Here is a 56,884-nt window from a genome sequence, read left to right as displayed (position 1 = left end):
TCTCCAACCCCCGCATCCTGGTGATGGAGAACGCCTTCCACGGCCGGACCCTGGCAACTCTGTCCGCCACCGGAAGCCGCTCCGCCCAGTTCGGTTTCCAGCCTCTCCTGCCCGGGTTTGTTCGCGTTCCCTACAACGACATGGAGGCCGTGCGCCGGGCGGCCGAGCGCGATCCGGAGATCGTCGCGGTTCTGGTCGAGCCGGTTCAGGGCGAGGGCGGTGTCCGGGTGGCCCGTCCCGGCTATCTGCAGGAGCTGCGCGATCTGTGCGACCGCCAGGGCTGGCTTCTGATGGTGGACGAGATCCAGACCGGGCTGGGGCGCACCGGCGCCTGGTTCGGCCACCAGCACGCGGGCATTGTTCCCGATGTGATGACGCTGGCCAAGGCCCTGGGCAACGGCATCCCCATCGGTGCGTGCCTTGCCCACGGCCCTGCCGCCGAGCTTTTTGAGCCGGGTCTTCACGGCTCGACCTTCGGAGGCAATCCGCTCGCCTGCCGGGTGGCCTGCACGGTTCTCGATATCATGGCCCGGGACCGGCTGCCGGAACGGGCTGCCGAACTGGGGCGCCGCCTGCTGGACGGACTCCGGGCAGCTCTGGACTCCCATCCCGGGGTCGTGACCATCCGGGGGCAGGGGCTTTTGGTGGGGATCGAGATGACCCGGCCTTGCGGCATTCTCGTGGGCCGCGCCCTGGAGGAGGAGCGCCTGCTTCTGACCGTCACCCGGGACAGCACGATCCGCCTGCTGCCGCCCCTGGTGTGTGACGGCGCGCAGATTGATGACATCGTGGCCCGGGTCACGCGGCTTCTGGAGCCCCTGCGGGAGGGCTCTGCCCTTCCGGCGGCGCCTGCCGAATCCGCTGCGGAGTCTCCGGAGGATCCGGCGGCTGTTGCTGTTCCGGCTCTCTCTGCGTCGGCGGTTCTGGGACGTCCGGACCCGGCGGAGGCGGAGCCCGCTTTCGCCCCCGGCTGGCCCGGCGGCGTGACCGGCTCTCCGGACGCGGACGGATCCGGCGCTCCGGCGGTTCCGGATGACCCCCGGCCCTAGGCTTTGAGCCTGCGGGTCCGGGTGTTTGCCCCGGGCTGCGCGCCGGTCCCTTATGCGGGGGTGCGCGTTCCGTGTCTCCCGGGGCGCTCCGTGTCCTGGGGGTCATCGGGCGGCCCCTCCCCGGCGGGGCAGCCGTGTGCCGGGAGAGTGTTGCAACGGGATCGGACCGGGTTGCACAGGCAATCCGTTCCGGCCGGTCCCGCTCCGGGAGAGTCCACGGATGGCGGACACCCCATGGTCTGTCGGGCTTTTCCGTGCGGGACCGGATCCGGGAAGGATCCGGTCAGGCTTCGGTCACGGGAACGGGGTCAGGATGCAGCCGGTCCGCACGGACCCGTAGCGTCGGTTGCGCCCCCGGCCCCTGCACCCTCTGCATTTTCCGTTCCGGTTTCCCCGGTCTGCCCGGCCTCGCGCAGGGACTCCCGCATGGACTCGCTGCGCAGCTGACCGCAGGCGGCCAGGATGTCGCGCCCCCGGGGCTGGCGGATCGGCGACGTGAAGCCCGCGTCGTTCAGAAGCGCGGCGAACCGTTCCATCCGGGCCTCGCTGGAGGGCTGGTAGGGCGCTCCGGGCCAGGCGTTGAACGGCAGCAGGTTGAACTTGCACGGAATGCCCCGCACAAGACGGATCAGCTCCCGGGCGTCCGCATCCGAATCATTGATCCCGTCCAGCAGAAGGTACTCGAACGTGATCCGCCGGGCGTTGCGCGCTCCGGGGTAGGCGCGGCAGGCGGCCATCAGCTCCGCCAGGGGGTACTTCTTGTTGATGGGCATGATGGCGTCGCGGATTTCGTCCGTGGCGGCGTGCAGCGAGATCGCAAGCCGGACGCCCAGCTCGGTTCCGCAGCGCCCGAACATGGGGACGACTCCGGCGGTGGACAGGGTGATGCGCCGGCGCGACAGGGCCGTGCCCTCGTCGTCCATCAGGATATTGAGAGCGTCACGGACGTTGTCGAAGTTGTGCAGGGGCTCGCCCATGCCCATCACCACGATGTTCGAGAGCTTGCGGGCCTCGTCGGTGGGCGTGGGCCACTCGCCGAACAGGTCGCGGGCCACCAGGAACTGCCCGACGATCTCGGCGACGGTGAGGTTGCGCAGGAACGGCTGGGTGCCGGTGTGACAGAAGCGGCAGTCCAGCGTGCAGCCCACCTGGGAGGAGATGCACAGGGCGCCCCGGTCCGTTTCGGGGATGTAGACCATTTCGGCCTCGCGCCCGTCCGAGAAGCGAAGCAGCCACTTGACGGTCCCGTCCTCCGAGGTCTGGGTGCGCACGATCTCCGGGCGGGCGAGGGTGCAGGTCTCCGCCAGCCGCTCCCGCAGGGCGGCCCCAAGCGATGTCATGCGCGAGAAGTCCGTCGCACCCTGGTGATAGATCCAGTGCCAGAGCTGTTTTGCGCGAAAAGGACTCTCTCCCTGCTCGGTGAGGAAGGTCTTTACTTCGTTCTTCGTTAAGTTGATAAGGTTCACTTTATCATCATTCTGCTATATAAGGGAGAAGTCCCACTTGCAACGCAAGGCGGAAAGGCTCCCCTTTTTCGTGGGCGGAGCCGGGACCGGAGAAACGGAGGCTATACCCGCCAGCCTGCCGGCCAGCAACGGTTTTCCCGGGGGCATCCGGGGCGCCGTATCCCTATGGGGCGGGGAACAGGGTTCGCGTGTCTTGACCCGGGCTTGGACAGCTTTTACCGGGGCGACCAGGCACCAAGACATAGCCGAAGATGAAGGAATGGAAAATATGGTCAAAAGGCTTGCTATCGGGGTTGCCGCTGCCGCTCTTCTCACCGGGTGTGCATCCAGCGACTACAACTGGATTACCGAAGACCCGTGGGATTACGAGGCTGTCTCCCAGATGCCCTGCACCGGAACCGCGTTCGACGCCGCTCTGATGAAAGAGTACGTGGCCCTGGCCGACTACGAGTACGGCGGGCAGTACAGCGGTGGAGACTGGGCATCGGTCGAGTACTACACCGGCAAGGCCAAGATGGCGGCCCAGGGCCGGACTCCGTCGCCGACGGATCCCGCGACGCTCGAGACCGGCAGCCTCGCTCCGGAACTCGCCGCCGCCCGCGCGGAGCTGGTTCGCGTCCTCGCCTCGGGCGTGACGTCCACCAACCCGGATGCCTCGGCCAAGGCGCAGGTCTCCTTTGACTGCTGGACCGAGGAAGCCGCCGAGAACCGTCAGCCCATCCGCATCCAGGAATGCCGGGCCGACTACGAGGAGGCCATGATCGTTCTGCGCGGCTCCCCGACCGGCATCCACTTCGCCACCGGCTCCACCGCCGTTGACCGCGAGGGCGTGCGCACCATCGAGACCGCTGTTGCCCTCTACAACACCAGCAAGGCCAACAGCCTGAAGCCCCGCCTGGTCGTGACCGGCTACACGGACACCGTCGGCTCCGAGAAGACCAACCTGGCCCTGTCGCAGCGCCGGGCCGAGGCGGTCGTCAAGGCTCTGGTGAAGCGCGGCGTGCCCCAGAGCGCCATCGTGGTGCGCGCCAAGGGTGAGGCCGACCTGGCCGTTGCCACCGGCGAGAACGTGGCCAACCGCCTGAACCGTCGCGTCGAGATCACCCTCGAGCAGTAAGCGCCGGTTTTCCGAAAGGCGATCCGCCTGCGCCTCCCGGCCCTCCCGGGGGGCGCTTTTTTCTGTCCTGGTGTCCGGAGCCCCTCCCATGTACCGGATGTTTGTCCTGATTTTCTGCCTGGGCCTCGTGTGTGCGGGGCTTGTCCGGTCCGGTCCGGCCGGGGCGGCCGCCGACGGGGCCGACGCCCTGTCCCGGGTCCGGGATCCTGCTGAGCTGCCGTCCATCGGGCGCCACAGGGTGACCGATGTGGTCGACGGCGACACAGTGGTTCTGGATACGGGCCGCGAGGTCCGGCTGGTGGGCATTCAGGCGCCCAAGCTGCCCCTGGGGCGCAAGGGGTTTGCCGAGTGGCCCCTGGCGCCTGAATCCCGGCAGGCTCTTGTGGACCTGGTGGACGGCCGGACCGTGACCCTTCACGCCGGGGGCGCGACCGAGGACCGGCACGGCCGGATCCTGGCCCACCTTGTCACGGACGACGGGGTCTGGATCCAGGGCGAGATGATCTCCCGCGGGCTTGCGCGGGTTTACACCTTTCCCGACAACCGGGCCCTGACCGAAGCCCTGTACGGGCGCGAGGCCGACGCCCGGGCCGCCCGCGCCGGGATCTGGGCGCTGGACTGGTACGCCGTGCGTCCGCCTGCCCGTCTGGACTCCGAGATCGGCACCTTCCAGGTGGTGGAGGGAACGGTGGTGTCCGCCGCCCGGGCGGGCCGGACCGTGTACCTGAACTTCGGGCGCGACTGGCGCCGGGATTTTACCGTGTCCATCCCCGAGCGGCTTCTCGAACGGTTTTCCGCTCTCGGGCGCGACCCTTTGGCCTGGACCGGGAAGACGGTGCGGGTGCGCGGCTGGCTGCGCGAAAAGAACGGGCCCTGGATCGAGGTGACCCATCCGGAGATGATCGAGGGCCCGATCACGGATCCGTGAGGGCCCGCGCCAGGCCCACGGTCATGCGCGGGTGGGGGCGTCCGCCCCTGCCGGGCCGACGGTCGTGTGTGTCTGCCCGGGCCATGCCCGACCGATGGGGCTGGCGGGAGCTACACTCCCGGTTTGACGGGCTCACCCCCGGGGATTCCCCACTTTGCCCAAGTCTGGTACACTCCACGCCCGGGCGGGGCGTTTCTTGTCCGCCTCAGGGCGGTTTGGTCCGTCGCGGTTCGGGGAGGCCGTGGGGCCCGGCATGATGGCGGGCCCGGGGGAACGGGCTTGCACCCCGGGGTGGCCGCATGGTCCGGGTGATACGGGCATCCGCAGCGGTCTGAACCTCCGGTTTCGGTCCGATGATGTCTCCCGCCGGGCGTTTCGGGGCCTGTTCCGGTGCCTCCCCGGCGTTTTCTTGCAGATCGCCTTTGACGACGGGCCGCGGGCTCTCTAAATGAAACCGGTACAGTTCAAGTATTTGGGGGTAGCTCAGCACCATGGCCGACCACATTACGAAAACGCTCATTCTCGGATCCGGCTCCGCGGGTTGCACGGCGGCGATCTATGCCGCCCGGGCGGCTCTGAAGCCGATCGTCGTCAGCGGGATGCAGCCCGGCGGGCAGCTGACGATCACCACCGAGGTTGAGAACTTTCCCGGGTTCGAGGATCCGATCCAGGGGCCCGAGCTGATGGAGCGCATGCGCGTTCAGGCCGAGCGGATGGGCACTGTCTTCTGCCAGGACCACATTGTGTCCCTGGATCTCTCCACCCGGCCGTTTGTGGCGGTGGGGGACAGCGGGGATCGCTACATTGCCGACACCCTGATCCTGGCCACCGGCGCCTCGGCGCGCTGGCTGGGCCTGGACAGCGAGGTCACCTGGATGGGCCGCGGCGTTTCGGCCTGCGCCACCTGTGACGGCTTCTTCTTCCGCGGCCGGGAGGTCGCCGTGGTGGGCGGAGGCAACTCGGCGGTGGAGGAGGCCCTCTTCCTGGCCGGTCCCGCATCACGGGTGACCCTGATCCACCGCCGGAACTCGCTGCGCGCGGAGCAGACCCTCCAGGACCGCCTGCTGTCCCATCCGAAGATCCGGGTTCTCTGGGACCGTCAGGTCGTGGAGATCGAGGGCGGCGGAGAGCCGGCCGGGGTGACCGGCGTGCGGCTGCGAAACGTCCACACGGGCGCCGAGGAGGTGCTGCCGGTGGAGGGCGTGTTCATCGCCATCGGCCACACGCCGAACACGGACCTGGTCCGCGACCAGCTGGACACCGACGACGCCGGATACATCCGGACCGTTCCGGGAAGCACGAAGACCAGTGTGCCCGGAGTTTTTGCCGCAGGGGACGTTCAGGATCCCGTGTTCCAGCAGGCCGTCACGGCGGCGGGGACCGGGTGCATGGCCGCCCTGGAGGCGCTTCGCTTTCTTGAGGAGACGGGGTCTGCAGGAGCCTAGCCCGGGTCGGGCCGGGGCGACCTGCAAGACGTCCGGACGAGGGATATGCCGCAAAGACTGGATGTGATGGACTGGGACAAGCTGCGGGTGTTTCACACCGTGGCGGAGGCGGGAAGTTTCACCCGGGCGGGGGATTTCCTGAACCTGTCCCAGTCGGCGGTCTCCCGCCAGATCGGGGCCCTGGAAGAGGCGCTGGGTGCGCCTCTTTTCCTGCGTCATCCCCGGGGCCTGGTGCTGACGGAGCAGGGGACGCTTCTGTTCGAGACCACCCGGTCCATCGTCTCCAACCTGACCGAGCTGGAGTCCCGCCTGGACGAGCAGGCGGACGATGTGTCCGGCCCCCTCACCATCTGCACCTCGCTGGCGTTCGGAACCCTCTGGCTGACGCCGCGCCTGAAAACCCTCACGGACCGCTACCCGAAGCTGGAGCTGTCGGTCACCCTGACGGATGTGTCCATCGACCTGGGAACCCGTCGGGCGGACCTGGCGGTGCGCTTTATCGCCTCCGAGCAGCAGGACCTGATCCAACGACACCTGGTGCGGATGCCCTACCGGGTTCTGGCCTCCCGCGAGTACCTCCAGCGCTACGGAGTCCCCCGCGGGGTCGAGGATCTGGACCGGCACAAGATCCTGGCGTATGGCAACGAGCTCGATCCGCCGGCGGACAACCTGAACTGGCTCCTGAGCGCCGGGCTCCCCCCCAAGAGCCCGCCCCGTCAGCCGGCGCTGCGGATCAACAACCTTCTGGCCATACATCGGGCAGTGGGCAACGGAATGGGCATTGCGGCCCTTCCGGGGTACTTCCTGTGCGACTCCCCGTGCGACGAGATCGTCTCGCTGCCGGGCTTCGACGTGCCCTCCCTGAGCCTCTATTTCCTGTACACCAAGGAAATGCGCTACCGGAAACGGGTCGAGGTGTTCCGGGACTTTCTGATCAGCGAGCTGAAGGCCTGCGGGCTGAACGCCCCCGAGGATCTGGGAACCTGACCTTCCCAGGGCCGGGGTCGGGATGTCTGGCCAAGACGGCCGGGCCGGGGCCGGAGAGGGGGGCGCAGGTTCGGCGGGTGTCCGGATGCCTCCGGGTGGGGTGGGGCAGGGCCAGGACGGGGCCACGGGGCGCCTTTTCCCCGGGGATGCGGCTCAGGGGGGGCTGCCGCCGGGCGTGGGCCGTCCGAGTCACACATGCGCGTGACGCATGGCTCCCATGAAATAAAATATATGGCTTTCGCGGGCTTTCAGGGGTAAAACTGTTCTTAGAGAGGCGGTGACGCTTCACAGGATTTCGGAAGCCTCGCGGTTTCCATCTTGTTCCGGGCTTCTGCCCGGCTCCAGGGTGCTGGTCTCCAGTATCCTACGTCTCCCAGACGTGAAACCTCCCTGTTCCGACTTACCCCGCTTGTATTTTTGCAAGCGGGGTTTTTTTTGCCCGGTGTCGGGCTGTGTCGGGGGCTTTGTGCCCGGAGTGCCTCTGGGCCGCCAGGGTGCCTGGCGGTGAGTGTGCCCGTCATGTGCCCCTGTACCGCGTCATGATGCCTGCCGGTGAGTGTGCCCGCATATGCCGCCGCGTGGGTTTATGGTGCCTGGGGGTGAGTGTGCTCGCATATGCCCCCCGCGTGGGGTCATGGTGCGTGGGGGTGTGTATGCCTGCCCGCGTGGCTCTTGCACGGGGTCGTATGGACCGGGGCCCGTCCGATGCCTTCGCGTGGGGTCGTAGGGCCCGGCGCCGCCCGGTGTCATCCCTCGTCGTGCCGCACTGCCTCGCCTTGCCCGGTCCCGCCCCGTGGCACCCGCCCTCACGGGGGTGCCCGCCCGTGATCCCTCGTTGTGCCGCTCCGCCCCCTTGCCGGGTATCGCCCCGTGGCACCCGCCCTCACGGGGGTGCCCGCCCGTGATCCCTCGTTGTGCCGTTCCGCCCCCTTGCCGGGTATCGCCCCGTGGCACCCGTCGGGGCGCCTTCGCATCGCCCGGGCGTGGGGCGCCCGCCCGTGATCCCTTGCATCGCCGTCGGGGCATGGGGTGCCGCCTGCGTGTCTGCCCATCCCGCCGAGGCATGGGGTGCTGGTCGGCGCGTCTTCGCATCTCGCTGGGGCGTGGGGTGTCTGTTCGCGATCCCTGGCGCTGCGGGGCTCCCGGCGCCCCTTTGTGGCGTCCAGAGCGTCACGCGGTGACATCCCGCGTCCTTTGGTATCATCCGGTGCCCGCTGGCGCGTCTCGGCGTCGGGTCGTGTGGACCGGTGTCCGTCAGAGGCCTCCGCGCGGGGTCGCAGGGTCCGGTCCTCGCCCGCGTGGGGCCGCATCGACCGGCGCTGGCCCGGTGACATCGCCCGCTCGTGTGCCTCCGCGTCGCGCCGCGTCACTCGGCTTCGGGGAGCCGCTGTTCCTCCAGGACGGCCGCCAGGCCTTCCCGGTAGCTGGGATACAGGAGCTCGGCCCCCAGGTCGGATTTCATCCGGTCATTGCGCACCCGCCGGCATTCGGACCAGAAGGACAGGGCCATGGGCGACATGGTCCGGGAGGCGTCCTCGAACTCCAGGGTCTCCGGGGCGGGCATCCCCAGAAGCTCATAAGAGTAGCGGACCACATCCGCGTGCGGAGCCGGTTCGTCATCCGCCAGGTTGTAGAGCCCGCCCGCGCCCGGCGCGTCCATGCTGGCGTGCACGGCCCGGGCGATGTCGTCCACATGAATGCGCGAGAACACGTGCCCTTCCTTTGCGATCGGAACGGGGGGCGTGCCCCGGGCCGCACTTTCGATCCGCAGGAGGTCCGACACCGTGCACCGGCCCGGCCCGTAGATCCCGGACAGCCGGAACACGGTCACAGGCATGCCGGTTCGGGCGCCGAACGCGCGCCAGGCGTCCTCGGCCTCGAGGCGGAGCTTCGCGCGCTCCGAGCCCGGGCGGCAGGGGGAGGTCTCGTCCACCCAGTCCCCCCGGGTGTCGCCGTAGACTCCCGTGGAGGACGTGTAGCCGATCCAGTCCACGGGCGCCTTCTCAAGGACCGACGCATAGTCCCGCAGGAACGGATCGCCGTTCTCATCCGGGGGGGCGGTGACCAGGAGATGGGTGCAGTCCTCGAGGACCGCCTGGAAGTCCCGCAGAAAGCTGTCGTCGTGCCCCCGCAGCCGGAGAATGCGGACGTCCGGGTGGTACCGGGACAGCCCCTCCGCCCAGAGCCCGGTTCGGGTCGTGCCCGCCACGTCCCACTCGTCCGCGTCCAGGTGGCGGGCGAGATGGCGGGCCGTATATCCGAACCCAAAACACAGCAGTCTCTTTTTCATAATTTAGCCTCGGCCTGAGGAGATGCGGGGGTGGGAGACATGAGTTAAACTCATTCGTTATGATAACAACGCCTGGATTTCAACCAAAGATTAATAACCCGATCTTAACCCCCGAGGCTCATAATAGGGCAAAGCCTCCCTTTTCTGGCGTCCCGGGGGCTGATCCGGGGCCCGGAACCGGACCTGTCAGCGGAGTTTGATGCCATGTGCCCCCCTGTTCACCCGCCTGTTACCGGTCCCCTGCGTGCCATCGTCCTGGTTTTCGTGATCGTGTTTTCGGTCGCGGCAGCGGGCTGGACGACCCTTGCGCAGGCGGCAAACGGTAGCCCTGTTGATTTGACCTCCCCGGCCTGGGGAGACGAGTTCTCCCAGCCGACCATGGTGGCGCCGCCGCCGCCGGTGCATTCGGCCGGCGGATCCGACAGCTACGGAGGCGGAGCGTCGTATGATGGCGCATCCGGTGCGTCTGGCGCGTCCGGCGCGCCCGGCGCGCCCAGAGGGGCGAAGCCGCCCCTGAGGACCGGAACCACCGGCGCGACGTCGTCCGGCTCGCAGTACATGACGGCACCGCCCACGGATGCTGAGGCCCGTCGCGATGCCCGCGCCCTGATCCTGGCCAGCGAGGCCACCCTTTATCGCATGATGACCGACGGCGGCAGTGCCAAATCCCTGAATGACCTTCTGCCGAAGGCGCGGGGCCTGCTGATCGTCCCCTCGTTCACCCGGGCGGGCTTCATTGTGGGCGGGGCCTGGGGCAACGGCATCCTGATGACCCGTCTTCGCGACGGGAGCTGGTCGTCACCGGCGTTCTATCGCCTCACCGCCGGGTCTCTGGGCCTTCAGGTGGGGATTCAGGACGCGGAGATCGTCTTCCTGCTGATGACCGAGGCCGGGATCCGGGCGGTCATGCAAGACCAGTTCAAGGGCGGGGCCACCGCCTCGGCCACCTTCCTGTTTGTCGGCGGCGGGGCCGAGGCCTCCACCACCACAAACGTGGGGGCCGACATCTATGGCTTCTCCCAGTCCACCGGCCTGTACGGCGGTCTGAACCTGGAGGGCACGGCGGTGGAGCCCCGCTATTCCTGGAACCAGGCGATTTACGGCCCCGGCCTGTCTCCGGCGGCGATTGCGGTGGACGGGCGGGCCCAGACCCCCCTGGCCGATGGCCTGAAGGAGTTCCTGGCGGGGCGCTAGCCCCGTCGGTATCGTCGGTGTCGCCGGGTGGTCCCGTGGGGCCGTCGGGTGGTTTGGGCTGTGGGCGGGAGCCCGGCCTGCACGGGGGCCACAGGCCCCGGTGGGCGACGGCCACGGTCCGCGTGCCCGTGGGCGACGGCCGGCCGGGCATCCGGACACGAAAAAGGGGGCGCGGACGGATCCGGCCCCCAATTTTTGTCTGTGATCCGCGGGAAACGGGATCAGAGGTCCGTGGACAGACCTTCCGGAGCGTGCTCGTCCTCGTCCTCGTGGATGAGGGCTTCGGCTTCCAGCTCGTGGGCGTCGGCGAGCTCGGCCGCCTCGGCGCTCTCCAGGAGATCGGCCGCACGGGCGCGGGCCTCTTCCTCGGTGCGCGCGATCGCGACGGAGACCGTCACCACCACTTCCGGGTGGAGGGAGATGCGGATCTCGTGGTTGCCCAGGTCCTTGATCGGGTGGTGCAGCTGGATCTGCTGGCGGGAGACCGTCAGGCCCTCGCTCTTCAGCGCATCGGTGATGTCGCGGGCCGTGACCGAGCCGTACAGCTGGCCGCCCTCGGAGGCCTGGCGGATCATGAGAATGCTCATGCCCTCGGCGCGCTTCGCGATCTCCTGGGCCTCTTCGCGGCGCTTAAGGTTCAGGGCCTCCAGCTCAACGCGGCGGGCCTCGAAAATGGCGCGGTTTTCCTTGGTGTTGCGAAGGGCCTTCTTCTGCGGAAGAAGGTAGTTGCGCGCGTAGCCGTCCTTGACCTTGACGATATCGCCCATGAAGCCAAGCTTCTCGATGCGCTCAAGCAGAATAATATCCATTGTTCATTCTCCGATGCGAGGCGGTGCAGGGCACCATCCCCGGGCTGGCCGACGGGTCTTTCCGCTGGAAAGAGGGTTCGCGTTGCGGGCCAGACAGTGAAGGCCGTGTCCCGGAACGCCGCTGCGGCCCCGGAGCGCACAGGCATCCGGGACCGCAGGTCCGTTTCGGGACGGTGTCGGCGGATCAGCCGTTCGTCACGTACGGCAGCAGCGACAGGAAGCGGGCGCGCTTGATGGCCAGGGCCAGTTCACGCTGCTTCTTGGCCGAGACGGCCGTGATGCGGGACGGGACGATCTTGCCGCGCTCGGAAATGAAGCGCGAGAGCAGCTTGATGTCCTTGTAGTCAATCTTCGGGGCGTTGGGGCCCGAAAACGGACACGTCTTGCGACGACGGAAAAACGGGCGACGGGGAGGGGCCATTATTCTTCTCCTTCTTCCTGCGGGGCACTGCGGCGCTCGCCACGCGGGGCGCGGTCGCCGCGCTCCGGACGGTCACCACGCTCCGGACGATCACCGCGGCCGCGGGTCGGGCGCTCCGGACGGTCGTTCTTCTGCATCATGGCGGAGGGAGCCTCCTCCAGCTCGTCGACGCGGACCACCATGTGGCGGATCACGTCTTCGTTGATGCGCAGGCGGCGTTCCAGCTCGTGGACCGCGGGGGCCGGGGAATCAACGTTGAAGAACAGGTAGTGTCCCTTGCGGTTCTTGCGAATGCGGAAAAGCAGAGCGCGAAGGCCCCAGTTCTCACGCTTCGTGACCGTGCCCTCTCCCTCGGCGAGGATGGAGACGACCTCCTCTCCGAGTGCGTCGATCTGGGCGGAGCTCAGATCCTGACGCGCAATAACAGTACATTCATAAAAGGCCATTTTTCATTCCCTTATGGCTTGTCTCTTCCCCCCCGGTGAACAGGCGGAGTGCCGGTTCGGCGGGGCATAGCCGTATCACCGTGGCGATTCGGCAAGGGTTTCGGAAGCCGGGCACTATACAGGTCTTGTGGAATAGCGCAAGGAAAACCGGACAGCCGGACCGGGAGCCTCGCGCTGTCCGGGTGGGCGGGCGCGCGTTTTGGGGGCGGGGGGCGGTTTGGGGCGTGCGGGAGAGCGCTTTGGGGGCGACCGGGGCCGGAGTCCCCTTTGGGGGGCAACTTCAGGCGCGTGCCCCTGGGGGAGGGGCGGGCGGCGGTTGCGGGTGCCGGGGAAAGGGCGGGGCGAAGGTTTTCTTGGCCCACGCTTTTCCTGTCCCTACCCCTTATCCCTGTCCCGGTCTGTGTTCCTCTCCGTGAGCCCGACCCGGCTCCGGGCCTAGTGGCCCTTCTTGTCCCCCGGCTCGGCGTTCGAGCGCAGGATATAGGTGTCCATGATCCAGCCGTTCCGCTGGCGGCCGTTGTCCAAGGCCTGGTCGATCTGGGCACTCACATCCCCGACCGGTCCCCGGGCCAGGATCTGGTTCGAGGTGCCCAGGTAGGCGCCCCAGTAGATGGTGTGCCCGGTTTCGGCGAAGCCCCGGTAGGTCCGCTTGGCGTCCAGCATGACCACCGCGTTGGTGACCTCTGCCGGGTCCATGTCCTCCAGGAGCCGACCGGTGGTGATGGTGATCGACTCGCCGATCCGGTTCAGGGGGATGCGGTGGGCGGCGGTCAGGGCCTGAATGCAGGTGATGCCGGGGATGACGGTGAAGTCCATGCCCAGGTTCGGGTCTTCGGCCTGGATCTGCAGCAGGGAGTCGATCATGCCGTCATACAGGTTCGGGTCGCCCCAGACGAGGAACGCGCCAATCTCGCCGTCCGCCATCTCGTTGGCGATCATGGCGTGGATGCCCTCCGAGCGCTTGTCCCGCCAGTCCTTGACGGCGGCCTCGTAGTTGGCGGCCTCCCGGTCCCGGGCGGGGGTGGAGCTGGTCACGACGCGCCAGGGCTTCGCGGTGGCGTGCTTCTCGAGGATGCTGCGCCGGACGTCGAGAAGCGCGTCCTTGCCCACGCCGTCCTTCTCCAGCAGAAAGAAGACGTCCACGGTGTTCAGGACGCGCACGGCCTCAAGCGTCAGGTGCTCGGGGTTGCCGGCACCGATTCCGATCAGGTGAATGGTTTTCATGGGGGATCGTTCCATCCTATCGAGCGAGCGCCAGCAGCGCATCAAGGTCGAGGTCGGCCTCCATATGGTCGGCCAGCCTGTCGAGAGCCTCTTCGATCCGGGCCTCGTAGTCCAGTGAAGAAACGGCGGCTCCTGTGTCCGCCAGCCAGTGGGTGCGGAACACGTCCGAGCAGAACAGACGGTGCAGGCCCGAGCCCTGAACCCGCCCGGTGGCGGACACCGCGCCCTCGGTGCGGTCGTCGAAGACAAACCAGGGGCGCTCCAGTCCCGGGCCTGTGACCTGGCCGCTGCGGGTCTCGAAGCCGGTGACCCGCACGCCGGTGGTCCGGTCGGGGCTGTCGCACTCTGTCAGGGTCCGGTCCGGGGTGATCAGGGTCTCGATGTCCAGAAGGCCAAGGCCCCGGGTCTCCCCGGCGGGGCCCTCCACGCCGTGCGGATCCCGGACAACGGTTCCCAGCATGTGGAAGCCGCCGGACAGCCCCACCACCCGGCCGCCCCGGCGCACGTGGGCCAGGATATCGATGTCCCAGCCTTCCTGGCGCAGGGCTTCCAGGTCGGCCCGGGTGGACTGGGATCCGGGCAGGATGATCACATCCGTGTCCGCGGGGATGGGCATGCCGGGCTGGATCCAGCGCAGCCGGACCGAGGGCTCGGCGGACAGGGGATCCAGGTCGTCGAAGTTGGCCACCCGGGGCAGGCGCGGCACCGAGATCACAAGCCCCGAGCCGCCGGACTCGGTCGGGCGCTCCAGGGCCAGGGTGTCCTCGGCGGGCAGGCGGGTGGCGTCGGGGAACCAGCGCAGCCAGCCCAGGAGGGGCCAGCCGGTGCGCTCGGTGATGGTGTCGCAGGCGGGCTGGAAGATGGACCAGTCCCCGCGGAACTTGTTGATCAGATAGCCCCGGACCCGGGCGCGGTCCGCGTCGTCCAGAAGCGCGTGGGAGCCGATCAGGGCCGCCGTGGTGCCGCCCCGGTCGATATCCGAGACCAGGATCACCGGCAGGTCGGCGGCCTCGGCCAGGCGCATGTTGGTGATGTCCGAGGCGCGCAGATAGGCCTCCGCCCCCGAGCCTGCGCCCTCCACCAGGACCAGGTCCGCCTCATCGGACAGGTGGTAGAGGCTCTCGAGGATGGGGGTCATCAGGGTGCGGCGCATCTTGTGGTACTCCCGCGCCGGGCAGGCGCCCAGCACGCGGCCCCGAAGAACCACCTGCGAGCCCACCTCGGTCTGGGGCTTCAGCAGCACCGGGTTCATGTGAATGGACGGGGCCACCTTGCAGGCCCGCGCCTGAAGCGCCTGGGCCCGCCCGATCTCGCCCTGAAGGGGCACACCGGCGGGATCGCCGGGAAGGGGCTCCACGTCCAGGGCCAGGGCGGCGTTGTTGCTCATGTTCTGGGCCTTGAAGGGGCGGACCCTCAGGCCCCGCCGGGTGTAGGCCCGGCACAGGCCCGCCACCAGCATGCTCTTGCCCACGTCCGAGGCCGTTCCCTGGAGCATCAGGCATTTCGCGTGCCCGGCTCCTGTGAGACGGCGGGGCCAGGGCGTGTCGGGGAAGGGGGCAAGGGGCGGGATCATGGGGCGTGCTTTCGAGGCAGGGGAATTACGGGGCGGAGGTCGCGCAGCGCAGGCGGGAGGAGCCTGCGGGGGCGGATCCGTCGCGGTGCCCGCGTCCGGGGGCACCGGGCGCGGCGGGGAAACGGATGGGATGGCCGCACGGGCGTGGCGCGGGCGGGACCACGGCGGCGGCCGTCCCGGGGGCCGTCATGCCAGGGGCTTCTGGACGGCGTAGAGGGTCAGGGGGCAGGGCGCCCGCCAGACGTCGAAGCCGCCCAGCCGGTCGTCCCTCGCCAGGGCGATGCGCACGAGCGAGCCGCCGTGGCTGTCCTTCAGGGCCAGAACCCGCGCCTCGGTCTGGAGGGTGACGGCGGTGGCCACCAGCCGCCCGCCGGGTTTCAGCGCGTCCCAGCACGTCTCAAAAACCCCCGGCCCCGTCAGGCCGCCGCCGATAAACACGGCGTCCGGGGGCGGAAGGTTTTTCAGGGCTGCAGGCGCGGATCCGGCTGCGATCTCCAGGGCGGGAACGCCCAGGGCTCGTCGGTTGGCGTCGATGTTGGCCCGGCGCTCGTCCCGGGCCTCGACGGCGATGGCGCGGCAGGCGGGATGGCAGCGCATCCACTCGATCCCCACCGAGCCGCTGCCCGCGCCCACGTCCCACAGAAGCTCGCCGGGACGGGGGGCAAGACGGCCCAGGACCATGGCCCGCACGTCCTGCTTGGTCAGCTGTCCGTCGTGCTGGAAGGCGTCGTCCGGCAGGCCGGGCATCCGGGAGAGCCCGGCGCCCACGACTCCGTCCGGAGCGCCGGAGGACACGGCAATGGCCAGCACGTTCAGGTCGGCCCCGGGGGCCGCGTTCCAGGTTCCGGCGCGGCCCTCGAGGCGGTTCTCCCGCTCGCCGCCCATGTGCTCGAGCACCGTCAGGCGGCTCTCGGCAAAGCCGCAGTGGCACAGGAGCCTGGCGATGGTGGCGGGGCTTCCCGCGTTTTCGGACAGCACCAGGAGCCGGGCGCCCTCGGTGAACCAGGGCAGGATGTTCTCCACCGGGCGGCCGTGGACCGTCAGGCACGCCGTGTCCTGGAGCGCCCAGCCCATCCGGCCCGCCGCCAGCGAGAAGGACGAGGCCTGGGGCAGCACCCGCATTTCCCCGGCGCTGTAGCGGCGCGACAGGGTGGCCCCGGCGCCGAAAAGCATGGGGTCGGCGCTGGTCAGCAGGCACACGGGGGTGCCGCGCCGGGCATCCAGGGCCGCGTAGGAATCGGAAAAGGGCATGGCCCAGAACAGGCGCTCCACCCCCGGGCGCTCGGGGACCATGGCCAGGTGGCGGCGCCCGCCCATCAGGACGGTGGCACTGTCCACGGCGGCGCGGGCCTCGTGGCCCAGGCCGTCCAGGCCGTCTTCCCCAATACCAATGATCGTGAGCCACGGGGTGTTCATCGGGCTGTCCTTGCCTGAAAAGAGCGGGAGGGGGCGGGCCGCAGCCGCGGGCGTGTCCCGGAGCCGACACCGGGTGCCGGGATCGGAGCTGTCCGGTGCCCGCGCCGGTGCGGGTGCGGGTTCGGGGAGGGGTCCGGGATCGCTGTGTCCATCGGGATCGCTGTGCCCATGCGTGCAGGCCGCCGGGTGCTCATGGTCGTGCCCCTACTCGCGCAGAACCAGTGAGCGCAGAATGGAAATCAGGTCGGCCTGCGGATCCGGTGTGTCGCACAGGGAGCCCCGCAGCAGGGCGTCGCTGGCGCCGGCGGGGGCCTCGCGCCCCACCCGCAGGGGCGAGACGAAGGCGACGCAGTCCACTCCCGAGGGGCCCCGGGCCTCGGCCAGCCAGGCGTTGCCGTAGGGGAGTTCGATCACCGAGAAGTCCACGTATTCGGCGCCGGTGCGCTGGGCCAGGGAGGGGCCGTAGAGGGTCCGCACCAGGCGGGCCGGATCCTCGGACGCGGCCAGGTAGGCCGGGGCCACATAGCGCGAATAGAGGATTGCCCCGCCCCGGAGCTTCTGGACATAGACCTCCCGGGCGGGAGCCGGGCGGTAGCCCAGGCCCTCGTCCAGTTCCGGAGGCACGGCCAGAAGAAGCCGGGACAGGTTTTTGTCGATGGTCTGCATGGGGCCCGGGGGGCCGTCCAGCCACGGGTCCGAGGGAGCCCAGTCGGCCCGGTAGGGCACACGGGTCGCCGTGCACCCTGCCAGAGCCAGAACCGCTGCTGCCGCAACAAGGGCTTTCCGGACCCGGGCCGTCATGCTCAGTCGCCCCGCGCCATGGCGCCCAGACGCAGACGCAGAGCGTTCAGCTTGATGAAGCCCTCGGCGTCCTGCTGGTTGTAGACGTCGTCCTCCTCGAAGGTGACGAAGTCCATGTTGTAGAGCGAGCGCTGCGCCTTGCGGCCCTCGGTGATCACGTTGCCGCGGTACAGCTTCAGGCGCGCGGTGCCGGTGACGTTCTCCTGGCTCTTGTCGATCAGGGCCTGGAGCATCTCGCGTTCCGGGGCGTACCAGAAGCCGTTGTAGATCAGGCGGGCGTAGCGGGGCATCAGGTCGTCGCGCAGGGCCATGGCCTCGCGGTCGAGGGTCAGGCTCTCCACAGCGCGGTGGGCGTGGAGCATGATGGTGCCACCCGGGGTCTCGTAGACGCCGCGGCTCTTCATGCCGACGAAGCGGTTTTCCACCAGGTCCAGACGGCCGATGCCGTGGCGTCCGCCGATCTCGTTCAGGCGCTCCAGCAGGCGGGCGGGGGAGAGGCGCTCGCCGTTGACGGCCACCGGGTCACCCTTCTCGAAATCGATCTCGATGATCTCGGGCTGGTCGGGGGCGGCCTCCGGGGACACCGAGCGGCGGAACATGTCCTCGGGCGGGCCCTGCCAGGGATCCTCCAGAACCTTGCCCTCGTAGGAGATGTGCAGCAGGTTCGCGTCCATGGAGTAGGGGGCCTCGCCGTGCTTGTCCTTCGGCACGGGGATCTGGTGCGCCTGGGCGTACTCGATCAGCTTCTTGCGGGAGTTCAGATCCCACTCACGCCAGGGCGCGATGACCTTGATAGCCGGGTTCAGGGCGTAGGCCGTGAGCTCGAAACGGACCTGGTCGTTGCCCTTGCCGGTGGCGCCGTGGGAGATGGCGTCGGCGCCGGTCTCCCGGGCGATCTCGACCAGGCGCTTGGCGATCAGCGGGCGGGCGATCGAGGTGCCCAGCAGGTACTGGTTCTCGTAGAGGGTGTTCGCGCGGAACATGGGGAACACGAAATCCCGGACGAACTCCTCGCGGAGATCCTCGATGTAGATTTCGCGGATGCCCATCATCTCGGCCTTCTTGCGGGCGGGCTCCAGCTCCTCGCCCTGGCCGAGGTCGGCGGTGAAGGTCACGACCTCGCAGTCGTAGGTGTCCCTCAGCCACTTGAGAATGATCGACGTATCCAGACCGCCCGAATACGCAAGAACAACTTTTTTGACAGCACTCATCTTGGCACCCCTGGTGTCAGACATTGAAGCGGAACAGGAAGACGTCTCCGTCCTGGACGACATACTCCTTGCCCTCGGACCGCATTTTCCCGGCCTCGCGGGCTCCGGTCTCGCCCCCGAAGGCGAGGTAGTCGTCGTAGGCGATGGTCTCGGCGCGGATGAAGCCGCGCTCGAAGTCGGTGTGGATCTCTCCGGCCGCCCGGGGCGCCTTCGAGCCCCTGGGAACGGTCCACGCCCGGGTCTCTTTCGGCCCGCACGTGAAGAACGTGATCAACTGGAGGAGATCATACCCCGCACGGATGATGCGGGTCAGCCCGGTTTCGGCCAGGCCCAGGGCTTCCAGGAACTCGGTCTTTTCCTCGTCCGAGCCCAGCTGGGCCACCTCGGCCTCGATGGCCGCGCTGATGACCACGGATGTGGCGCCCTCGGCGGCGGCCTTCTCGGCCACCTTGCGGGACCAGGCGTTGCCCTCGGCAGCGGCGGCCTCCTCGACGTTGCACACGTACAGGACGGGCTTGGCCGTCAGAAGCTGGAGCATCCGGAACAGGCGCAGCTGCTCGGCGTCGCCGGGACGGGCCACGCGGGCGGGCTTGCCGTCACGCAGGGCCTCAAGGACGGGCTCGATCACCGCAACCATGGCCTTGGACTCGGCGTCGCCGCCCTTGGCCCGCTTGGACAGGTTGGTGTAGCGCTTTTCCAGGCTCTCGAGATCCGCGAGCATCAGCTCGGTTTCCACGGTCTCGGCGTCCCGGACCGGGTCCACGCCGCCGTCCACGTGGGTGATGTCGTCGTCCTCGAAGCAGCGCAGGACGTGGATGATCGCGTCCACCTCGCGGATGTTGGCCAGGAACTGGTTGCCCAGGCCCTCGCCCTTCGAGGCGCCGCGCACCAGGCCCGCAATATCCACGAACTCCAGCTGGGTCGGGAGGATCTTGGCGCTCTTGGCCGCTTTTGAAAGCGGTTCAAGCCGGGGATCCGGCACCGCCACGCGGCCCACGTTCGGCTCGATGGTGCAGAACGGGAAGTTCGCCGCCTGCGCCTGCGCCGTCGAGGTCAGCGCGTTGAAAAGTGTGGACTTGCCCACGTTGGGCAGTCCGACGATGCCGCATTGAAACCCCATGTTTTCCGAATGTCCCCTGGTCAGTAAGTCAAAAGTGTACGAGCCGGCCTAGCGGTCGCCGCGTTTCAGAAGGGCCCGCATGAGAGCCTGGGCCAGTCCCGTGTCCGCAGGCGCATCCGGTCCCAAGGGAGCGGACGGCGGGGCGGGGCGGGACCGGGGGCCGTCTCCGGCCGGGTCTTTGGTTCGGGCGGTGTCCGGACCAGCGGGGTCCGGTGTTCCGGTCTTTGCCGCACCCGGCTTCCGGGGCGGTTTGGTCAGGACCGCAAGGCGGCTTGTCATGCCCGAGGCATCCCCCGCCAGCATCAGCGGGAACGCCTTCGCAAGGCCGCCCAGAAGGGTGTCGATCTCCGCGCGCTCGGCCTTCGAGAAGTCGGAGAGCACGTGTCCGTGGACCCGCGCCTTGTCCCCCGGGTGGCCGATGCCCAGGCGAACGCGCCAGTAGTCGGCGCCAATGTGGGCGTCCAGGTCGCGCAGGCCGTTGTGTCCGCCGTGTCCGCCGCCCTGCTTGACCCGCACGCGGGCGAAGGCCAGGTCCAGGTCGTCGTGGAACACGATGATATCCGAGGGAGGAATTTTGTAGAAGCGCGCGGCCTCGCCCACCGACTGCCCGGAGCGGTTCATGTAGGTTCCGGGCATGAGCATGAGGACGCGTTCGTTTCCGATCCGTCCGTCGGCGAAGTCTCCCTGGAAGCGGCTCCGGAACGGTCCGATCCCATAGGCCGAGGCAAGGGCCTCCAGCGCCATGAATCCGACGTTGTGACGGTTGCCCTCGTATTGGGAGCCCGGGTTGCCGAGACCGACCAGTAGTTTCATTGTTGCAGGGTCCTGGGCCCGCCCGGCCCCGGCCCGGACGGGCGGGGGACGGACGGGTCATGGAAGGGACGAAACCCGGGGGCGCGTCAGCCCTCGGTCGCCTCGCCCTCGGTCTCGGCCTCGGCCATCACCGACGGAGCGGCGATCGAGCAGATCGTGAAGTCACGGTCCGTGATGGTCAGGCGCAGGTTCGACGGGATCGCAATGGCGCTGACGTGGAACGTCTGGCCGATTTCCGCGCCGGTCAGGTCCAGCTCGAAGGACTGGGGCAGGTCGGCGGGCTTGCCGATGACCTCGATCTCGTGGCGGACCACGTTCAGCACGCCGCCGCGCTTGATGCCCGGGGAGGCCTCTTCGTTCAGGAAGTGGACCGGGATACCGACGGTCACCTCGGTGTCCTTGTCAATGCGCAGGAAGTCCACGTGGGTCGGCGCATCGGTCACCGGGTGCCACTGCAGCGCGTGGAACATGACGTTCCCGGCGGCCTTGCCGTCGATGTCGACCTTGAAGATACGGGTCGAGAAGCCAGGCTTCCGGATTTCGGCCATCACGATACGCGGATCAAGTGCGACCAGCGAGGGAGCCTTGCGGCCACCGTAGATCACGCCCGGAACCAGGCCTTCTCTACGTGTGGCGCGGGCTGCCCCCTTACCTGCCCGGTCACGACCCTTGAGGGAAAGGGATGCGTTGTCGGTCATCGTTCGTCTCTCTTTTCAATGGAGAATCTCTACAGCCGGTCCGGCCTCCAGGGGTGCCGGCACCGAACAGCCCGCCCGCGGCGCGGGCAGGAATGAAGGGGCGTCTTTACACTCTTCGCCCGGTTTTGGCAAGAGAGACGAACGGCGCGCCCCGTGTGTTTGCGGGGGGCGGGCGCCGTTTTGGCCGGAGTGCGACCCGGGGCTAGCGCCGGGAGCCGGCGCGGGGCTAGCGCCGGGAGCCGGCTCCGCCCGGTGAGACCAGGTACCGCTCCAGCCAGGTGTGGGCCGCGCTCTCGAACGCCTTGTCGAAATCCGTGATCATGGCGGACACCAGGTCCATCCAGACTCCGTCCCGGTCGTCGAGGGAGGCCTTCTCGGACAGGGATCGGAACGCGGTGACCCGGGCGCTGGCCTGGGCTGCGACCACGTGGGTTTCCGTGTCCACGATCTCGAGCAGGGCATCCAGGGTGCCGTCATAGCGCTCCGAGGGCTCGGTTCGGAACAGGCCGCTGAACCCGGACTGGGTCGAGAGCGGTTTTTCCGTCACGGCGCCGTCCAGGACGATCAGCCGCGCAATGGCGCCGCGCTCGCCGGTGACGCCCAGGCGCTCGGCGGACCAGCGCTTCAGGGCGGTCACCGGAGACACGGGCATCAGGTACTCGACGTTGGCGCCCGAGCGCGGGGACTGCCAGTCCTCCCGGATCTCCAGGGCCTCGACCCGCAGGACCAGCCGGGGGGTGCGGGGCAGCGCGATGGACGTTTGCAGCGGCTCGCTCCGGGGCGCGGGCGTGCAGGCGCTGGCCGTCAGCCCCGCAAGGACAAGGGAGCCAGCGGTAAGAAAACGCCTGCGAGTCAGAGACATGGGTGCAATCCCGTCATGGCGGAGCTCGGGGTTTCAGGTTTCCAGGGAGGCAAGCCAGGATTCAAGCTGCTCGTGGGAAATGGCGTGATGGGTCTGGCAGAACTCGCAGACCACATCGATAACCCCCAGATCCCGAAGGGCGTTCCGGTCCTCCTCGCCCAGGGCCGCCAGGGTGCGCATGACCTTTTCGGTCGAGCAGCGGCAGCCGTAGAACACGGGCCGGGTGGCGCCGGGGTGCAGATCCTCGGCGTGGAACAGGCGGTACAGGAGAACGCGGGGGTCCAGGGACAGGTCCGTCAGCTCTTTCTCGGTCAGGGTGTCCATCAGGATGCTGGCGGTTTCCCAGCTGTCATCCCACTCCGGCTCCCAGGTGCCCGTCGCGGGGGGCATTCTCTGGAGCAGAAGGGCCGCCGAGCGCCAGGTGCCCGAGGGGCTGTCCGGCGGCGCGGACGCGAGGATCAGGCGGGTGGGGATCTGCTCGGACCGGGTGATGTAGGTCAGGGCGCACTCGGTAACCGACTCGCCCTCCAGGCTGACAATGCCCTGGTACGGGGACATGCCGGGCCCCTGGTCCACCGTAAAGGTCAGGACGCCCTCTCCGGTCAGGGCCGGGAGGCTGCACGACGGCAGGTCGGGGATGGCCTCCTCGTCGAACCGGGCGACGGCCCGCACCATGCCCGCGCTGGTCACGTCCACCACCAGAGCCCGCACGGGGCCCTCGGTCCGGACCTGAAGGGTGAACAGGCCCTCGTACTTCAGGGAGCTGGACAGGGCAATGGCAAGGGTCACGCACTCGCCCAGAAGGCGTCCCACGGGCTCGGGGTAGTCGTGCTTGCCCATGATGTCGGAGGTCACGCGCCCGGCGCGCACCAGGGTTCCGCGCAGCACGCCGGATCCCAGGAAGAAAGGCTGTATCAGGTTGTCAAAGCTGGTCACGCCGGTTCTCGTTTACAGAAGTGCAGGCCCGGGCGGGGGCCGGAAGAGCCCGGGCGTATACAGACAATACAGGTCGGTGTATCGGAAAAAATCCACAACGGACGGCGCGTGCGCACAGTCCGGCCCGGTCACGACGCCGTTCCCCGGCGGTCGTCCCGCCCGGCGCGAGGGCCGGACGGGTCGATTCGCTGTTCCCGTACTATAGGGGCAAAGCCCCGGAGCATCAAGAAGCCCCGGAAATCAGCCGCCCAGGCACCACAGCAGGATGGCCTTCTGGGCGTGGAGGCGGTTTTCCGCCTCGTCCCAGACCACCGACTGGGGGCCGTCCAGGACGCCGGCGGTGACCTCCTCGCCCCGGTGGGCCGGAAGGCAGTGCATGAAGATCGCGTCGGGCGCGGCCTGCTTCATGAGGGACGCCGTGACCTGATAGGGCGAGAGGGCGGCCTTGCGGCGGTCGCGCTCCTCGTTTTCGTGGGACATGGACACCCAGGTGTCGGTGACCACGCAGTCCACGCCCTGGACCGCATCCTCGGGGCGCTCGACCACCTCGACGTCGGCCCGGTTGGCGCGGGCCCAGTCCAGGATCTCCGGATCCGGGGCGTAGCCGGTCGGGCAGGCCAGGCGCAGGCGGAAATCGAAGCGGGCGGCCGCCGTGATCCACGAGTAGGCCATGTTGTTCCCGTCGCCAACCCACGCGACCGAGCGGCCGCGGATGGCGCCCCGGTGCTCCTCGAAGGTCATGATATCGGCCATGACCTGGCAGGGGTGGGCCTTTTCCGTCAGGCCGTTGATGACCGGGACGCTGGAGTGGCGGGCCAGCTCCAGCAGGCGGTCATGGGAATCGGTCCGCAGCATGATGGCGTCCACGTAGCGCGACAGCACCCGGGCCGTGTCGGAGATGGTCTCGCCGCGGCTGAGCTGAAGGTCGCCGCGGGAGAGCACAAGCGGATCCCCGCCCAGCTGGCGCATGCCGACCTCGAATGACACCCGGGTCCGGGTGGAGTTCTTTTCAAAGATCATGGCCAGCGTCCGGCCCCGGAGCGCCCGGATGTCCTGTTCCAGGCGGGATCGGTGATCCGCCTTGAGCCCCACGGCCTGGCTGATCAGGGCGCGAAGGGTGACCGAATCAAAATCCCGGAGGTCAAGAAAGTGGCGCGGGGCGCTCGAGGTGGTCATATCAGGGGGTCTCCCCTTCCAGAGAATCCAGAGCCGTCCCGATCATCTCGAGGGCGGCGTCGATTTCCAGGCGTCCGATGGTCAGGGGCGGCAGAAGCCGCACCACATTGCCACCGGCCTGGACGGTCAGAAGTCCCGCGTTGCGCAGGGCGGTCAGGACGTCCGTGTTCGGCGTGCGGCACACAAGCCCCAGCATCAGACCCCGGCCCCGGACGCCCTCGATGGCGCCGTTCGGGCGGTCTGCAATCAGGCGCTCGACGCCCTCCCGGAGGATCTCGCTCGAGTGGCGTACGTTCTCCAGGAAGCCGTCCGAGGTCAGTTCCTCGATGACGGCGGAGCCCACAGCCATGGCCAGCGGGTTCCCGCCGTAGGTCGAGCCGTGGGAGCCCGGCGTGAAGGCCGCGCCCACCTCGCGGGTGGCCAGGCAGGCCCCAAGCGGGAAGCCGTTGCCGATCCCCTTGGCGGTGGACAGGATGTGCGGGGTCACGCCGTCGTGCTCGTGGGCGAACAGGCGGCCCGTGCGGCCCATTCCCGTCTGGACCTCGTCGAAAATCAGGAGAAGCCCCTCCCGGTCCGCAAGCTCCCGAAGGCCCTTCAGGTAGCCTTCCGGGGCCGGGGTCAGTCCGCCCTCGCCCTGGATCGGCTCGACAATGATGGCGCCGGTCTCGGGGGTCACCGCAGCCCGGGCGGCCTCCAGGTCGCCGTAGGGCACGTGGTCGAAGCCCTCGGTCGCGGGCTGGAAGCCCTCAAGGTGCCGCTCCTGGCCGCCGGCCGCCAGAGTGGCCATGGTCCGGCCGTGGAACGCGTTCTTCGCCGCGATCACCCGCCAGCGCTTCGGGCCGCCGTGCTTCAGGTACTGGTAGCGCCGGGCCAGCTTCAGGGCGGCCTCGTTCGCCTCGGCGCCCGAGTTGACGAAAATCACGCAGTCCGCAAAGGATGCGGCGCACAGCTGCTCGGCAAGCCGCTCCTGCCCCGGAATGCGGTACAGGTTCGAGCAGTGCCAGAGTTTCTCCGCCTGGTCCTTCAGGGCCTGGACGATGCGCGGGTGCGAGTGCCCCAGGCCCACCACGGCGATGCCGGTGGCGAAATCCAGGAAACGTCGGCCGTCCGAGGCGAAGAGCCATGCTCCTTCGCCCCTTTCGAATGAAAGGTCGAGGCGGGAGTAGGAGGGCATCAGAGCCTGATCAGTCGACATGGTGTGTCCCTTTTTCTGGACAGGGAACGGGAGCGTTCCGGGTTTGCGGAAACGCGAAAAAGGGCGCTGGCCCAATGGCCAGCCCCGTAAAGAGAGCGATTTATCCTCAACAGGCCCGGTATTGTCAACTGTCGTCTGAGGTTCGGGGGCCGTCCGGTTCGGGGATGCGGACGGCGCAAACGTTGGGATGCCGGCGCTTTGTGCGCAGGGGTTGTGGAGGTGGTGGCGGCGGCGCCGCGGGCGGGCGGGCAGTGCGGGCGGCAGGGGGGCGGTGCGGGCGGCCTCCGCTGGGCAATAGGCCTGCGCCGGGCGATGGGCACGGGCGCCGGGGACTGTTGCCGTGTCCGCCGGGCGGTTCTCCACGGGTCAGCGCGGGAGGCCTCTATCCCCCCCCGCTTCCCCCGGGTTCTGTTTGGTGCCCCGGGCGTGGGGGGCGGCGGTGCCACGGCCGCTCCACGGCCGCTCCACTCCGGCCCCGGTTACCCCCATGCCACCCCATCCGGTTATCACACCGGTTCGCGCCCCCAACGCCGCTGCCCCGTGGCCGCCGGGCCTATCGCTGGTCCAGCTTCAGCTCGATGCGGCGGTTGCGGGTCAGGGCCTCGTCCGTGTCGCCGGTGTCCAGGGGGTGGCCCGAGCCGAAGCCCGCCGCCACCAGGCGCTCGGCGGGCACGCCCCGGTCAATCAGGAAGTTGACGACGGAGATGGCCCGCGCGCTGGACAGCTCCCAGTTCGAGTGGAACTGGGCGGTGCTGATGGGGCGCTTGTCCGTGTGCCCGTCCACCCGGAGGATCCAGTCCAGATCCTTCGGGATCTCGGCGGACAGGGCCAGAAGCGTTTCGGCGATGGCGCCCAGGGTTGCCTCGCCCTCGGGCTCCAGGGTGGCGGAGCCGGTGGGGAACAGCACCTCGGACTGGAAGACAAAGCGGTCCCCCACGACGCGGATATCGTCGCGCTCCCCGAGAAGGGCCCGAAGGCGCCCGAAGAACTCGGAGCGGTAGGCCCGCAGTTCCTGGACCTTCTCGGCCAGGGCCGCGTTGAGCTGGGCGCGGAAGACCTCGATGGCGACCTCCTGCTCCCGGGAGCGGGTCTCGGACGCCTCCAGGGCTTCCTGGAGCGCGGCCAGCTGGCGGGTCAGCTGCTCGATCTGGAGCGACAGTTCCGGCACTTTGGCCCTTGCCTCGGCGCCCGCCTCCGCCTCGTCGCGGGCCTGGGTCAGGGAGCCCTCCAGCGTGGCCAGGGACAGCTCCAGACGCGACTTCTCCGCCTGCTCGAGGGCCAGAAGCTCGCTCAGCTGCTGGGTGCGGGCGTTCAGCTTCTCGATGGTCTCGTCCCGGGAGGACAGGGTCCGGCCCAGCACAAACTGGGACAGGATGAACACCAGAAGCGCAAAGATCGTGATGATCAGAAGCGTGGAGAGGACATCCACAAAGGCGGGCCAGATGTCCACGCTCTGGAAGCGCTGGCGGCGGTGTCGGGACATGGCGCGGGCCCGCTAGCCGCTGTGGTCCGGGGCGGACGGTCCCGGGCCCGGGTCGGGGGTCTGGGCTGCGCTCAGGGTCGGACCCGGCCCCTGGCCCGGGATCAGGCCCTGGGTTTGCCCCTGGCTCTGGCCGGGCATCGGGCTGGTCAGGGTCCGGGCGAGCATCCGGATCTCGCTGCGCATCTCCTTGATGATGGCCTCGCGCCCGCTGGCGGCCTGGTTTGCGATGTAGCTCAGGGCCGAGTCCATGTTCCGGATGTGGGTCGCGACCTGGTCTCCGGCGCCGAGCGAGCCCGCGGCGGGAGCCTGGGGCGCCGCCATATGGTCCAGCAGGGCCGAGAGCTGTTTCAGAAGGGGCCGCAGGTCCGCCTGGGTCTGGGCCAGCTTCAGCAGGACGGCCTGCTCGGTGCGCATCTGGTCCGTCAGGATGACCATGGTTTCGCTCAGGGTGCGGATCTGGGTGTTGGTGGAGATGGTCGTCTCCTCCGAGCGCGCCAGGGTGTGGCTCAGTTCGTCCAGGCTGTCGGCGGTTTTCTCCAGCAGGGCCTGGGTGTAGGCGGGCAGGGACGGGCTGCCCTCCTCCAGGGAGCCGCCGGGGGCGCTGAACCGGGTCTGGCGCGACAGCCAGTCTTCCAGGCCGTTGTAGAAGTTGTTCTGGGCCTGCCCCGCCTGGAGGTCCAGGAACCCCAGCACCAGCGAGCACGACAGCCCGAACAGGGAGGACGAGAACGCCGTGCCCATGCCGGACAGGGGGGCCTCGAGGCCGCTTTGCAGGTCGGCGAACACCACGCTCAGGTCGTCCGAGGTCAGGGTCAGGTCGCCGATCACCTGGGCGATGGCGCTGACCGTGCTCAGGAGCCCCCAGAAGGTTCCCAGCAGTCCCAGGAAGATGGTCAGCCCCACGAAGTAGCGGGCGGTTTCCCGGTTCTCGTCCAGCCGGGAGGAGATGCCGTCCAGAAGGGTGCGGGTCGAGATGGCCGAAAAGCCCACGCTCCGGCGCCCCGAGAACGCCTGGGCCACCGGCGCAAGAAGGCGCGGGGCCTGCGAGGGGGGCGCGTCTCCGGTGGTGAAGTCCTCGAGCCAGCGCATGTCCGGGCGCAGGGACAGGGCGTTGCGGAAGCTCAGGAGAACGCCCACCAGGCCCACGCCCAGGATCACACCGTTCAGCGCCGGGTTGGCCATGAAGAAACCGGCCATCATGGGGGCCAGGGCGCCGCCCAGGGCTCCGACGGCGACCAGGAAGACACCCATGCGGATCAGGAACACACGAAGCGGTCTCATGGTGGCCTTTCATATCGGGTCCGGTCCGCAGACGGGAGCCGGAGGGGCGGTTGGCGGTGCGGCCCGGGGCGGGTCCCGGGGATGCGGTGGCGGAGATCCCGCACGGCGCGGTCCGAAGGGGCGCCACGGGCGGCCCGTCGCAGGGGCGGGCGAGGCGCACACGAAGGGCTATCTGTCCCGGGGCCGGCCGTCGGGTCTCGTGATTCCGGGGCCCCAAAGCGCCCGCGGATCCGTCGTCGTGGCCGGTGCGCAGGGCCCGGTGCTTGTCCCCGGTGACCCGTCTCCGGTGCCCGGTGACCCGTCTCCAGTCCCCGGTGGCCAGGACAACGGGGGCCGCAGTTCGGGATGTCACGGATCCGGTCGTGCGAGCCTGCACCGGGTGGTGGCGCAGGGGCCGGGTTTGGCCACACACGGCCCCGAAAACCCACAGGATTCGAGGACAATTTCAGCAAACAAGGGATTTTTCACGAATGCCGCGCCGGGGTCAAGCCCGACGCGAGCAGGACGCCGCCCCACACCGCACCCGGGGAGGGGTGCGGGGGTGCCCGTTCGGTGGCCATGGTCTGCAAGGGGTAGCGTCCCCGGGCGCTCGGAGCGGCTCACCGATCCGCTGTCGGGTGCCCGGGTCCGGGACGGGCAGCGTCGGGTGCGGGCGGACGCGGCCGGGGCCGTCGGGGCGCGCCTCTCACCGCGCTTCGGGCGGGTGCGGTCCCGGTGCGGAGGGATGTGCCGGGTTCGGGCGTTCCCTTCCGGGGGCGTTTCGTGGTCGCCCCTGCCCCCGTTTCGGCGTGCGCGATCCCGGTGCGGGAGAGCCCGGCCTCTCAGGCTGCGGGGGCGCCGGAGAGCACGCCGGACAGCTCCATGAACGCAATCAGTCCGTCCAGGGCCAGCAGGTTCACAAGGGTGTAGGGGCCGTTCGCAATCGGGCCGAACTGGAACGGGGTCACCGTTGTCGAGCGGGTCGAGGCCAGGCCCGAGGACAGCAGCAGGGCCGCGGTATAGGGCGACGTGGATGTGACCAGGGACCAGGCCCCCGCATAGGCCACGGCCATGGTTTCCGGGTTGAGCCCCAGGTGCGCCGGGGTCGGCATGGTGGAGGCAATCAGCGCCACGGACAGCAGCGGGCTCATGCCCACCTGCCCCAGCAGGATCGCCAGCCAGGGGACGGCGGCAATCAGCACCCACGGGGGCAGGTCCAGCCAGTGGATGACCGCCGGAACCCAGGTGTCGGGCAGGGCGGCGGCCGTGACCAGGGCGATCAGGGTCGAGCCGCCGATGATGCCCAGCTCGTTGGCGTACTTGGGGAACGCGTTGCGCAGGTGATGCTCGGCCCGGCGCCCGGTCTCGCTCAGGGCCCCGCTCAGGCCGCGGGCGGGCACTCCCTGGATCAGGATCCACCCCAGCGCAAAGAACGGGCAGACAATCATCACGCCCAGAACCAGGCGCACGTCGAGCATCTCCTCGACGAACCAGCCGGAGCTGAAGATCACAACCACCAGCCCCACGATCGCCAGAAGAAGCCACCAGGAGCCCGGGGTCTCGCCCGGGGTGCCCGTATCGAGGCCGCTGACATTGCCATTGCCATTGCTGGCGCCAGTCCCGCTGCCGCTGCCGTTGGCCCCGGCCGGTGTGCGGTGGGACAGGCGGTCCAGGAGCCAGCCCGACAGAAGGAAGGTCGCGGTCACCCCCAGAAGCCAGGGCAGGGTCCGCACCCAGGTGGTTTCCGGGAGGGCCGTGAAAATGACCGCGATGCAGATGGTCAGGGGGCACCAGATGGTGGTGGTCGAGAAGCCCCGGTGAATGGCCTGGGCCATGTGGCGGCGCAGGAAGGCGGCCTTGCGGGTTCTCTCATCGTTGGGGTCTCCGTCGGCGGCCCGGGTTCCCTCGTGGACCAGGGTGCCGAGAAGGGAGATCGTGCTGAAGTTCAGGATCAGGCCGAACAGGTGGGATCCGGCGGACAGGGCGCCGTAGCGCTGCCCGGGGGGGCGGCTGGCCAGGAACGTGCCCGCCCGCTGCATCAGAAGCGACGAGGACGCCGCATCGCGCAGGGTGCCAAAGCAGGTGAACAGGGCCCCCATGAAGGCCGAGGTGCCCAGAGCCTCGCGGAAGGCGGAGGTGGTCATGCCTCCGGTGGCAAAGCCCACGATGCCCAGAAGGGTGGCAATGAGAAGAAGGACACGGGTCGTCCGGGATACCCGCGGGAACATGAGCCCCAGGTACACGAGGAAGGCCCCGCCCGAAAGCCAGGTGACCAGAACATGAGCACCGGCGGCCAGTGCGAACGTGGAAAGGACGACTGTCAGCAGACAGAGGCCCGCACCGAGAAAGAGCACCGAAGTTGTCCCGACTATGGATCCTGTTGCCGGTTTCTCCTGCGGCGGTCTGCCCGAAGGGAAGGCCGGCCCCGGGGGGCCGGCTCTCTCGTCAGCCGTTTCGGTCTGCGAACCGGATAGTCTGAGCGTATTCTGTAAATTCGGGGACGGCAAGATCAAGAAAGGCCTCGGCGACCTGGTCCGGCGAGGGGTGACGGGTTTCGTCCTCTCCGGGGAAGGCCTTGGCCCGCAGGTTCGTGTCCACCGGGCCCGGGTCGATCAGGTTGACCCGCAGGGGCGAGACGTTGTGCACCTCGTGGGCCCACATGCGGACCATGGTTTCCAGTCCGGCCTGGGCCACCGCGTAGGCCGCCCAGTAGGGCTTGAAGCCCGTGGCGTAGCGGGACGTCGGGAAGATGGCGCGCCCGGCGCTGGAGGCCCGCAGCAGCGGGTCGAACGAGCGGATCAGGCGGTACTGGGCCGTCAGGTTTGTCTTGAGGACCGCATCCCAGTCCTTCGGCTTGATCATGTTGACCGGCGTCAGCGATCCGATGATCCCGGCGCAGGACACCAGGACGTCCAGGCGTCCGAAGCGCTCGAACAGGGCGGCGCCGATCTGGTCGACCTTGTCCGAGTCGGTGATGTCCTCGACGATGAGCGTGGCGGGCTTTCCCCCGGCCTCGCGAATTTCGTCGTCCAGCTCGACCAGCGCTCCTTCCGTCCGGGCCAGCGCGATCACGTGCGCGCCCTCCGCCGCAAACTTTTTGGCCACGGCGCGTCCGATGCCGCGGCTCGCGCCGGTGATCAGACACAGACGATCCTGAAGGCGATCCGCCATTCTCTTTCCCCTCCGTTGGTGTGGTGAAGCGCTGTCTGTTTAGACCAGGCGGCGGGTTTTGTCCCGGACTAAAACACCTTGAGGTGCGGGATCAGGCGGCCTCCCACCATCAGGCCCACGATGGCGGTGGCCGCTGCGGTGACCAGGACCGTGGCCAGGCGCCCGGCGAAAAAGAAGAGCTCCCCGTCTCCGATGTCGGCTCGCCGGGGGCGGATCAGCAGGGCCGGGAGCGCGGCGGCAAGCCCGAAGGTGATCCCGAACGCGACGGAGTTCACGGTCTGGCCCAGGGACGTGGTGATGAGCCCGCCCGCGGAGTCGCCGTGGGTGAGAGCCAGCATCCCCGCGCCGCGAAGGCCGACGAAGGCCAGGAGGAAGGCAACATAGCTCCCCGCCCCCAGGAGTGCCGAGTGGACCACAAAGGAAAATTCGGTGTGGCGCGGCGAGGCAAAGGCCGTCAGAACCCCGCAGACCAGCGCGGGCACGCCCACCGACAGATAGACCGGCGACGGAGAGAAGGCCCGCATCCGGTCAGACACCCCGAAGGTCAGGGATTCCTCGAACAGGATGAGTGCGCACGCAAGATAGAGCGCGATGGTGAAAAAGGCCTTCATCAGGGCATGGAACGGCATGGACGGGCCTCGCAGGTCGGTTTCTCGAGTGCGGTTGCGGGGGCATTTTTCATCGCTTTTGTGTTGTATGCAAGCACGTTGCACCGGAACAGGGGCCTGTCACCGGGGCGCTTTCCCGGCGCATGGGGGCCGGAGAGCCGGGGAGCGTGGCCTCCCGTCGGGGCGTGTGCCCGGGTTGTTTGTGCTTGCTGGGGTGCGCAAGAGCGTGCACACTGAAGTCATTACAATCAACATGGGGGGGTGTGAGCATGGTCCGTTCCTGGGTCGGTCGTGTTTTCGAGAGCTTTCTGAACTTCGCGTTCATCCTGTCCCTCATCGGGGTTCTGTTGTTTTCCCTTGGCATCGCGAGCGAGGCGGGGCACCCCCTGCAGGGGTCTCCCCTCATCGGTCTGTTGCTGGCCCTTGTCTCCCTGATCGTTGGAGTGACCGGTGTGATCCTCTCCTTCGGGCTGATTTATGCCATTCTGGATATCCGCGCGTCCCTCAGAACCCTTGTGGAGCGGGGCGAGGGCAACCGGACGCCGGACGCCTGATCGCATCCGCGTCCCGTCCGCGCCCGCTCCGGACAGCCGGGGCCGCTGTCCTTGTCTGGTGTCCTGGTCTCCGGCGGGTGTACCGCCGGGGGCTTCGGGCGCGGGGCGTGCGACCGGGCTCGGCACGCTCCGTCGCCGCGGGTGGCGGGTGGTCTCGTCGCCGGTGGGGTGCCGCAACCGGGTGGTTTCGAGCGGGGCGGACCTGGCCCCGCCTTGGTGTCCCCGAACGAGGGGGCGAACCCCGCCCCGACGGGCCCGTCCCGAAAAGAAGAGCTCGCCGTTCCGGACCGGATCGTGCGGGCTTTTTCTGTGGTGGATGGGGTGAGTGGGCGGGCTTCGGAACCGGATCCGGTGCGCATTGGGGCGCATCGGGGCGGTCATGCGCCGGGGCTCCGTTCCGGGCGCTGGTTCGGCGTCCATCGGGTCGGTCCGGGGCGCGGCTCCGTTCCGGGCGCTGGCGTGGCCCCGATGTGCGGGGCCCGGGTGTGGGGCGGGCGCGGGGCGCTGGCAGGGTGCGGCGCCGGTGTCCGGGGCTCAGCTGTCCGTCGGTTCGCACGAGGCCAGAGATTTCAGGGCCGCCATGCGGGCATGGATCCGGGCCGTGTCAAACAGGGGCACCGGGCTGTCCCCGTCTCCGATCAGCAGGCCGATTTCCGTGCAGCCCAGGATGACCCCTTCGGCCCCGCGGGCGTTCAGGTCCGCGATCACCTCCCGGTAACGGTCCCGCGAGGTGTCCTCGATCCGCTCCCGGCACAGTTCCTCGAAGATGATCCGGTCGATGTCCCGGCGCTGGTCCGCCTCGGGGACCAGAACCGTCAGGCCGTGGGATTTCAGCCGGTCCGCATAGAAGCCCAGCTCCATGGTGTACCGGGTTCCCAGAAGCCCCACGGTGCGGACGTCCGTCGTCAGGATGGCGGCGGCGGTCGCGTCCGCAATGTGCAGGAACGGGATCGACACCGTATCCTCCAGGGCGTCGGCCACCTTGTGCATGGTGTTGGTGCACAGAAGGAAGAAGTCCGCGCCTCCGCTCTCCAGGCTGCGGGCGGCGTCCGCGAGGATCCGGGCCGCGTCATCCCAGCGGCCCTGGCTCTGGCACTCCGCCAGCTCCTGGAAGTCCACGCTGTGGATCAGGCAGCGCGCCGAGTGGAGCCCGCCCCGGCGTTCCCCCACCACCGTGTTGATCTCCCGGTAGTAGGTCGCGGTGCTGGCCCAGCTCAGGCCGCCAATGAGGCCGATCAGCGCCGGTTTGTTGAGTGCCTTCATGAGCGTCTCCGGGGTCCACAGGACAGGGCGGGGGCCTGACATGTTCAGTCCCGGAAGGAAGCCACACACCCGTGGTCGTCGTAAGACGGCGGTGGGGCTTTTTCAGGGCGGGAGCGGGTCGGGGCAGACGCGGTTATGGGGCCCCCGGGACGGCTGGACGGGCAGGGGGCTGTACGGGCGCGCGGGTCCGTGGTGGGAGCGCCACTCCGGCGCCCCCGGGGAGCCTGTTGTAGGCGCGTGGGCCGGGAGCGTGGGTCAGCAGGAAGCGCCGGTTATGGTCGCCCCGGTTGGGTGAGAGCCGGGGCGGGGAGCGTCGGGCCCGGCGCGCGCTGGGCCTCAAGCGGCGGTCCGGGAGCGCGGGTCAGGCGCCTCCCTCCAGTTCCTCCCGCCGGAGCTCCAGGGTCAGCCACTCCTCCTCGCAGCGGGCCAGGTCGTTCGTGGCCTTCTGGTGGCGCTCGGCCTTGGCGGCGTGGCCGTCCGGATCCCGGCTGTAGAGGGAGGCATCGGACAGGGCCGCCTCCAGCGCCTGGAGTTCCTCCTGAAGCGCGGCCATTTCCCCGGGGAGCTCCTCCAGCCGGCGCTTCTCCCGGTAGGACAGCTTCGACGGCTTCGAGGGTTTCGGAGCCGGGCGCTCGGCGGCGCGGGCGGCGGGGCGCTCAGCCGACGGGCGGGTGTCACCCGAGCGCTCCGGGGTTCCGGTCTCCCAGGGCGGGCCCCCGGCCTGGGCGATGGCGTCCGTGTAGCCGCCCGCGTATTCGATCACGCCGCCGCGGCCGTCCAGCAGGATGGTGGAGGTGGCGACCCGGTCGATGAAGTCCCGGTCGTGGCTGACCAGAAGGAGCGTCCCCGAGTAGGTGGAGAGCATTTCCTCCAGCAGGTCCAGCGTCTCCATGTCGAGATCGTTGGTGGGCTCGTCCAGCACCAGCACGTTGGACGGACGGGCCAGGGCGCGGGCCAGCAGGAGTCGGTTCTTCTCGCCCCCGGACAGGGAGCCCACCGGGCTGTTGGCCCGGGAGTCGTCGAACAGGAAGTCCCGCAGGTAGCTGTGCACGTGGCGCGGGGTGCCCAGCACGTCCACCATGTCGCCCCCGGCGTCGCACAGGGTGTCCTTCAGGGTCTTGTCCGGATCCAGGCTGGAGCGTCCCTGGTCCAGGAAGGTCAGGGACAGTTTGGTGCCAAACCGGATGGTTCCCGCATCCGGCTCCAGCTCGCCCACCAGCATTTTCAGAAGCGTGGTTTTCCCGGCGCCGTTGGGCCCCACCAGGGCCACCTTGTCCCCCCGCAGGATGCGGGTGGTGAACGAGCGCACAAGGGTTCGTCCGCCGTAGCCCTTTTCCAGGGCCTCGGCCTCCACCACCATCTTGCCGGACTGGGAGCCGGTCTCCGCCTGGAGCCGGACCTGCCCGGGGCGGGCCACGGCGCTGGCGCGCTCCGTGCGCAGCTCCCGAAGCCGGGCAAGGCGCCCCTGGTTGCGCTTGCGGCGGGCGCTGATGCCCTCCACGGCCCAGCGGGCCTCCTCCTTGATCAGGCGGTCCAGCTTGTGGGCGGCGGTGGCCTCGTTCTCGAAGGTCTCGTCCCGCCAGGCCTCGAAGGCGTCGAAGCCCCGGTCCAGGCGGCGCACGGTGCCCCGGTCCAGCCACAGGGTGGCCCGGCTCAGGCGCGACAGGAACGCCCGGTCGTGGGAGATGAGAACCAGCGAGCCCCGGAAGGCCCGCAGCCGCTCCTCCAGCCACAGGATCGCCGGGATGTCCAGGTGGTTGGTGGGCTCGTCCAGAAGCAGGACTTCGGGTTCGGCCACAAGGGCGCGGGCAATGGCCACGCGCCGGGCCTCGCCGCCGGACAGCCCGACGGGCGAGCGGTCCGGATCCAGTCCCAGCCCCTCCAGAAGGCGGTCGGCGCGGTGGACCTCGGTCCCCTCGCTTTCCGGCAGCCCCGAGGCCACCGCATCGCGCAGCGACCCGAACCCGGACAGGTCCGGCTCCTGGGTCACCGTGGCCACCGTGGTCCCCGGCTTCCGGAAGACGGTGCCCGAGTCGGGCTCCAGGTCTCCGGCCAGGATCTTCAGGAGCGTGGATTTCCCCGATCCGTTGCGCCCGACAAGGGCAAGCCGGGCGTCGGGCTCCACGTCCAGGTCCAGGCCCCGGAACAGGGGACGGGCGCCGTAGCCCAGGGTGATTCCGCGAAGGGACAGAAGGGGGGGAAGCGCAGCCATTGGGAACCCTGACAGTCAGAAGGGAAACGGAAAACGAAAAACCGGACGCCCGGAACCGGATCCGGATCCCGCAGATCCCCGGTCCGGTGGACCCGGGGCCCTCCGGTTGGCGGGGCCTCGGGCGCGGGCGCGGGGCGACATCAGGACACGGCCGCAGACGGAGCTCCGGGGGCCCGCTCTGGGGCGCCGATCGGTCCGGGGCGTTGCCCGGCTCGGAACCGGGGTGGCCCGGAGGCGGGGCGAACTCCCGTTCGATCCGGCGGCCTGGGCCCTGTCCTGTGTCCGCGGTGGCATCCGGCGTTCCGGGCGTCGGGCGGTTGGGCGGGGCAGCGGCGGGCCGGGTGGCCGGGGTAGGGGGTTGGCGGGGTCCGGGACCGGCCGGACTGGGGTGTCCGGGGGGCGGTGTGTCCCCGGCCCTGCTGTGTAGCGTGGTTTGGGCAGGGACGCAACCGGTGCCCGCGCCGGGATTCCCAATGTTTCGGGGGGGCGGGGGGCTCGCGTTTGGGCCCGCGGGGGAAAGGACGGAAAAGGAAGGGACGGGCAGCGACAGGCGCCGAGGTGAAGGGCTGGGCCTGAGGTCCGGGCAGCCCGGAGCGGCCGGCGCGGCGGCGGGACGGTTCGGGACGAGCCCGGGGCCTCGCTGCCACGGGGCGGCAGGGTGGGCGGTGAACCCGGGTTGGAGGGGCCTCCGTGGCGCTGGCGGATGCGCCTCTGAACCCCCGGGGCGGTCGCGGACGTGGGACGGATTTCGGGCCCGGGGCTGCCCGTGGCCGAACAGCGTTGCCAGGCGGGAGTGCGCCGGAGTGGCCGAGATCAGGGAGGGGGCGGTGAGGCCGGACACGGGGGAGACGCAGGGGCACTTTGGGGCACTGGCTGCTGGGCTCCGTTGCGGAGGGCGTTGCCCGTGGCCGAACGGTGTTGTCTGTGGCGCGGGCGTTTTGCCCCACGTGCGCCGCGCGATTTCCCGGGGGAACACCCTTGACAAACCCCTGTAAAGAGAATGACTATCAGGCGCAATGCCGGCCGACATCGTCACGGTCGTATCCTGCCCCCGTTTCCGTGCGAGGTTCCGCATGCCCTCCCCCTCTGCCGTTCCCCCCTCCGCCCCGTCCCTCTCTGCCGCACCCGATCTCCCGGTGGCTTCGGACCTGTCCATTTCCGCCATGTTTCTCGGCGCCGACTTCATTGTTCAGACCGTGATCGTGGTTCTGGTCCTGGCCTCGGTTGCGACCTGGTCTGTCTGGCTTGTGAGATCCAGGGACATGCGGGCCGCCCAGGCGCGCCTGGGCACGGTTCTCGGGGTTCTGGAGACCGCCCGGACCCTGGACGAGGCCCTGCGGCTTCTGGACCGGTTCAAGGGCCCGGAGCTGGCCCTGCCCGGTTGCGCCCGGGACGAGCGGGCCCAGACGGCTGCGCGCCTTGCGCACATGCCCCTGTGCCGCGAGGGCATCAAGGAGCGGGTGGCCGCCCGGCTGGAACGGCTCGAGGCCTCGGCGGTGCACACGCGCACCACGGGCCTCGGGTTCCTGGCCACGGTCGGCGCGTCGGCGCCGTTCATCGGTCTGTTCGGAACGGTGTGGGGCATCATGAACAGCTTTATCGGCATCGCGGCAACCCGGACCACGAGCCTCGCGGTGGTGGCTCCGGGCATTGCCGAGGCTCTGCTGGCCACGGCGCTGGGCCTGGTGGCGGCCATCCCCGCGGTGATCCTCTACAACCTCTCCACCCGGCGCCTGAGCGCCTACCGCAAAACCCTGCGGGACACGTCCTCGGCCGTGATGCGGCTCCTGTCCCGGGATCTTGAGTTCGAGACCGCCACGGTTCTGCGGGCAGCGGGGTAGGCGCCATGGCCCTGTACCTGTCCTCCGACGCCGGGGAGCCCGCTGCCGGCGAGCTCTCGGAGATCAACGTGGTCCCCTTTATCGACGTGATGCTGGTTCTGCTGATCATTTTCATGGTCGCGGCCCCGCTGGCCACGGTGGATATCAAGGTGGACCTGCCGCAGGTCAATCCGGTTGCGGCGCCCCCGCGGGACACCCCGCCCCTGACCCTGAGCATCCGCGCGGACGGGGCGCTCTTCCTTCAGGAGGAGCCCGTCACCCTGGAGACCCTGGGCGCGGCCCTTGAAACCGCCAGCGGCGGCGACCGGGAGGAACGCCTGTTCATCCACGCCGATCAGGATCTGCCCTACGGCCAGCTGATGGGCGTGGTGGAGCGGGTTCGCGGCGCCGGGTTCCTGAGGGTCGCCTTCGTGGGGCTGGAGAGTGCGGCACCATGAGCCGTGACGTACCCGTCCTGCTGGCGGACGTGGCCCGTGAGGACCGGCCACCCCTGGGGTTGATCGTGGGGGCTACCCTTGCCGTGGTGGGGGTACATGTGATGCTGGGCGTGCTTCTGCTGGGGGTCCGTTCGCCGCCGCCCGTTGCGGCGGCCGAGCCTCCGGTGCTGATGGTGGACCTGGCTCCCGCGCCCGCCGCGCCTGCGGATGACGCGGCGCCCGACACGCCCCCCGAGGAGGATGCGCCACCTGAGCCCGCGCCCCCCGAGGAGCCTCCGCCTCCACCTCCGGAGCCTGAGCCGGAACCGGAACCCCGGGTCCAGCCCCCGGTCGAGCCCAAGCCCGAGCCGGCTGCCCGCCCCAGGCCTGTGAAGCCCCAGCCCAGGGCGGCCGCCGAGCCCCCGCGTGCAGCCCCGGCGGCCCCCTCAGCGGCGGCCGAGGCCCCGGCCCGGGCTCCGTCTCCGTCTCCGGCGGTGCTTCAGACCTGGCAGGGGCGTGTCCTGGCGCACCTGGAGCGGCGCAAGCGATACCCGGCGTCGGCCCGGTCCCGGGCGCTTCAGGGAACCGCCCATGTCGCTATTGTGATCGACCGGAGCGGCCAGGTTCTTTCGGCGGCGCTGCGCACCTCCAGCGGCCATGCGGCTCTGGACCGGGAGGCGGTGGAGCTGACCACCCGGGCCAGCCCCCTGCCCGCGCCTCCGGAGGAGATCCGGGGCAGCACCATCACCCTGGTGGTGCCGGTGCAGTTCAGTCTTCGCTAGCGGAGGGCGGGGCTCCGGTGCCCCGTCGCCTGCTGCGGTTCGTCTTCCCGGTCGGGGCTTTGGCCCTCCCGGCCGGGGCTTTGGCCGGCGCTGTCTGCGTGTCCGTCCGGACACCCGTGTTCCCAATGGCCCGCCCGCCTTTCTGCACCGGGGTGTGCGGGCCGGGCGCGGGTGCGGTGGCGGGCACGCAGGCAGCCCCGGTGGCGCCGTCGCTGGCAGCCTGGCGGGCCGTGTCGCGGCCGGCCCCCTTGGACGGGGCGGTGCCGGGCCGCGCCCCCTCGATACAGCCGCTGGCCGCGCCGGACTCCAGCCACTCGACAACCCGCTCCACCAGGGCCTCCGGCGCCAGGCGGGTGCGGCCCTTCAGGGCGCATTCCCAGACCGTGAGCACGCGCCAGCCCTGTGTCAGAAGCGCGTTCGCATGGGCGCAATCCCGGGCCCGGTTGCCGTTGAGCTTGGCTTCCCAGAACGCTGTCCGGGAGCCGGGAAGGCGGAACAGGTGGCAGTCATGGGCGTGCCAGAAGCAGCCGTTCACGAAGATCACAGCCAGGAAGCGGGGGAACACCAGGTCCGGGGTTCCGGGCAGGGTCCGGTCATGGATGCGGTAGCGCAGGCCGCGGGCAAACAGGGCCTTGCGCAGGGCGATTTCCGGAGCCGTGTCCCGGCTGCGGATCCCGGCCATGAGGGTACTGCGTTTTTCGGGGTCGAAAATGTCGGCCATGCCCGCTCCTTCCCCGGTCCGGGGCTCAGGCGCTGTGGATGAAGGGGCTCATCAGGCGGGCAACGGCCTCCACCACCGGCACGGCCACCGAGTTCCCGAACTGCCGGTAGGCCTGGGTGTCCGAGACGGGAATGACGAAGTCCTGCCCGCCGGGTTTGTCGAAGCCCATCAGGCGGGCGCACTCCCGTGGGGTCAGGCGCCGGGGCGGTCGCCCGCCGTCCTGATGGATCAGGATTTCCGAGCCGTCCTTATAGTAGCGCGCCGAGAGGGTCCGGGCCACATCCTCCGGTCCGCACAGGCCGAAGCCGAAGCCGTTGCCCCGGGCCCTGTGCCGGGCCGCGTACTCCTGAAGATAGGTCCACAGGTGGGTGCTGAGGGTGTAGCGCGGCGAGACCCGGCCGATGTTGCCTTCGGTGTAGGGGGGCTCGGGGGCCTCGGCGCCGTTTTCCGGATGCAGGATCGTGCCCAGCCGGGGGCCGGACGCGGGCTCGGGGCATTCGAGGGCGTCGAACCGGAAGGCGCAGGGATCCCGGAACCCGGCGATGAAGATCCGCTCCCGGTGCTGGGGGAGCCAGGATTTCGCATCCAGGATCCGGTACTGCACGTGGTAGCCCAGATCCTCCTCCAGCACCTTGCGGATCACGGAAAAGGTCCGGCCCCGGTCGTGACTGGCCAGGTTCCGGACGTTCTCCAGAAGGAAGGCCTTCGGGCGGTGGCGCTCCAGGATCTGGCGGATCTCGAAAAACAGCGTGCCCTGGGATTCACAGGCAAAGCCATGGGGGCGGTTCAGGGCGTTTTTCTTCGATACGCCCGCAATGGAGAACGGCTGGCAGGGGAAGCCCGCCAGAAGGACGTCGTGGGGAGGGATGTCGTCGTCGGTCCGCGCGGTGATGTCGCCGAAAATCGGATGGGCGTCGTGGGGATAGTTGGCGCGGTAGGTCTTCTGGCTGAACCGGTCCCACTCGCTGGTGAAGACGCAGGTGCCGCCGATGGTCTCGAAGCCGCGGCGCAGGCCGCCGATCCCCGCGAACAGGTCAATGAAGGTGAAGGGGCCCGGCGCGGCGGAATCCCTGGGCGTGCCCGCGGGCGTGCCCGGATCCGGCGAGGGGTGGCCCGGGGCCGCCGTTCCCGGTCCGGGTCTGTGCGGAGCGCGGGTGTCGCCCGGTTTGCCGCTGGCCCTGGGGGCGCGACCCGTCCGCGCGGGTCCGTCCGGCTGCGGGGATCCGGCGTTCCGCCCCGGCTCGGCGTAGGAGTTCATGGCACCGCCCTTCGTGTGGGGAGAGTCCGATACCCGGATATGGGGTCGGGGGCCAGGACATCATGGGAGCCCGGTGCGTGTCAACGGGTTTCCCGGGGGGAGTTGCGGGGGTGCCACCGCACGGGTCGTGTCCGGCCTGCGGCCGGGTGGTCCGGCGGGAAAGGGAGGCGGCCGGACGGGGTCGGGATCACGGGGGGCGGACGATCCCGCCCCGGGAGCCGGTTTCAGAGCGCCACCGACCGGCGGGCATAGGCGAAGTTGTTCTTTCCGGTGCGCTTGACCTCGTACATGGCCTCGTCCGCCACGTGGATCAGCACGGACTCGTCCGTTCCGTGCTCCGGGAAGATGGCGATGCCCACGCTGGCGCCCACCTGGCACAGGGCGCCGTTGATCTCGATGGGCTGGGACAGGGAGGTGATGATCTTCCTGGCCGCGGTGGCCGCGTCGTCCGGCCGGGAGATGTGGGACAGGACCACGATAAACTCGTCGCCCCCAATGCGGCCCACAAGGTCGAACTCGCGCACGGCGTGGGTCAGGCGCTCGGCCACGACGCGCAGCACCATGTCCCCCACCGCGTGGCCGTGGGTGTCGTTCACCACCTTGAAGCTGTCCAGGTCGACGAACAGGGTCGCGGCGTAGAGGTTCTCGTTTCGGGCGTAGTCCAGGATCTGGCTCATGCGCTCGGTGGTGCCGCGCAGGTTGGGCAACTGGGTCAGGGGGTCCACGTTGGCGAGATCCTCGGCCTGGCGCAGGCGATATCCGGCGAGGATGGCGGCCAGGTACGAGGCCACGGTCTGGACGGTTTCCACGTCGGTCCACCCCAGCTGGGGGAGGAAGGGGCGCTGCTCGGTCATGCGGCCCGTGACGACCAGGGCGACAATGTTACTGTGCAGCAGCACCGGTGCCGCGATCAGGTAGGGCAGGGCGAGGGAGCTGCGGAAGGCGGCGTGGAGCTCTTTCGGGTCGTCGCCGGTGATCAGCATGGGGTTTCTGGGGTCCAGGAGATCGGGGCCGACCTTGATGAGGCGCCGCCCGATTTTGTCCTGCTCCTCCTGGGAGTACCCCTGGAGCACAATGGGCTTGAAGGCGCTTCCCCCGGCCGGAATCAGCACGGCCGTGCGCTGCATGTTCAAGGCGGCGTTGATGCGCCGGGCGGTGGAGTTGAAAACGCCCTGGTAGTCCGCGTCATGCCCCAGCGCCACGGCCAGCTCGGCCATAAGCGCGAAGCCCCGGCGCTTCTGCTCGAGCTCCTGGCGAATGGCAATCGCCCGGGTGTCGGCGATCAGAAGGCGCGCCGCGCTGTGTTCGAGGCATTTGCGAAGGTACCGGTTTTCCCGCTGAAGTTCGGCCGGGGTCGCGGCTGAGTTTTCATCGCGGTTTTTGTTCTCGCTCATGTTTCCACACTAAACAGGCAGAAAACGCCCGTCCAATCGAGTCCTCTGGGCAGCCCCTCAACGGAGGCGATCTCAACGCCCGAGTAAATCCCCAGGAGAGGAACCCGGTCGCCGACGATTTCCCGCACGGTCTGGCCATCCTCCTGATCAATTCCCGCGTAGGCCGCAGCGCGGCCCGCACAATCGATATAGAAGGCAAAAACCGGTTTTCTACCGTTCAGACGATTAAATAATCCCTCGACCTTCGGAGGGATGTAGTTCAGGTCCATGCTCCGGTGCATGATCTGGAAGCGGGTGCCCTCCACCATGTCCGGCTCGAACATCACGAGTCCGTTGCGTTCCCGGTCGATGGTGAGGCACAGCCGGTTCACATAGCTGTTCTCGTTGAAGTCGGCCCAGGGGTCTCCCTTGTTCACGCCGAGCATCAGGAAAAAGGCGTACTCCTCGGGCGGAATGGCCTCTCCCAGAAGGGAGTTCATGAAGGTCAGGGCCGGAACCCCGTCGATCTCCAGAATGGTCTGCCGGTCGGCCCGGGTGACGGTGTAGTACCCGGTTGCGGGCCAGCAGCCGTGGATGATGGTGGTGTCGATCTGCACCCCGTTCGAGAACACAAGGGCCAGCGCGTTGCCGCTGGAAATTCCGTCGCCGGTCCACTGCTTTGTGGGAGTGCAGATGAAATCGCCCTGGAGCCCCGCGCCGCACAGGGCGGGGTAGTAGCCCAGGGTCCGCTTCATGCCCTCCAGCATGGGGGTGACCATCACGGGCTGAAGCCCGCACCGTGCCCGGTCCACCGCGTCGTAGAAGAACAGGACCGGGGAGGCCGGGGTCACGCCCAAGGCGGAGAGCCGTTTTCCCAGGGCCTCGCCGGTCGCATCCTCGTTCTGGGGCACATCGCCCTGGACCAGGAGGTCCACCGTGTTGGCCTTCATCCAGAAGGCCGCCAGGCCCACCTGATCCCCCGCGTAGCCCAGGCGGTCATTCGAGATGACCCCGATGGCTCCGCCCCCTACCACCATGACCTCGGGGCCAAAGACAGACGCCACCGCCTGCCTCAGCACGGCGGGGTCGTGGCGCGCTGTCGAAAACAGCAGCACCATCAGACAGGGCTGGGTGGAAATCCCGGCTCTCAGGGCCGTCTGGGCTGCCTGAAGTCCCGCAAGCGTGGTGTCGGGGTTTTCGCTGTATCCAATGCTGACGTGCATGTCGGGTTCAGGGCCTGCGAAGTGAACTCGAAGCGGCGGGAAAGTGCTGCCCCGAGAGAGTTGGGCCTTTTGCTCGCGTCACTATATACACAAACCGGTGTGTAATTCCAGAGTGCGGCGCGCAGGCCGAGCGTGGGGGCCGCGCCCCGGTCTCCGGCTTGCGCGCGGTCTCGCCCTGTAGATGGGGCGCACGCCCCCGGCCTTCAACTGATTTTGCGGTGTTGGGGCACCGGGGTTCCGGCCTCCTGCGGGCTGGGGGTGTGTCGCATCCCTGAGTTGTTCTGGTGGCGCGATTTGGCGGGGCCGCAGGACGTTGTCGCCCATGCCCATTGATTCTTATAAGGGCAGGGCATATCTCTGAAGGACCGGTCCTTCGGGGCGATCCGGGCCGTGCGGGCGGTCGGCTCCCGGCGCGGGCGTTCCGGACGGAGCCCGGTTTTCGGAGTCTCCGTGGCCGCTCAGGCCCCTGGCGCCCCCTGTGTGTTCCGGGTCCGGAACGGGTGTGCCGGGTGTGAAACGGGGGAGCGGGTTCCCCGGGCAACCGCTGAAATCCCGCTTTTCGAGCGACGGGATCTGCTTTACGATCATATCCCACACTCCCGATGTCTTTTCAGGAATTCGTCTGGAAGCGCGCCCTTGCACCGCATCAATTCCATAGAGGATCCCTGGGTCTGCGCGTCCGTCGAGGATGTCTACTCCCTGGACTCCCGCATGACCATCAGCCGGGTTCTCAAGAGCTACATCGAGGCGGGCGTCGTTCTTCCCTCCGAGATCCTGCATTGCTACACGCCGCTGAGTCGTCTTCGCGACCACAACGGGAACGCGTGTGCCCGTGCCATCGAGGCGGTTGTCCGCTCCCAGTGCGACCGGGAGCCCGAGCGTTTTGGCGTGCGCGCCCGCCGTGAGGAGCTCTACACCTGGTTTGACGACGTGGTCGAGCGGACCCGCCGCTACGACAGCGCGGGCCTTCCCCCCGGGCTGGACCTGACGCGCTTTCCCGAGCTCTGCGACGCTGTGCGCAGGGCCAACCTGCCTGCGGAGGCGGAAATCACACTGGCGCGGCAGGCGGTGGCCCAGGCTCTTTACAGGGTTCGTGACTTCCGGCGGAAGCTCCACATTCTTCTGCTTGCGCTGGAGCAAAACACCGTCCCGGCCTTCGAGCCCGTTTTGGACGAGTTCATGTCGGACATTCTGTTCCTGGGCGCCGTTGTGGTGGAAATGCTGGGGAACCGGGCAAACCTGGCCCACGCCTTTTTCGGCATTCTGGACCTGATCGACGGGCGACCCGACGAGTTCGCCATCGATCCGGAGGAGCCGAGCGTCCGGATGCTGCGCGAGGCCTTCCGGCAGGGCCGTCTTCCCGTGGCCCGCCGGGCCCTGTTCGAGCGGTTCGTGCGGGAGATCGGCGGGCGCCAGCCCCTGTCCCGCAACGATCCCCAGATCGAGCGGGCCCTGTTCTCCCAGCTTCTGGCGCGTCTGGTGACGGGCCGTGGGGTTCGCGGCGGCGAGAACATGGCCATTGCCCTGACCCAGCGCCAGTCCTTCCGGCTGGAGCAGGGTGGCCTGATGGGCTGGACCCTGAGCATCCCCATGGTGGCCGGGTGCCTGCCCTCGGGGATGAGCCGGCTGCGCTACATCCAGTCTCTTGTTCCCGCCCGCACGGAGGGCCGGCACATCGCCGCCTGTGCCAAGGTGGTGCTGGATGCTGTCCGGTTGACCGACAGTCCCGAGGAGTTCTTCGGCGACACCGCCCTGACGCCGGAGGGCATGGCCGTCACCCTGGATACCGTGTCCCGGGACGTGGCCCGTCTCGGGTTCCCCGAGCAGATCGCCGGGGTTCACCGGCACGCGTTCGACTCCCTTCGCAAGCGCTTCGGGCTTCGCCCCCCGCTCGAGCTGGTGCCCTCCGTGTCCTAGGTTGAGGGGCCTCGCTGGAGGGGCTCGCGGGTGTTCGGCTGGCGGATCGGTCGCGGACGTGTGACCGGTCCGGTCGCGGTCCCGGCCTCAATCCTGCCCCCGGGTCGAGCCCGGGGACCGGAGCTTTGCAGGGCTTCCCCGAGCCTGCGGGGGCCGGTTCGCTTGCCCCGGTCGGGTCCGGAGTCGGGCGGCATACCCCCCTGGGGTAGGGGCGTGCCCCGGCGGTGCGCTCCGCCTGAACACGCCGGGTCGGGCGGGCGATCGGGGGCCAAAACCCTTTTTTTGACAGGCCCTTGGCCCCGCGAGCGTCCTTTTCCGGGCCCCAGCTCCACTCCGTCCCTGTGAAACTTTCCCGCTGCCCGCTTGACATTCCCCGCGGTTTTTATACCCTAGGGGGTATGCGTATAACACCGGGAGGGAACCCGACATGACGTTCGTTACCCGCTTTCTGACCGATGAGGGGCCGAGAAACACCCTCATTCTCCTGATTTCGCTGGCCGCCCTCGTGGCGAGTGCGTTTGACGTGACGGTCCTGGGCCAGGATGTGGCGTGGATCGCCGTTGTCCTGTGCGGAGGGCCCATTGTCTGGTCCGCCCTGGATGGTCTTGCGCGCAGCCGCGCCATCACGGCGGGCCTTCTGGTGACCCTGGCCCTTGCCGCCTGTATCTATCTCGACGAGATTTTCGCGGCCGGCGAGGTGGCCTTCATCATGATGCTCGGTGAGCTTCTGGAGGAGCGCACCGTCGCCCGCGCCCGGGCCGGCATCGAGAAGCTGGTGCGCCTGACGCCCCGGACGGCCCGCCGCCTGCACGACGGCGTGGAGGAGGTCGTTGTGGCGACCCAGGTCCGCGTCGGCGATGTCCTTCGGGTTCTGCCCGGCGAGACCGTACCGGTGGACGGCGTGGTCCTGGACGGCCGCAGCGCGGTGGACCAGTCCCTCATCAACGGTGAGCCGCTGCCCGCCGACAAGGAGCCCGGCGACGAGCTGTTCGGCGGCACGCTGAACCAGCTGGGGGCCCTGACCTATCGGGCCACCCGGGAGTCCGGGGACTCCGCCATCGGTCGCATGATCGCGCTGGTCCGCTCGGCGGACGCGTCCAAGGCGCGGATCGTGCGTCTGATGGACCGCTGGGCCCGCTGGATCGTGTACGGTGCGGTGCTCTCGGCCATCGGGACCTGGGCCGTGTGTTTCTGGCTCATCGGCCCCGAGGAGGCCCTGATGCGCGCCGCCTCCGTCCTAGTGGTGTTCTGCCCCTGCGCCCTTGTTCTGGCGACGCCCACCGCCATTGTGGCCGCCATCGGCAACCTGACCAAATACGGTATCCTGGTCCGGGCCGGGGACGCCCTGGAGCGTCTGGCCGGCGTGCGGAACATCGCGTTCGACAAGACCGGCACCCTGACCTGGGGCCGCCCGGAGGTGGTGCGTGTTGTCCCGGCTGACCCGTCCCTGACCGAGGACCGCCTGCTGGCCCTGGCCGGCGCGGTGGAGGAGAGCTCGGAGCACCCCCTCGGGAAGGCGGTGGTTCGCGCGGCCCGCGCGCGGCAGGGTCACCTTGACCGGGCCTCGGACTTCGCCATGCTTCCGGGCATGGGCGTCGAGGGCACCGTGGGGGGCCAGTCGGTCCTGGCGGGCAAGGCGGCCTTTCTCGAGAGCCGCTCGGTCAGCATCCCCGAGAGCGTCCGTCACGAGCTCGAGACCCTGGCTGCCAGCGGCGCAACGCCGGTCCATGTGGCCGTGGACGGTCGCTACGCCGGGCTGGTCGCCCTTGCGGACACCCTGCGTCCCGAAGCCCCCGAGACCGTGTCCCGTCTGAAGGGCCTGGGCATGGCGCCCGTCCTGCTGACCGGCGACGCCCCCGAGGCGGCCCGGACCATCGCCCGCAGCGCCGGCATCCACACTGTCCGGGCCAACTGTCTCCCCGGCGACAAGCTGGAGGCCATCGACGCCATGGAGCGTCGGGGCGAGCCGCTGCTGATGATCGGTGACGGCATCAACGACGCCCCCGCCCTGAAGCGGGCCCGGGTCGGGCTGGCCATGGGCGGCGTGGGTTCGGATATTGCCGTCGACGCGGCGGACGTGGTCCTGATCCGCGACGACATCCGGTTCGTCCCTCACATGGTCGCCCTGTCCCGGCGCATGATGGGAACCGTCCGGTTCAACATCGCCGTGTCCCTGGGCCTGAACTTCCTGGGCATCGCGCTGGCCATGGCCGGACTTCTGAACCCCTTCTGGGCGGCCATCGTCCACAACGCCGGATCGGTCATTGTGGTGGCCAACTCGTCCCTTCTGCTGCACTGGCGCCGGTACCCGGAAAAGGCTCCGGCGAAAGAGATCGCGGCGGCGGTCACTGCGCCCCTTGCGGACGGGTCTCTTCCCAAGATCGAGGACGAGGGGCATCACCACCACGCGTGCTGCTCGTCCTGCGGATAAGCGACGGGTCCGGATCCGGGCAGCCGGGTCCGGGCCGCGACAACGCCGGTCGGCGTGAGATGTGCCGGAGGGAGGCGGGGACACGGTCCCGGCCTCCCTTTCGTTTTTAGGGGGGCGGGGGCGGTCAGAGGGCTGGGGTGGTGCCGGTGGGCACTGGGGTTGCGGCGCCCGGGTGGTCGGTTTTTGTGTCCCCTTTACCGAGGAGGCCATGCGGGATCGCTCTCACAAAGGTGGGCCCTGGATGCCGGTCCGCCGGGGCTCGGGGGCAGTCAGGGGAGCGCTGGGGTGGGGGCGCTCAGACGCCGGGGGCAGGGGATGTCCGGGGGTGCCGGAGGGCACTGGGGTGTCGCCGCGTGCCCCCGCCCATGTTCCGGCCGCCACCCCATGTCCCCGCCGAAGCCCGCCCCCGCTCCCCGGAGTGCCCACGCCCACGCCTCACGCCCACGCCCCCCATGCCCCTATCCCCGCCCGGGCCCCATATCCCATGCTCCGACTGTTGTATCCGGCGCGCCCGGACTGGTAGAGTTTCCGCGAGGGGGAAACCTGCCACGCCCCCCACACCGTGCCCACACCCGGGCGCCCGCACCCGGGCTTTGCCACTCCCACCACCGCCTGTCCCAGCTTGTCTCCGCCTGACCCTGGCTCCCGGTTTCCGGGCTCCCCCGTTCCCCGCTCCCGCCCGTCTGATGCGCCGATGTCCCTGTCCCCCCGCGTGCTTCTTGTCTCCGCCAGCCTGGTCCTGGCCCTGGCCTCTCCCGGGGTGGCCCGTGCCTCCGACGAGCTGGCCCCCGGAACCGCCGTCCCGGTGGAGCCGGGGGAGAAGACCGGGCTGAGGACCGGGATCCCCTTTTTCGACGACATCACCGTTGCCGGGAACCTCTACTATTTCCAGAGAAAGCGCACCCGCAAGGATCCGCAGACCGGCCGCTACGCCCGGAACCTGGATCACGCCACCGCCAACGCCAGCGCCGACCTGGATACGGGCCTGATCGGCGGGGTGGCCGGGTTCAATTTCGGTGTGTTCGGGGCGCGGGATCTGTATTCCAATGCCTCGCCCTATCACGAGATGGCGTTCTTTCCCTCCGGCGATCCCTTCCACCCGAACTGGGACGCGACCCGCTCGCGCCCGGGGGTGTCGGTCTACAAGGGCTACCTGCGGCTGGAGCCCGGGCCGTTCCGCGCCAAGATCGGCTATTTCCAGTCCACCGAGCCCAACACCCTGGGCAACATCTGGTCCCTGATGCCGGGGACATGGCGGGGCGCCGAGGCCGGCGCCACCTTCGGAGCCCTGACCCTGGGCTTCGCGGTTGCCGATGCCTACAAGGCGCCCTGGTTTCGGACCATGAACCGGTTCTACCGGGCGGACGGCACGACGCCCGTCTCCTACCTGTGGTCGGCGGGGGCCGGGTACGTCTTTTCCGACGGTCCTCTTGAGGGCACCCGGGTCGAGGTCGCCTATGGCCGCTCGCAGGATTTCCTGATGAACGCCCACCTCAAGACCGAGTGGAACGGCACCCCCGGCGGAACCCCGCTGAGCCTGGGGTACCAGCTCTATCTGATGGGGGACTCGGATGACAGCGGCGGCCCCAACGACCTGTTCGAGGGGCTGGCCCACCAGCACTACGCATACGCGCGCCTGGACCTGGCCCCCTGGCGCCTGTCCCTGGAGAGCACCTACACCCGGGCCCCCCAGAGCCGTGGCAAGGTGGTGGACGGCTCCACCCATCAGCTCGGCTATCACGCCTACCGCCTTGTCAGCCGCTATGGCCTGTCGAAAGGCGCCATCGATCCCTGGTGGGACTGCCGCTCGGACTGGAACCACGACGCCGAGGTGGCCGTGTTCGCCCGGGTCTCCCGGACCCTGGACGACCTGGGCCTCGAGGGGCTGGAGGCCGGGATTTCCGGGGCCCGGGGCTGGGGCGGGCGCTCGGTCCTGACGGATCGAAAACTTGGCGAATGGGCCGTGTCCCTGGACCTGGGGGCGGTTATTCCCCGGGGCCCCCTTGAAGGAGGCTCGGTCCGGTTCCATTTTACACGCTACCGCAATCTGACCGGCCTCCCCGACTGGGCACCCTTCGGAAACCTTTTCCAGTCCGAGTATGATTTCAAGTTCCTGATCCATATTCCTGTCGGCGGATAAGCCCCGGGTGTGCAAACACCGGGCAGGCAGGCCCCGGGCGGGCAAGCCCTTGAGGGATAAGCCCGCAAACATCGGTTGCAAGATCCGAGTCTGGAACGATTCGATTGACCGGGCCCGGCGCTTGGGGTTAACTCGAAAGGTAGAGTGCTGAAGGCCATCTCCCGTTTTCCGGACGCTTGAATGAAAAGCCCGACGTCAAACGTTTCCGAGCGTTTTTACAGGTTCGTGGATACCACACTCGTTCCGCGCATTGCCTGGCTCTCGGACAATCCCTTCATCAGTGCCGTGCGCTCCGGGCTTGTTCTGGCCCTGCCCCTGGTGATGATGGGGGCCTTTGCGATCCTCATCCGCAGCTTTCCGGTCCAGACCTACCAGATGTTCATGTCCCGGACCTTCGGCCCGGACTGGGTGGACTTCGCCACCGCCGTTTTCAACGGAACCTTCGGGATCGTGGCGATCATCGTGGTGTTCAGCATCGGCCCCTATCTGACGGAAATCCACAACCGGCGAAAGATCCTTCTGCACGTCAACCCGCTGATCACCGGGCTCGTGTCCCTGTCGTCGCTTCTGGTGATGACCGAGCCGAGCGGAGACTTCTTCCCCCTGCGCTGGATCGGCATTTCGGGCCTGTTCGTGGCCATCCTGGTCGGGCTGGCGTCGTCGTACCTGTTCTTGCGGCTTTCGTCGGTGCGCCAGCTGCGGATCAACCTTCCGGGGTCCATTGACTCCGCGACGATGAAGAGCTTCAACGTCCTGCTCCCGGCGATCCTGACGGTGCTGTTTTTCACGGGGCTGTCCGAGTTCGTCAAGGACACCTGGAACACCACGGTTCACGAGGGCGTGTTCCGGCTTCTCCAGTCGGTGTTCAGCCAGACCGGCGAGGGGCTTCTGGCCGGGCTGACCTATGACTTCGCGCTTCAGATCCTCTGGTTCTTCGGGGTGCACGGGGCGAACGTTCTTGACCCCATCACCCACGACGTCTACCGGGCGGCCATGGACGCCAACGTGCTCGCGTTCATCAACGGCCAGCCGCCGCCGCACCTCATCACCAAGTCCTTTTTCGACGTGTACGTCTACATGGGCGGGTCCGGGTCGTCCCTGTGCCTTGTGTTCTCGATCCTGCTGTTCTCGCGCCAGCCGGCCAACAAGCGGGTGGCCCAGATCTCGGTGCTGCCCGGACTGTTCAACATCAACGAGATCGTCCTGTTCGGGCTTCCGGTCATCCTCAACCCGATCATGCTGATCCCGTTTCTGCTGACGCCGGTGGTGCTGACCCTGGTGTCCTGGTGCGCGATCTATCTGGGGCTGGCCCCGGATCCCAAGGTGTACCTGGACTGGACAACGCCGGTGTTCCTGAACGGCTACCTGTCCACCGCGCCCGACCTTTCGGGGGCGGCGGGGTTCTCGCGCGATGCCCTTGGGGCGATCTGCCTCCAGGCGTTCAACCTGGTTTTGGGGATCATGATCTACGCGCCGTTCCTGATTGTCGGGGACAAGATCCAGGCGAGCCAGACCAAGGCCAGCTTCCGCGAGCTTCTCCTGCGCTCCGTGTCCCCAAGTCCCACGGAAATCGCCGGGGGTCTTCTGTCGCGCTCGGACCGGGCCGGAGCCTTCGCCCGCTCCCTGCTTGTGGACCTGGAGCGGGCCATCCGGACCCAGTCGGACGAGCTGTACCTTGTCTACCAGCCGCAGGTGCGTTCGTCGGACTACAAGGTGTGCGGCGTGGAGTCCCTTCTGCGCTGGGAGCATCCGCACTACGGGACGATTGCCGCGCCCATTACCGTGTCCCTGGCGGAGGAAAGTGGCCTGATCCACGAACTGGGCCAGAAGATCCTGACCGATGCCTGCCGGACGCGCCGTCACTGGATGGACCAGGGGATTTTCGACCTGACCATTGCGGTCAACATCTCGGCGCGCCAGCTGACGCCCAAACTTCTGGAGCAGCTGGACGAGACCCTGAGCCGGTTCGGCCTTCCGACCCGCTCCCTGGAGATCGAGGTCACCGAGTCCACGGCGCTCGACACCAACAGTTCGGAGTGCGCCTTCCTTGTCCAGCTGCACAAGCGGGGCCTGCGCCTTGCCATTGACGACTTCGGTATGGGGCACAGCTCCATGAAGTACCTCAAGCAGTTTCCGGTGGACGTGATCAAGATCGACGGCGCCCTCACCCGCGAGGTCGAGACCAACGACATGTGCGTGGACATCATCTCCTCCATCACCCGCCTGTGCCGGGCGCGGAACATCACCTCGGTGGTGGAGTTCGTGGAGAACGCGAACCAGGTTCGGATCCTGCGGAAAAACGGCTGCGACGTCTTCCAGGGGTACTATTTCTCCCGGCCCCTGGACGCGGCCGAGTGCCTGAAATTCGTCCGCAGCAATCTGGTGACCGAGCGCGGCCGGGAGCGGACGTTCTTCTGATCCCCGCGCTCCGGCGGGGCCCGCGGCGTCCGGCGTGCGCTTGACGGGGTCCGGGGCTGCCCGTACAGTGACCACTTTTCCACCGTTTCGGATGTACGGGACCCCCCACCATGTCGATGATGAGCACAACGCCTCCCGCCGTTCCCCGGGATCTCCTTGACAGCGCCGCCGCCTGGCCGTTCCAGGAGGCTCGCCTCCTTCTGGAAAAACGACTGAAAGGAAAACTCCCGGGCAAGGGATACGTGCTGTTCGAGACGGGCTACGGTCCCTCGGGCCTGCCGCATATCGGCACGTTCGGCGAGGTGGTCCGCACCCAGATGGTCCAGAACGCCTTCCGCCTGATCGCGCCGGACATGCCCACCCGCCTGTTTTGCTTCTCCGACGACATGGACGGCCTGCGCAAGGTTCCGGACAACATCCCCAACAAGGAGATGGTCGCGAAGCACCTGGGCCAGCCCCTGACCACGATCCCCGACCCCTTCGGGACGCACCCCAGCTTCGGCGAGCACAACAACGCGCGCCTGCGGGCCTTCCTGGATGAGTTCGGCTTCGAGTACGAGTTCCAGAGCTCCACCGACTGGTACCGCTCGGGCCGGTTTGACAAGGGTCTTCTCCGGGTTCTGGAGTGCTACGACGACGTGATCAACGTGGTGCTGCCGACCCTGGGCGAGGAGCGCCGGGAGACCTACTCCCCCTTCCTGCCCATCGACGAGGAGACCGGCCGCGTGCTCCAGGTTCCCGTGATCGAGCGCAACGTCGATGCGGGCACCATCGTCTACCTGCGGGAGGACGGGAAGAAGATCGAGACCCCGGTGACCGGAGGCCGCTGCAAGCTCCAGTGGAAGGCGGACTGGGGCATGCGCTGGTACGTCCTGGGCGTGGACTACGAGATGTCCGGCAAGGATCTCATCCCCTCCGTGGCCCTGGCCACCCGCATCTGCCGCATCCTGGGATCCGAGCCCCCGCAGTCCTTCAGCTACGAGCTGTTCCTGGACGCGCAGGGCCAGAAGATCTCCAAGTCCCGGGGCAACGGCCTGTCCGTCGAGGAGTGGCTGGAGTACGCCAACCCCGAGAGCCTGGCCCTGTTCATGTACCAGAAGCCCAAGACCGCCAAGCGGCTCCACTTCGATGTGATCCCCCGCGCGGTCGACGAGTACATGGCGTTCGTGGAATCCTACCCCGGGCAGGACGAGAAGGACCGCATCAACAATCCGGCCTGGCACATTCATGGCGGCCACCTGCCGGAGCCGGGCCCGTCCCTGTCCTACTCGCTTCTGCTGAACCTGGTGTCGGTGTGCGGATCCGATGATCCGGCCACCCTCTGGCACTACATCAGCGCCTATGCGCCGGGCGTCACGCCGGACACGGCTCCGGGGCTCAACGTTCTTGTGGAGCGGGCCATCGCCTACTACCGGGACTTCGTCCTGCCGAACAAGAAGTTCCGCGCCCCCACCGCCGAGGAGCGGGCCGCCCTCGAGGATCTGCGCGCGAGCCTCGCGGCGCTGTCCGGGCCGGTCGCCGCCGAGGTGGCCCAGAGCGCCGTTTACGAGACCGGCAAGCGGCACCCGGGCGTGGGCGAGCTGAAGGACTGGTTCCAGACGCTCTATCAGGTTCTGCTGGGTCAGGACCGGGGACCGCGCATGGGGACGTTCATCGCCCTCTACGGCCTGCCCGAGACCATTGCCCTGATTGACAAGGCTCTGGCCGACAACGCCCCCGCCTGATCGGGGGCTCACAGGCGAGCGGGGTTCCGTCCTCCGGGCGGGATCCCGGCTCCCCGGGCGCTCCGGGCCGTTCGGGTCCGAAGGGCGTCATGCGGGTGCCACTTCTGGCGCCTCTCCCCACACAGGGATACCTGATAACGGGAGCACCCGTCACAGGAGCGCCGTGACGTCGGGGGCGAGTTCCCCCCACCCTCCCATCTGTTTTTAGATTCCTGACACAGGAGCGCCCTCGCAGGAGCGTCTATCTGTGATGCACCGGCCTGGAACGGTTCACTGCGGGGTCGGCCCGCCGCGTCGCTGTGTGCCTCCCTCCCGCCCTGTCCTGTTCTCTTGCCGGGCGGTCCGGGGTAAACGGGCGCCACGCGGGCGCCGCTCCCCGGTGGGAGTGTTCGTCCGGGCCCGGCTCGTGCCACTCGGGCGCTGCTTCCGAAGTCTGGAGAGTTCGTCGGGGCTAGGCCTTTCGGGCGAGTTCCCCCCCACCCCTCCCGGCTGCGGACCGGCGCACCCGGCGCCGGCCCGTCTCATTGCGTTACACCACGTTTCCTTTTGTCGCGCCGCCCCGGGTTCGCCGGGGTCAGCGGGTCAGCTGGCCGCAGATGATGGCGGCAAGGATCAGCCAGCCCATGGACCAGGCGCTGTCAAACAGGCGCCCGCAGATCACGGGGCTGTTGATGTCCAGGGTCTTCAGCTGCCAGACAAAGTGGAGCGCCACCAGACCCAGGACCGGCCAGAAGCCCCAGCCCAGCCCGGCCATGATGCCCGCGGCGCCGATCAGGGCCACCACGCACAGGTCAAAGGCCAGCAGCACGGTTTTGGTCTTGTCTCCCAGGGCAAGGGCGCTGGACTTGACGCCGATGGCGATGTCGTCCTCCCGGTCCTGGTGGGCGTAGATCGTGTCGAAGTGGATGTGCAGGAAGATGCAGCCCAGGTACATCAGGATGGGCGCCGTATCAATGGAGCCCCGCGCGGCCACCCAGCCGATCACCACCGTGAACATCACGGTCATGCCCAGAAAGGCCTGCGGCCAGTAGGTGACCCGCTTCATCCAGGGATAGATGAAGACCATGGGCACCAGCGCAAAGCTGAGGATCACCATAAGGGTGTTCTGAAAGGCCAGCAGCACCCCGAGGGACGCCAGAAGGGTCACAAGCAGCAAGATGACGGCCTGCACCCGCGTGACCTCGCCGCTGGCAAGGGGGCGGTTGGCGGTCCGGGTGACCTTGGCGTCGAAGTTGGCGTCGGTCAGGTCGTTGATGACGCTGGCCGCCCCCTCCATCAGGAAGGCGCCGACAAAAAAGAGCGCCACGTACCAGAGGTTCGGGACGGTGCCCTCGCTCCCCAGGCTGAGGCCCCACCAGCACGGAAACAGAAGAAGCCACCAGCCCGCGTCCAGGTCGATGCGCAGAAGCCTCAGGTACTTCTGCAGCGGGACGGGTGCGTGACGAATAATCCAGGCGCCCACGCGGGGAGGCCCTGATGGCAGATATCCGGAAATCATGGATTTGATTCTCCTACAGTTCACAAAACGGAAGCGTCCCTGGGCGGCCCGGGTCAGGACGGCCGACCGGTCCGGGAGCGTTTGGGGCTCGCTCTCTTTTTTTGCGGGAGTGTGCCTCAAAAAAAACCGGCGGGCCAGAGGGACCGTGCGCCCGCCTCGGGATCAGAGGGGAAAAATAAGACCGGAACCCGTTGAGAGGGCATCTTTTCCCGCCTCGGACCCCGGGCGCCCACCCCACAGACCGGGGGTGAGGATTTTCCGGCCCGGGGTGGCAAAAAGGCTTTGACGGGGCGAACGCTCTTTGCTAAAAGCTTGCTCCTCGGCAGGGGGAACGGCACACTGGTCCTGACAGCCGGGCGCATAGCTCAGATGGTAGAGCAGCTGACTCTTAATCAGCGGGTCCAAGGTTCGAGTCCTTGTGCGCCCACCAATAGAATCAAGGGGTTGTCCAGTATCTGGGCAGCCCCTTTTTTCATGGTTTGCAAAACGGTCAGCGGCTGTATGCAAAACACATGACGTCTCACCTGTTTTTGTCCCTCGGCGGCCGCGCTCTCAAAGTCTGTGCCTGCCTCGCCGGGGCGGGCCATTGCTGCTGTCACACTAGGACCGCCGGCCCGGGTATGACCGTCTCCCGGGAGCCGGTCGAAATCCTTCTGCATCAGGATCAGGTGATACCTTTGCTTCGGTCCAGTGGCTGGTGCACGTGCCCCTGACGGACAGCCAGTCCGAAAATTTGCGGATTCTGTCTTCAATCAGGAGGAGGGAAACTCCCCGGCCACATGCTGCTGTGGCGGTAGATGGCGGACGAGTGCGACGCTGTTCTGAGCGAGCTCGCTCGCTGTAAGCGCCCCCTTTGTCTGGTCACGCGGCGCGCTGTATCGCGGGAGGCGTTTGAGGCCGTTGATGACTGATGACTAAGGCTGGGCGTTTTGGCAGGCTCGTCAGTAAAAAAGGGGTGACGTTGCCTCCCATAGGAGTTTTTCCTACCTGAAAACGTCGAGATAGTCATGAAAGAGGAACAACCTATTGCGACGTTGACCGGTAATCTCGGTTAGAACGCCATACGATATCATATCGGATATCAGTGTCGAAGCTGTATTGGTCGATATATCTAGGGCTTTGGCTGCTTCACCCACACTAATGACAGGGCGTGCATAGATTTGCTTCATAAATCTCAGTGCGTTGTCCTGCCTTCTAGTGTTGAAGCGAGGCAATACCTCGCACTCTATTCGTTGTTTTATCTCTAGGATTTTACGGAAAGCGCATGTTGATGCTCGTGCAGTCTCTTCGACGCCATGAAGAAAAAAAACAAGCCACTCTCGCAAATGGTTCCCTTGCCGAACCGCCATCAGATGATCGATGTACTCTGTCTTGTTTCTCTCGAAGTAGTCCGATAGGTAGAGTACCGGTTTGT

The 56,884-nt window shown here is 68.4% G+C and carries 45 protein-coding genes and 1 tRNA gene (2 of these 46 cut by a window edge); 16 read left to right on the top strand and 30 right to left on the bottom strand.

From position 1 onward, the window contains the following. Positions 1–1,049, top strand: the 3' portion of a protein-coding gene (locus IHV25_RS02625; protein WP_192533400.1) for an aspartate aminotransferase family protein. Its footprint begins 358 nt before the window's first position; 1,049 of the gene's 1,407 nt are visible here — the last part of the coding sequence; its start codon lies beyond the left edge, outside the window; it ends in the stop codon at positions 1,047–1,049. Positions 1,050–1,357: 308 nt separating this feature from the next. Here IHV25_RS02625 and rlmN read toward each other — a convergent pair whose 3' ends face one another. After that, positions 1,358–2,515, bottom strand: coding sequence for a dual-specificity RNA methyltransferase RlmN (gene rlmN / locus IHV25_RS02620; RefSeq protein ID WP_192533399.1), 1,158 nt, complete (start codon positions 2,513–2,515; stop codon positions 1,358–1,360). A 268-nt stretch (positions 2,516–2,783) separates the two neighbouring features. On the opposite strand from rlmN, the gene IHV25_RS02615 reads away from it, so the two are divergent. From IHV25_RS02615 to IHV25_RS02600, 4 genes are all read left to right on the top strand, one after another. Continuing rightward, entirely contained in the window at positions 2,784–3,632 is an 849-nt protein-coding gene (locus IHV25_RS02615) for an OmpA family protein (RefSeq protein ID WP_192533398.1), read from the top strand. 88 nt (positions 3,633–3,720) lie between these two features. Beyond that, positions 3,721–4,560 (top strand): thermonuclease family protein, encoded by an 840-nt coding sequence (locus IHV25_RS02610; protein WP_192533397.1) that lies wholly within the window; start codon positions 3,721–3,723, stop codon positions 4,558–4,560. Between the two features lie 491 nt (positions 4,561–5,051). Further along, positions 5,052–6,005 (top strand): thioredoxin-disulfide reductase, encoded by a 954-nt coding sequence (gene trxB, locus IHV25_RS02605; protein WP_192533396.1) that lies wholly within the window; start codon positions 5,052–5,054, stop codon positions 6,003–6,005. Positions 6,006–6,050: 45 nt separating this feature from the next. After that, on the top strand, positions 6,051–6,992 hold the full coding sequence (locus IHV25_RS02600) for a LysR family transcriptional regulator (RefSeq protein ID WP_242018736.1): 942 nt from the start codon (positions 6,051–6,053) through the stop codon (positions 6,990–6,992). A gap of 1,366 nt (positions 6,993–8,358) precedes the next feature. Here the strand turns inward: IHV25_RS02600 and IHV25_RS02595 are convergent. Beyond that, on the bottom strand, positions 8,359–9,282 hold the full coding sequence (locus IHV25_RS02595; protein WP_192533395.1) for an SDR family oxidoreductase: 924 nt from the start codon (positions 9,280–9,282) through the stop codon (positions 8,359–8,361). 204 nt (positions 9,283–9,486) lie between these two features. Here IHV25_RS02595 and IHV25_RS02590 point away from each other — a divergent pair, with 204 nt between their 5' ends. Continuing rightward, positions 9,487–10,476 carry a lipid-binding SYLF domain-containing protein gene (locus IHV25_RS02590; RefSeq protein ID WP_192533394.1) on the top strand — a complete coding sequence of 330 codons (990 nt, stop codon included), beginning with the start codon at positions 9,487–9,489 and terminating at the stop codon, positions 10,474–10,476. Between the two features lie 221 nt (positions 10,477–10,697). Here the strand turns inward: IHV25_RS02590 and rplI are convergent, their stop codons facing one another. The 20 genes from rplI to IHV25_RS02490 form a co-directional block, all read right to left on the bottom strand. Then, positions 10,698–11,285, bottom strand: coding sequence for a 50S ribosomal protein L9 (gene rplI / locus IHV25_RS02585; protein ID WP_192533393.1), 588 nt, complete (start codon positions 11,283–11,285; stop codon positions 10,698–10,700). 184 nt (positions 11,286–11,469) lie between these two features. Next, the gene (gene rpsR, locus IHV25_RS02580) at positions 11,470–11,709 is read right to left on the bottom strand and encodes a 30S ribosomal protein S18 (protein WP_338048577.1); all 240 of its coding nucleotides are present in this window, start codon (positions 11,707–11,709) and stop codon (positions 11,470–11,472) included. Continuing rightward, on the bottom strand, positions 11,706–12,152 hold the full coding sequence (gene rpsF / locus IHV25_RS02575) for a 30S ribosomal protein S6 (RefSeq protein WP_192533391.1): 447 nt from the start codon (positions 12,150–12,152) through the stop codon (positions 11,706–11,708). The genes rpsR and rpsF overlap by 4 nt, the downstream gene beginning before the upstream one ends. Positions 12,153–12,587: 435 nt before the next feature. Continuing rightward, the gene (gene cobF / locus IHV25_RS02570) at positions 12,588–13,376 is read right to left on the bottom strand and encodes a precorrin-6A synthase (deacetylating) (RefSeq protein ID WP_192533390.1); all 789 of its coding nucleotides are present in this window, start codon (positions 13,374–13,376) and stop codon (positions 12,588–12,590) included. Between the two features lie 16 nt (positions 13,377–13,392). Continuing rightward, complete coding sequence (locus tag IHV25_RS02565; RefSeq protein WP_192533389.1) at positions 13,393–14,949, bottom strand: cobyric acid synthase; 1,557 nt, start codon at positions 14,947–14,949, stop codon at positions 13,393–13,395. A 186-nt stretch (positions 14,950–15,135) separates the two neighbouring features. Next, positions 15,136–16,365: a precorrin-6y C5,15-methyltransferase (decarboxylating) subunit CbiE gene (cbiE, locus tag IHV25_RS02560; RefSeq protein ID WP_192533388.1), complete on the bottom strand. Its 1,230-nt coding sequence runs from the start codon at positions 16,363–16,365 to the stop codon at positions 15,136–15,138. Positions 16,366–16,569: 204 nt separating this feature from the next. Continuing rightward, a complete protein-coding gene (locus tag IHV25_RS02555) occupies positions 16,570–17,166 on the bottom strand; it encodes a hypothetical protein (protein ID WP_192533387.1) in 597 nt (198 codons plus the stop codon). Positions 17,167–17,168: 2 nt separating this feature from the next. Further along, positions 17,169–18,377, bottom strand: coding sequence for an argininosuccinate synthase (locus IHV25_RS02550; RefSeq protein ID WP_192533386.1), 1,209 nt, complete (start codon positions 18,375–18,377; stop codon positions 17,169–17,171). A 16-nt stretch (positions 18,378–18,393) separates the two neighbouring features. After that, a complete protein-coding gene (ychF, locus tag IHV25_RS02545) occupies positions 18,394–19,497 on the bottom strand; it encodes a redox-regulated ATPase YchF (RefSeq protein ID WP_192533385.1) in 1,104 nt (367 codons plus the stop codon). A 48-nt stretch (positions 19,498–19,545) separates the two neighbouring features. Next, positions 19,546–20,310 (bottom strand): aminoacyl-tRNA hydrolase, encoded by a 765-nt coding sequence (gene pth, locus IHV25_RS02540; protein ID WP_192533384.1) that lies wholly within the window; start codon positions 20,308–20,310, stop codon positions 19,546–19,548. 86 nt (positions 20,311–20,396) lie between these two features. Further along, a complete protein-coding gene (locus IHV25_RS02535) occupies positions 20,397–21,008 on the bottom strand; it encodes a 50S ribosomal protein L25/general stress protein Ctc (RefSeq protein WP_192533383.1) in 612 nt (203 codons plus the stop codon). 226 nt (positions 21,009–21,234) lie between these two features. Beyond that, complete coding sequence (locus IHV25_RS02530; protein ID WP_192533382.1) at positions 21,235–21,870, bottom strand: hypothetical protein; 636 nt, start codon at positions 21,868–21,870, stop codon at positions 21,235–21,237. A gap of 33 nt (positions 21,871–21,903) precedes the next feature. Beyond that, positions 21,904–22,806: an Hsp33 family molecular chaperone HslO gene (hslO, locus tag IHV25_RS02525; RefSeq protein WP_192533381.1), complete on the bottom strand. Its 903-nt coding sequence runs from the start codon at positions 22,804–22,806 to the stop codon at positions 21,904–21,906. 240 nt (positions 22,807–23,046) lie between these two features. Further along, a complete protein-coding gene (gene argF, locus IHV25_RS02520; RefSeq protein ID WP_192533380.1) occupies positions 23,047–23,982 on the bottom strand; it encodes an ornithine carbamoyltransferase in 936 nt (311 codons plus the stop codon). 1 nt (position 23,983) lies between these two features. Beyond that, complete coding sequence (locus IHV25_RS02515) at positions 23,984–25,177, bottom strand: aspartate aminotransferase family protein (protein WP_192533379.1); 1,194 nt, start codon at positions 25,175–25,177, stop codon at positions 23,984–23,986. 553 nt (positions 25,178–25,730) lie between these two features. After that, a complete protein-coding gene (locus tag IHV25_RS02510) occupies positions 25,731–26,660 on the bottom strand; it encodes a peptidoglycan -binding protein (RefSeq protein WP_192533378.1) in 930 nt (309 codons plus the stop codon). A gap of 12 nt (positions 26,661–26,672) precedes the next feature. After that, positions 26,673–27,941: a flagellar motor protein MotA gene (locus IHV25_RS02505; RefSeq protein ID WP_242018735.1), complete on the bottom strand. Its 1,269-nt coding sequence runs from the start codon at positions 27,939–27,941 to the stop codon at positions 26,673–26,675. A gap of 821 nt (positions 27,942–28,762) precedes the next feature. Continuing rightward, positions 28,763–30,274 carry a hypothetical protein gene (locus tag IHV25_RS02500; RefSeq protein WP_192533377.1) on the bottom strand — a complete coding sequence of 504 codons (1,512 nt, stop codon included), beginning with the start codon at positions 30,272–30,274 and terminating at the stop codon, positions 28,763–28,765. 91 nt (positions 30,275–30,365) lie between these two features. After that, a complete protein-coding gene (locus IHV25_RS02495; RefSeq protein WP_192533376.1) occupies positions 30,366–31,091 on the bottom strand; it encodes an SDR family NAD(P)-dependent oxidoreductase in 726 nt (241 codons plus the stop codon). A 68-nt stretch (positions 31,092–31,159) separates the two neighbouring features. Continuing rightward, positions 31,160–31,720 (bottom strand): hypothetical protein, encoded by a 561-nt coding sequence (locus tag IHV25_RS02490; protein WP_192533375.1) that lies wholly within the window; start codon positions 31,718–31,720, stop codon positions 31,160–31,162. Between the two features lie 248 nt (positions 31,721–31,968). Here IHV25_RS02490 and IHV25_RS02485 point away from each other — a divergent pair, with 248 nt between their 5' ends. Further along, positions 31,969–32,253 (top strand): hypothetical protein, encoded by a 285-nt coding sequence (locus tag IHV25_RS02485; protein ID WP_192533374.1) that lies wholly within the window; start codon positions 31,969–31,971, stop codon positions 32,251–32,253. 534 nt (positions 32,254–32,787) lie between these two features. On the opposite strand, the gene IHV25_RS02480 is transcribed toward IHV25_RS02485, so the two are convergent. Then, complete coding sequence (locus tag IHV25_RS02480) at positions 32,788–33,516, bottom strand: aspartate/glutamate racemase family protein (protein ID WP_192533373.1); 729 nt, start codon at positions 33,514–33,516, stop codon at positions 32,788–32,790. A 361-nt stretch (positions 33,517–33,877) separates the two neighbouring features. Continuing rightward, positions 33,878–35,728 carry an ABC-F family ATP-binding cassette domain-containing protein gene (locus tag IHV25_RS02475; protein WP_192533372.1) on the bottom strand — a complete coding sequence of 617 codons (1,851 nt, stop codon included), beginning with the start codon at positions 35,726–35,728 and terminating at the stop codon, positions 33,878–33,880. 1,073 nt (positions 35,729–36,801) lie between these two features. Here IHV25_RS02475 and exbB point away from each other — a divergent pair. Genes exbB through IHV25_RS02460 form a run of 3 tightly spaced genes read left to right on the top strand, consistent with a single transcriptional unit; the run spans position 36,802 to position 38,767 of the window. Beyond that, a complete protein-coding gene (gene exbB, locus IHV25_RS02470) occupies positions 36,802–37,569 on the top strand; it encodes a tonB-system energizer ExbB (protein ID WP_192533371.1) in 768 nt (255 codons plus the stop codon). A 5-nt stretch (positions 37,570–37,574) separates the two neighbouring features. Further along, positions 37,575–38,006 carry a biopolymer transporter ExbD gene (locus IHV25_RS02465; protein WP_192533370.1) on the top strand — a complete coding sequence of 144 codons (432 nt, stop codon included), beginning with the start codon at positions 37,575–37,577 and terminating at the stop codon, positions 38,004–38,006. Further along, positions 38,003–38,767: an energy transducer TonB family protein gene (locus tag IHV25_RS02460; RefSeq protein ID WP_192533369.1), complete on the top strand. Its 765-nt coding sequence runs from the start codon at positions 38,003–38,005 to the stop codon at positions 38,765–38,767. The genes IHV25_RS02465 and IHV25_RS02460 overlap by 4 nt, the downstream gene beginning before the upstream one ends. Here the strand turns inward: IHV25_RS02460 and IHV25_RS02455 are convergent. The 4 genes from IHV25_RS02455 to IHV25_RS02440 all read right to left on the bottom strand — a co-directional run bounded on the left by IHV25_RS02455 (position 38,754) and on the right by IHV25_RS02440 (position 43,342). After that, positions 38,754–39,488: a very short patch repair endonuclease gene (locus tag IHV25_RS02455; RefSeq protein ID WP_192533368.1), complete on the bottom strand. Its 735-nt coding sequence runs from the start codon at positions 39,486–39,488 to the stop codon at positions 38,754–38,756. The two genes, IHV25_RS02460 and IHV25_RS02455, sit on opposite strands and share 14 nt — an antisense overlap. Positions 39,489–39,513: 25 nt before the next feature. Continuing rightward, positions 39,514–40,746, bottom strand: a complete 1,233-nt coding sequence (gene dcm, locus IHV25_RS02450; RefSeq protein WP_192533367.1) for a DNA (cytosine-5-)-methyltransferase — start codon at positions 40,744–40,746, stop codon at positions 39,514–39,516. 224 nt (positions 40,747–40,970) lie between these two features. Beyond that, positions 40,971–42,140 (bottom strand): GGDEF domain-containing protein, encoded by a 1,170-nt coding sequence (locus tag IHV25_RS02445; RefSeq protein ID WP_192533366.1) that lies wholly within the window; start codon positions 42,138–42,140, stop codon positions 40,971–40,973. Further along, positions 42,137–43,342, bottom strand: a complete 1,206-nt coding sequence (locus IHV25_RS02440; RefSeq protein WP_192533365.1) for an FIST N-terminal domain-containing protein — start codon at positions 43,340–43,342, stop codon at positions 42,137–42,139. The genes IHV25_RS02445 and IHV25_RS02440 overlap by 4 nt, the downstream gene beginning before the upstream one ends. Before the next feature lie 636 nt (positions 43,343–43,978). On the opposite strand from IHV25_RS02440, the gene IHV25_RS02435 reads away from it, so the two are divergent. The 5 genes from IHV25_RS02435 to IHV25_RS02415 all read left to right on the top strand — a co-directional run bounded on the left by IHV25_RS02435 (position 43,979) and on the right by IHV25_RS02415 (position 53,972). Further along, positions 43,979–45,259 (top strand): hypothetical protein, encoded by a 1,281-nt coding sequence (locus IHV25_RS02435; protein WP_192533364.1) that lies wholly within the window; start codon positions 43,979–43,981, stop codon positions 45,257–45,259. A gap of 427 nt (positions 45,260–45,686) precedes the next feature. After that, positions 45,687–47,690: a heavy metal translocating P-type ATPase gene (locus IHV25_RS02430; RefSeq protein WP_192533363.1), complete on the top strand. Its 2,004-nt coding sequence runs from the start codon at positions 45,687–45,689 to the stop codon at positions 47,688–47,690. 694 nt (positions 47,691–48,384) lie between these two features. Then, the gene (locus tag IHV25_RS02425; RefSeq protein ID WP_192533362.1) at positions 48,385–49,830 is read left to right on the top strand and encodes a hypothetical protein; all 1,446 of its coding nucleotides are present in this window, start codon (positions 48,385–48,387) and stop codon (positions 49,828–49,830) included. Between the two features lie 180 nt (positions 49,831–50,010). Next, complete coding sequence (locus IHV25_RS02420; protein WP_192533361.1) at positions 50,011–52,248, top strand: EAL domain-containing protein; 2,238 nt, start codon at positions 50,011–50,013, stop codon at positions 52,246–52,248. A gap of 110 nt (positions 52,249–52,358) precedes the next feature. Beyond that, positions 52,359–53,972, top strand: a complete 1,614-nt coding sequence (locus IHV25_RS02415) for a lysine--tRNA ligase (RefSeq protein WP_192533360.1) — start codon at positions 52,359–52,361, stop codon at positions 53,970–53,972. Positions 53,973–54,546: 574 nt separating this feature from the next. Here IHV25_RS02415 and ubiA read toward each other — a convergent pair. Then, on the bottom strand, positions 54,547–55,470 hold the full coding sequence (ubiA, locus tag IHV25_RS02410; RefSeq protein ID WP_192533359.1) for a 4-hydroxybenzoate octaprenyltransferase: 924 nt from the start codon (positions 55,468–55,470) through the stop codon (positions 54,547–54,549). A gap of 354 nt (positions 55,471–55,824) precedes the next feature. Between ubiA and IHV25_RS02405 the strand changes: the two genes are divergently transcribed. After that, positions 55,825–55,900 (top strand) — tRNA-Lys (locus IHV25_RS02405). Positions 55,901–56,453: 553 nt separating this feature from the next. On the opposite strand, the gene IHV25_RS02400 is transcribed toward IHV25_RS02405, so the two are convergent. Next, positions 56,454–56,884 carry the end of a Fic family protein gene (locus IHV25_RS02400; RefSeq protein WP_192533358.1) on the bottom strand. It continues 703 nt past the right edge of the window, so 431 of the gene's 1,134 nt are visible here — the last part of the coding sequence; the start codon falls outside the window, past its right edge — the gene reads right to left on this strand; it ends in the stop codon at positions 56,454–56,456.

This window comes from Phaeovibrio sulfidiphilus (genome assembly GCF_014861485.1).
Classification (GTDB): Bacteria; Pseudomonadota; Alphaproteobacteria; order Rhodospirillales; family Rhodospirillaceae; genus Phaeovibrio; species Phaeovibrio sulfidiphilus.
The sequence above is the reverse complement of the archived record's forward strand: the minus strand, read 5'-3'. Positions and strand labels throughout refer to the sequence as shown.

Excerpts from the sequence above, each read along its gene's own strand:
- ubiA (WP_192533359.1), bottom strand. The coding sequence starts at position 55,470 with ATGATTTCCGGATATCTGCCATCAGGGCCTCCCCGCGTGGGCGCCTGG.
- trxB (WP_192533396.1), top strand. The coding sequence starts at position 5,052 with ATGGCCGACCACATTACGAAAACGCTCATTCTCGGATCCGGCTCCGCG.
- IHV25_RS02445 (WP_192533366.1), bottom strand. The coding sequence starts at position 42,140 with ATGAGCGAGAACAAAAACCGCGATGAAAACTCAGCCGCGACCCCGGCC.
- IHV25_RS02440 (WP_192533365.1), bottom strand. The coding sequence starts at position 43,342 with ATGCACGTCAGCATTGGATACAGCGAAAACCCCGACACCACGCTTGCG.
- IHV25_RS02530 (WP_192533382.1), bottom strand. The coding sequence starts at position 21,870 with ATGTCTCTGACTCGCAGGCGTTTTCTTACCGCTGGCTCCCTTGTCCTT.
- IHV25_RS02490 (WP_192533375.1), bottom strand. The coding sequence starts at position 31,720 with ATGCCGTTCCATGCCCTGATGAAGGCCTTTTTCACCATCGCGCTCTAT.
- pth (WP_192533384.1), bottom strand. The coding sequence starts at position 20,310 with ATGAAACTACTGGTCGGTCTCGGCAACCCGGGCTCCCAATACGAGGGC.
- cobF (WP_192533390.1), bottom strand. The coding sequence starts at position 13,376 with ATGAAAACCATTCACCTGATCGGAATCGGTGCCGGCAACCCCGAGCAC.
- IHV25_RS02425 (WP_192533362.1), top strand. The coding sequence starts at position 48,385 with ATGTCCCTGTCCCCCCGCGTGCTTCTTGTCTCCGCCAGCCTGGTCCTG.
- rpsF (WP_192533391.1), bottom strand. The coding sequence starts at position 12,152 with ATGGCCTTTTATGAATGTACTGTTATTGCGCGTCAGGATCTGAGCTCC.
- IHV25_RS02485 (WP_192533374.1), top strand. The coding sequence starts at position 31,969 with ATGGTCCGTTCCTGGGTCGGTCGTGTTTTCGAGAGCTTTCTGAACTTC.
- IHV25_RS02595 (WP_192533395.1), bottom strand. The coding sequence starts at position 9,282 with ATGAAAAAGAGACTGCTGTGTTTTGGGTTCGGATATACGGCCCGCCAT.
- IHV25_RS02430 (WP_192533363.1), top strand. The coding sequence starts at position 45,687 with ATGACGTTCGTTACCCGCTTTCTGACCGATGAGGGGCCGAGAAACACC.
- IHV25_RS02535 (WP_192533383.1), bottom strand. The coding sequence starts at position 21,008 with ATGACCGACAACGCATCCCTTTCCCTCAAGGGTCGTGACCGGGCAGGT.
- IHV25_RS02610 (WP_192533397.1), top strand. The coding sequence starts at position 3,721 with ATGTACCGGATGTTTGTCCTGATTTTCTGCCTGGGCCTCGTGTGTGCG.
- IHV25_RS02465 (WP_192533370.1), top strand. The coding sequence starts at position 37,575 with ATGGCCCTGTACCTGTCCTCCGACGCCGGGGAGCCCGCTGCCGGCGAG.
- dcm (WP_192533367.1), bottom strand. The coding sequence starts at position 40,746 with ATGAACTCCTACGCCGAGCCGGGGCGGAACGCCGGATCCCCGCAGCCG.
- IHV25_RS02600 (WP_242018736.1), top strand. The coding sequence starts at position 6,051 with ATGCCGCAAAGACTGGATGTGATGGACTGGGACAAGCTGCGGGTGTTT.
- IHV25_RS02615 (WP_192533398.1), top strand. The coding sequence starts at position 2,784 with ATGGTCAAAAGGCTTGCTATCGGGGTTGCCGCTGCCGCTCTTCTCACC.
- IHV25_RS02495 (WP_192533376.1), bottom strand. The coding sequence starts at position 31,091 with ATGGCGGATCGCCTTCAGGATCGTCTGTGTCTGATCACCGGCGCGAGC.
- IHV25_RS02505 (WP_242018735.1), bottom strand. The coding sequence starts at position 27,941 with ATGAGACCGCTTCGTGTGTTCCTGATCCGCATGGGTGTCTTCCTGGTC.
- IHV25_RS02550 (WP_192533386.1), bottom strand. The coding sequence starts at position 18,377 with ATGAGTGCTGTCAAAAAAGTTGTTCTTGCGTATTCGGGCGGTCTGGAT.
- IHV25_RS02590 (WP_192533394.1), top strand. The coding sequence starts at position 9,487 with ATGTGCCCCCCTGTTCACCCGCCTGTTACCGGTCCCCTGCGTGCCATC.
- IHV25_RS02475 (WP_192533372.1), bottom strand. The coding sequence starts at position 35,728 with ATGGCTGCGCTTCCCCCCCTTCTGTCCCTTCGCGGAATCACCCTGGGC.
- IHV25_RS02480 (WP_192533373.1), bottom strand. The coding sequence starts at position 33,516 with ATGAAGGCACTCAACAAACCGGCGCTGATCGGCCTCATTGGCGGCCTG.
- IHV25_RS02455 (WP_192533368.1), bottom strand. The coding sequence starts at position 39,488 with ATGGCCGACATTTTCGACCCCGAAAAACGCAGTACCCTCATGGCCGGG.
- IHV25_RS02510 (WP_192533378.1), bottom strand. The coding sequence starts at position 26,660 with ATGTCCCGACACCGCCGCCAGCGCTTCCAGAGCGTGGACATCTGGCCC.
- cbiE (WP_192533388.1), bottom strand. The coding sequence starts at position 16,365 with ATGAACACCCCGTGGCTCACGATCATTGGTATTGGGGAAGACGGCCTG.
- rplI (WP_192533393.1), bottom strand. The coding sequence starts at position 11,285 with ATGGATATTATTCTGCTTGAGCGCATCGAGAAGCTTGGCTTCATGGGC.
- IHV25_RS02555 (WP_192533387.1), bottom strand. The coding sequence starts at position 17,166 with ATGACGGCCCGGGTCCGGAAAGCCCTTGTTGCGGCAGCAGCGGTTCTG.
- IHV25_RS02460 (WP_192533369.1), top strand. The coding sequence starts at position 38,003 with ATGAGCCGTGACGTACCCGTCCTGCTGGCGGACGTGGCCCGTGAGGAC.
- IHV25_RS02415 (WP_192533360.1), top strand. The coding sequence starts at position 52,359 with ATGTCGATGATGAGCACAACGCCTCCCGCCGTTCCCCGGGATCTCCTT.
- argF (WP_192533380.1), bottom strand. The coding sequence starts at position 23,982 with ATGACCACCTCGAGCGCCCCGCGCCACTTTCTTGACCTCCGGGATTTT.
- IHV25_RS02515 (WP_192533379.1), bottom strand. The coding sequence starts at position 25,177 with ATGTCGACTGATCAGGCTCTGATGCCCTCCTACTCCCGCCTCGACCTT.
- ychF (WP_192533385.1), bottom strand. The coding sequence starts at position 19,497 with ATGGGGTTTCAATGCGGCATCGTCGGACTGCCCAACGTGGGCAAGTCC.
- IHV25_RS02420 (WP_192533361.1), top strand. The coding sequence starts at position 50,011 with ATGAAAAGCCCGACGTCAAACGTTTCCGAGCGTTTTTACAGGTTCGTG.
- IHV25_RS02565 (WP_192533389.1), bottom strand. The coding sequence starts at position 14,949 with ATGATCCCGCCCCTTGCCCCCTTCCCCGACACGCCCTGGCCCCGCCGT.
- exbB (WP_192533371.1), top strand. The coding sequence starts at position 36,802 with ATGCCCTCCCCCTCTGCCGTTCCCCCCTCCGCCCCGTCCCTCTCTGCC.